The 57,671-nt window shown below is 55.5% G+C and carries 59 protein-coding genes (2 of these 59 cut by a window edge); all 59 read right to left on the bottom strand.

The window, feature by feature from the left end; genetic code table 11:
• Positions 1-787: the 5' portion of a hypothetical protein gene (locus tag CSA35_02865; protein PIE55046.1), read on the bottom strand. Its footprint begins 260 nt before the window's first position; only the first 787 of its 1,047 coding nucleotides appear in the window; its start codon is at positions 785-787; its stop codon lies off the left edge, out of view.
• Entirely contained in the window at positions 784-2,172 is a 1,389-nt protein-coding gene (locus CSA35_02870) for a mannose-1-phosphate guanylyltransferase/mannose-6-phosphate isomerase (protein PIE55047.1), read from the bottom strand. The genes CSA35_02865 and CSA35_02870 overlap by 4 nt, the downstream gene beginning before the upstream one ends.
• Entirely contained in the window at positions 2,169-3,353 is a 1,185-nt protein-coding gene (locus CSA35_02875; protein ID PIE55048.1) for a DegT/DnrJ/EryC1/StrS aminotransferase, read from the bottom strand. Before CSA35_02875 ends, CSA35_02870 begins: the two co-directional genes overlap by 4 nt.
• Positions 3,354-4,280, bottom strand: a complete 927-nt coding sequence (locus CSA35_02880; protein ID PIE55049.1) for a GDP-fucose synthetase — start codon at positions 4,278-4,280, stop codon at positions 3,354-3,356. It abuts the gene before it with no gap.
• 8 nt (positions 4,281-4,288) lie between these two features.
• Positions 4,289-4,795, bottom strand: a complete 507-nt coding sequence (locus CSA35_02885; protein PIE55050.1) for a hypothetical protein — start codon at positions 4,793-4,795, stop codon at positions 4,289-4,291.
• Positions 4,792-5,844: an ATP-binding protein gene (locus CSA35_02890; GenBank protein ID PIE55051.1), complete on the bottom strand. Its 1,053-nt coding sequence runs from the start codon at positions 5,842-5,844 to the stop codon at positions 4,792-4,794. Before CSA35_02890 ends, CSA35_02885 begins: the two co-directional genes overlap by 4 nt.
• Positions 5,845-5,868: 24 nt before the next feature.
• Positions 5,869-6,963, bottom strand: coding sequence for a GDP-mannose 4,6-dehydratase (gene gmd / locus CSA35_02895; protein ID PIE55052.1), 1,095 nt, complete (start codon positions 6,961-6,963; stop codon positions 5,869-5,871).
• Positions 6,960-8,090, bottom strand: coding sequence for a glycosyltransferase (locus tag CSA35_02900; GenBank protein PIE55053.1), 1,131 nt, complete (start codon positions 8,088-8,090; stop codon positions 6,960-6,962). Before CSA35_02900 ends, gmd begins: the two co-directional genes overlap by 4 nt.
• A complete protein-coding gene (locus tag CSA35_02905; protein ID PIE55054.1) occupies positions 7,997-9,163 on the bottom strand; it encodes a nucleoside-diphosphate sugar epimerase in 1,167 nt (388 codons plus the stop codon). Before CSA35_02905 ends, CSA35_02900 begins: the two co-directional genes overlap by 94 nt.
• Positions 9,150-10,349: a TIGR00299 family protein gene (locus CSA35_02910; protein ID PIE55055.1), complete on the bottom strand. Its 1,200-nt coding sequence runs from the start codon at positions 10,347-10,349 to the stop codon at positions 9,150-9,152. Before CSA35_02910 ends, CSA35_02905 begins: the two co-directional genes overlap by 14 nt.
• On the bottom strand, positions 10,346-11,074 hold the full coding sequence (kdsB, locus tag CSA35_02915) for a 3-deoxy-manno-octulosonate cytidylyltransferase (protein ID PIE55108.1): 729 nt from the start codon (positions 11,072-11,074) through the stop codon (positions 10,346-10,348). The genes CSA35_02910 and kdsB overlap by 4 nt, the downstream gene beginning before the upstream one ends.
• Positions 11,075-11,082: 8 nt before the next feature.
• A complete protein-coding gene (locus tag CSA35_02920; GenBank protein PIE55109.1) occupies positions 11,083-12,300 on the bottom strand; it encodes a hypothetical protein in 1,218 nt (405 codons plus the stop codon).
• 53 nt (positions 12,301-12,353) lie between these two features.
• Positions 12,354-13,673 carry a 3-deoxy-D-manno-octulosonic acid transferase gene (locus CSA35_02925; protein PIE55056.1) on the bottom strand — a complete coding sequence of 440 codons (1,320 nt, stop codon included), beginning with the start codon at positions 13,671-13,673 and terminating at the stop codon, positions 12,354-12,356.
• Positions 13,615-14,622, bottom strand: coding sequence for a KpsF/GutQ family sugar-phosphate isomerase (locus tag CSA35_02930; GenBank protein PIE55057.1), 1,008 nt, complete (start codon positions 14,620-14,622; stop codon positions 13,615-13,617). The genes CSA35_02925 and CSA35_02930 overlap by 59 nt, the downstream gene beginning before the upstream one ends.
• Positions 14,619-15,479, bottom strand: a complete 861-nt coding sequence (locus CSA35_02935; GenBank protein PIE55058.1) for a 3-deoxy-8-phosphooctulonate synthase — start codon at positions 15,477-15,479, stop codon at positions 14,619-14,621. Before CSA35_02935 ends, CSA35_02930 begins: the two co-directional genes overlap by 4 nt.
• Positions 15,476-17,728 carry a tetraacyldisaccharide 4'-kinase gene (gene lpxK, locus CSA35_02940; protein ID PIE55059.1) on the bottom strand — a complete coding sequence of 751 codons (2,253 nt, stop codon included), beginning with the start codon at positions 17,726-17,728 and terminating at the stop codon, positions 15,476-15,478. Before lpxK ends, CSA35_02935 begins: the two co-directional genes overlap by 4 nt.
• Positions 17,725-19,467 (bottom strand): ABC transporter permease, encoded by a 1,743-nt coding sequence (locus tag CSA35_02945; protein ID PIE55060.1) that lies wholly within the window; start codon positions 19,465-19,467, stop codon positions 17,725-17,727. Before CSA35_02945 ends, lpxK begins: the two co-directional genes overlap by 4 nt.
• Positions 19,464-20,594, bottom strand: coding sequence for a hypothetical protein (locus CSA35_02950; GenBank protein ID PIE55061.1), 1,131 nt, complete (start codon positions 20,592-20,594; stop codon positions 19,464-19,466). The genes CSA35_02945 and CSA35_02950 overlap by 4 nt, the downstream gene beginning before the upstream one ends.
• Positions 20,567-21,643: a lipid-A-disaccharide synthase gene (locus CSA35_02955; GenBank protein ID PIE55062.1), complete on the bottom strand. Its 1,077-nt coding sequence runs from the start codon at positions 21,641-21,643 to the stop codon at positions 20,567-20,569. The genes CSA35_02950 and CSA35_02955 overlap by 28 nt, the downstream gene beginning before the upstream one ends.
• Positions 21,628-22,443 (bottom strand): hypothetical protein, encoded by an 816-nt coding sequence (locus CSA35_02960; protein ID PIE55063.1) that lies wholly within the window; start codon positions 22,441-22,443, stop codon positions 21,628-21,630. The genes CSA35_02955 and CSA35_02960 overlap by 16 nt, the downstream gene beginning before the upstream one ends.
• Positions 22,444-22,448: 5 nt before the next feature.
• On the bottom strand, positions 22,449-23,546 hold the full coding sequence (gene lptG / locus CSA35_02965) for an LPS export ABC transporter permease LptG (GenBank protein ID PIE55064.1): 1,098 nt from the start codon (positions 23,544-23,546) through the stop codon (positions 22,449-22,451).
• Entirely contained in the window at positions 23,543-24,016 is a 474-nt protein-coding gene (locus CSA35_02970) for an HAD family hydrolase (GenBank protein PIE55110.1), read from the bottom strand. The genes lptG and CSA35_02970 overlap by 4 nt, the downstream gene beginning before the upstream one ends.
• Positions 24,013-24,795 carry an acyl-[acyl-carrier-protein]--UDP-N-acetylglucosamine O-acyltransferase gene (locus CSA35_02975; GenBank protein ID PIE55065.1) on the bottom strand — a complete coding sequence of 261 codons (783 nt, stop codon included), beginning with the start codon at positions 24,793-24,795 and terminating at the stop codon, positions 24,013-24,015. The genes CSA35_02970 and CSA35_02975 overlap by 4 nt, the downstream gene beginning before the upstream one ends.
• Before the next feature lie 4 nt (positions 24,796-24,799).
• A complete protein-coding gene (gene fabZ / locus CSA35_02980) occupies positions 24,800-25,231 on the bottom strand; it encodes a 3-hydroxyacyl-[acyl-carrier-protein] dehydratase FabZ (GenBank protein ID PIE55066.1) in 432 nt (143 codons plus the stop codon).
• Positions 25,232-25,236: 5 nt separating this feature from the next.
• The gene (gene lpxC, locus CSA35_02985) at positions 25,237-26,082 is read right to left on the bottom strand and encodes a UDP-3-O-[3-hydroxymyristoyl] N-acetylglucosamine deacetylase (GenBank protein ID PIE55067.1); all 846 of its coding nucleotides are present in this window, start codon (positions 26,080-26,082) and stop codon (positions 25,237-25,239) included.
• A complete protein-coding gene (gene lpxD / locus CSA35_02990; GenBank protein ID PIE55068.1) occupies positions 26,076-27,122 on the bottom strand; it encodes a UDP-3-O-(3-hydroxymyristoyl)glucosamine N-acyltransferase in 1,047 nt (348 codons plus the stop codon). The genes lpxC and lpxD overlap by 7 nt, the downstream gene beginning before the upstream one ends.
• A gap of 2 nt (positions 27,123-27,124) precedes the next feature.
• Positions 27,125-28,345: a hypothetical protein gene (locus CSA35_02995; GenBank protein ID PIE55069.1), complete on the bottom strand. Its 1,221-nt coding sequence runs from the start codon at positions 28,343-28,345 to the stop codon at positions 27,125-27,127.
• Between the two features lie 37 nt (positions 28,346-28,382).
• Positions 28,383-30,113 carry an outer membrane protein assembly factor gene (locus CSA35_03000; protein PIE55070.1) on the bottom strand — a complete coding sequence of 577 codons (1,731 nt, stop codon included), beginning with the start codon at positions 30,111-30,113 and terminating at the stop codon, positions 28,383-28,385.
• 21 nt (positions 30,114-30,134) lie between these two features.
• Positions 30,135-30,719 (bottom strand): hypothetical protein, encoded by a 585-nt coding sequence (locus CSA35_03005; protein ID PIE55071.1) that lies wholly within the window; start codon positions 30,717-30,719, stop codon positions 30,135-30,137.
• A gap of 57 nt (positions 30,720-30,776) precedes the next feature.
• The gene (locus tag CSA35_03010; protein ID PIE55072.1) at positions 30,777-31,346 is read right to left on the bottom strand and encodes a flagellar biosynthesis protein FliA; all 570 of its coding nucleotides are present in this window, start codon (positions 31,344-31,346) and stop codon (positions 30,777-30,779) included.
• A gap of 125 nt (positions 31,347-31,471) precedes the next feature.
• On the bottom strand, positions 31,472-32,434 hold the full coding sequence (gene ribF / locus CSA35_03015) for a riboflavin biosynthesis protein RibF (protein PIE55073.1): 963 nt from the start codon (positions 32,432-32,434) through the stop codon (positions 31,472-31,474).
• Complete coding sequence (gene truB, locus CSA35_03020; protein PIE55074.1) at positions 32,431-33,387, bottom strand: tRNA pseudouridine(55) synthase TruB; 957 nt, start codon at positions 33,385-33,387, stop codon at positions 32,431-32,433. The genes ribF and truB overlap by 4 nt, the downstream gene beginning before the upstream one ends.
• Positions 33,356-34,312 carry a phosphoesterase gene (locus CSA35_03025; GenBank protein PIE55075.1) on the bottom strand — a complete coding sequence of 319 codons (957 nt, stop codon included), beginning with the start codon at positions 34,310-34,312 and terminating at the stop codon, positions 33,356-33,358. The genes truB and CSA35_03025 overlap by 32 nt, the downstream gene beginning before the upstream one ends.
• On the bottom strand, positions 34,296-34,667 hold the full coding sequence (rbfA, locus tag CSA35_03030) for a ribosome-binding factor A (GenBank protein ID PIE55076.1): 372 nt from the start codon (positions 34,665-34,667) through the stop codon (positions 34,296-34,298). The genes CSA35_03025 and rbfA overlap by 17 nt, the downstream gene beginning before the upstream one ends.
• Before the next feature lie 87 nt (positions 34,668-34,754).
• The gene (locus CSA35_03035; GenBank protein PIE55077.1) at positions 34,755-36,707 is read right to left on the bottom strand and encodes a translation initiation factor IF-2; all 1,953 of its coding nucleotides are present in this window, start codon (positions 36,705-36,707) and stop codon (positions 34,755-34,757) included.
• Complete coding sequence (locus CSA35_03040) at positions 36,700-37,035, bottom strand: hypothetical protein (GenBank protein ID PIE55078.1); 336 nt, start codon at positions 37,033-37,035, stop codon at positions 36,700-36,702. Before CSA35_03040 ends, CSA35_03035 begins: the two co-directional genes overlap by 8 nt.
• Positions 37,025-37,279, bottom strand: coding sequence for a nucleic acid-binding protein (locus CSA35_03045; GenBank protein PIE55111.1), 255 nt, complete (start codon positions 37,277-37,279; stop codon positions 37,025-37,027). Before CSA35_03045 ends, CSA35_03040 begins: the two co-directional genes overlap by 11 nt.
• 53 nt (positions 37,280-37,332) lie before the next feature.
• Complete coding sequence (locus tag CSA35_03050; GenBank protein PIE55079.1) at positions 37,333-38,433, bottom strand: transcription termination/antitermination protein NusA; 1,101 nt, start codon at positions 38,431-38,433, stop codon at positions 37,333-37,335.
• Positions 38,433-38,969: a hypothetical protein gene (locus tag CSA35_03055; GenBank protein ID PIE55080.1), complete on the bottom strand. Its 537-nt coding sequence runs from the start codon at positions 38,967-38,969 to the stop codon at positions 38,433-38,435. Before CSA35_03055 ends, CSA35_03050 begins: the two co-directional genes overlap by 1 nt.
• Positions 38,970-39,105: 136 nt before the next feature.
• On the bottom strand, positions 39,106-39,300 hold the full coding sequence (locus CSA35_03060) for a hypothetical protein (protein ID PIE55081.1): 195 nt from the start codon (positions 39,298-39,300) through the stop codon (positions 39,106-39,108).
• A gap of 31 nt (positions 39,301-39,331) precedes the next feature.
• Entirely contained in the window at positions 39,332-40,807 is a 1,476-nt protein-coding gene (locus CSA35_03065) for an IMP dehydrogenase (GenBank protein ID PIE55082.1), read from the bottom strand.
• A 54-nt stretch (positions 40,808-40,861) separates the two neighbouring features.
• Positions 40,862-41,986: a 2-C-methyl-D-erythritol 2,4-cyclodiphosphate synthase gene (gene ispF, locus CSA35_03070; GenBank protein PIE55083.1), complete on the bottom strand. Its 1,125-nt coding sequence runs from the start codon at positions 41,984-41,986 to the stop codon at positions 40,862-40,864.
• A complete protein-coding gene (locus tag CSA35_03075; GenBank protein ID PIE55084.1) occupies positions 41,983-43,125 on the bottom strand; it encodes a twitching motility protein PilT in 1,143 nt (380 codons plus the stop codon). The genes ispF and CSA35_03075 overlap by 4 nt, the downstream gene beginning before the upstream one ends.
• Positions 43,126-43,164: 39 nt before the next feature.
• Entirely contained in the window at positions 43,165-43,779 is a 615-nt protein-coding gene (locus tag CSA35_03080) for a recombination protein RecR (protein PIE55085.1), read from the bottom strand.
• The gene (locus CSA35_03085) at positions 43,780-44,088 is read right to left on the bottom strand and encodes a YbaB/EbfC family nucleoid-associated protein (GenBank protein PIE55112.1); all 309 of its coding nucleotides are present in this window, start codon (positions 44,086-44,088) and stop codon (positions 43,780-43,782) included.
• A gap of 33 nt (positions 44,089-44,121) precedes the next feature.
• On the bottom strand, positions 44,122-44,586 hold the full coding sequence (locus CSA35_03090; GenBank protein ID PIE55086.1) for a hypothetical protein: 465 nt from the start codon (positions 44,584-44,586) through the stop codon (positions 44,122-44,124).
• Positions 44,583-45,206, bottom strand: coding sequence for an ATPase (locus tag CSA35_03095; GenBank protein PIE55087.1), 624 nt, complete (start codon positions 45,204-45,206; stop codon positions 44,583-44,585). The genes CSA35_03090 and CSA35_03095 overlap by 4 nt, the downstream gene beginning before the upstream one ends.
• The gene (locus CSA35_03100; protein ID PIE55088.1) at positions 45,203-46,576 is read right to left on the bottom strand and encodes a V-type ATP synthase subunit B; all 1,374 of its coding nucleotides are present in this window, start codon (positions 46,574-46,576) and stop codon (positions 45,203-45,205) included. Before CSA35_03100 ends, CSA35_03095 begins: the two co-directional genes overlap by 4 nt.
• Positions 46,563-48,329 (bottom strand): V-type ATP synthase subunit A, encoded by a 1,767-nt coding sequence (locus CSA35_03105; GenBank protein PIE55089.1) that lies wholly within the window; start codon positions 48,327-48,329, stop codon positions 46,563-46,565. The genes CSA35_03100 and CSA35_03105 overlap by 14 nt, the downstream gene beginning before the upstream one ends.
• Complete coding sequence (locus tag CSA35_03110; GenBank protein PIE55090.1) at positions 48,326-48,598, bottom strand: hypothetical protein; 273 nt, start codon at positions 48,596-48,598, stop codon at positions 48,326-48,328. The genes CSA35_03105 and CSA35_03110 overlap by 4 nt, the downstream gene beginning before the upstream one ends.
• A gap of 184 nt (positions 48,599-48,782) precedes the next feature.
• Entirely contained in the window at positions 48,783-49,958 is a 1,176-nt protein-coding gene (locus CSA35_03115; GenBank protein PIE55091.1) for a hypothetical protein, read from the bottom strand.
• A gap of 449 nt (positions 49,959-50,407) precedes the next feature.
• Positions 50,408-50,626: an ATPase gene (locus tag CSA35_03120; GenBank protein PIE55092.1), complete on the bottom strand. Its 219-nt coding sequence runs from the start codon at positions 50,624-50,626 to the stop codon at positions 50,408-50,410.
• Entirely contained in the window at positions 50,611-52,521 is a 1,911-nt protein-coding gene (locus CSA35_03125; GenBank protein PIE55093.1) for a hypothetical protein, read from the bottom strand. Before CSA35_03125 ends, CSA35_03120 begins: the two co-directional genes overlap by 16 nt.
• A complete protein-coding gene (locus CSA35_03130) occupies positions 52,518-52,865 on the bottom strand; it encodes a hypothetical protein (GenBank protein ID PIE55094.1) in 348 nt (115 codons plus the stop codon). The genes CSA35_03125 and CSA35_03130 overlap by 4 nt, the downstream gene beginning before the upstream one ends.
• Entirely contained in the window at positions 52,855-53,319 is a 465-nt protein-coding gene (locus CSA35_03135) for a CBS domain-containing protein (GenBank protein PIE55095.1), read from the bottom strand. The genes CSA35_03130 and CSA35_03135 overlap by 11 nt, the downstream gene beginning before the upstream one ends.
• Positions 53,303-55,024 carry a glycosyl transferase gene (locus CSA35_03140; protein ID PIE55113.1) on the bottom strand — a complete coding sequence of 574 codons (1,722 nt, stop codon included), beginning with the start codon at positions 55,022-55,024 and terminating at the stop codon, positions 53,303-53,305. Before CSA35_03140 ends, CSA35_03135 begins: the two co-directional genes overlap by 17 nt.
• 340 nt (positions 55,025-55,364) lie before the next feature.
• Positions 55,365-56,645, bottom strand: a complete 1,281-nt coding sequence (locus CSA35_03145; protein ID PIE55096.1) for a serine--tRNA ligase — start codon at positions 56,643-56,645, stop codon at positions 55,365-55,367.
• Between the two features lie 6 nt (positions 56,646-56,651).
• Positions 56,652-57,122 carry a 6,7-dimethyl-8-ribityllumazine synthase gene (ribH, locus tag CSA35_03150; protein ID PIE55097.1) on the bottom strand — a complete coding sequence of 157 codons (471 nt, stop codon included), beginning with the start codon at positions 57,120-57,122 and terminating at the stop codon, positions 56,652-56,654.
• A 99-nt stretch (positions 57,123-57,221) separates the two neighbouring features.
• Positions 57,222-57,671: the 3' end of an excinuclease ABC subunit C gene (locus CSA35_03155; GenBank protein ID PIE55098.1), read on the bottom strand. It continues 999 nt past the right edge of the window; the window shows 450 of its 1,449 coding nt (coding positions 1,000-1,449); its start codon lies beyond the right edge, outside the window; it ends in the stop codon at positions 57,222-57,224.

Consider the following 57,671-nt stretch of genomic DNA (forward strand, 5'->3'; position numbering starts at 1 on the left):
ATATTTTTTCAGTGATATAACCGGGGACATCCTTCATGTTTTCGTAGCAAAAATTGAATTTATACTCACAAAGAGCCTCCTCTTTGGAGGAGAGTAACCCTTTATAAATCGAATAGTCCTTGATTCTGACTGGATATTGATCCCTGATCCTCCTGATTCTATTTTTAAAGAGCTCTTTTACCTTCTTCCGTACACTCAAATTCCATCCAGTACCATAAAGGTCGAGATCGGCAGAACGGTTGGCCTCAAACCAATCCAAGACCCTCCTCCTCTCTGAGTAGAGCTCCTTCCTGGACTTATTTTTCTTATTCCCGGCAACCATAATACACATTTTCTTGTCTTGAAAAGAGAGTCCTGAAGGCCTCGGCAAAGTGAGTTTGTTCGGCCAATAGTATCGTACGAACCTGTCTCCCTTAAGCTCTGGGTTCCAGGTAAAAATTTTTTCAAAAAAGCTGTAGTTCGATTCTTTCCCATTATCAGGGACAATTTGAGGGCATTCTGTCAAAACCAGATATTTCTGATGGGGACCGTTCAGGATCTCCTTAAAGCAGGGCCTCTTTTTATCTGGCATGTCGAAGAAGAGTATCTTTTGAAAGCCCAACAGAGAATCCGTTTCAGGATCAGGAGCGGATAAAGACCATCCATGTCTTGCCATTCTCTCTTTAAGTTCACAAAAATAAAAACCCCAGCTATTGCCTAAAGGAAAGTTTTTCATCCAGTCATAGTCAAATATTTTTTCATTGCCATAATACACGTTTCCATATGCAAAAAGAGCAATCTTTTTCATTGTACGTTGTCCCCATGTACGTCTATACGCACAATATCGTCCTCCCCAAGGTATGCGCCGTTTTGGACCTCTATGACCTCCAGGGGGATCCGGCCAGGGTTGCTCAGTCTGTGGAGTTGTTTTTTTTCTATGAACGTGCTTTCCCCTTCGCGGAGATAGAGGGTTTCTTCCCCTCGCGTGACCTGGGCAATTCCCCGAACGACGACCCAATGCTCCGTCCTGTGATAGTGATACTGGAGACTCAGGGATTTTCCCGGAAAGACGGTCAACCTTTTGACCTTGACCCCATCTCCCTCGTGGAGTATGCGATATTCTCCCCACCTTCGAGCGGCTTCCGGGGTCTGCCACAGTTCCCGACGCTCATCCTTTTTCAGTCTAGCGACGATTTCCCGAACATCCTGAGATCGTCCTCTGGGCGATATGTACAGGGCATCGGCTGTGTCCACCACCGAGAGGTCGTGGGTCCCCACAAGGGTCACCAGTCTCCGATCACCACGTACAAGACATCCCGAGCTGTCCTGAAGGAGGACGTCTCCCATGACAGCGTTGCCCTCGGCGTCCTTGGGGCTCCGATCATACACGGCGTCCCAGCTCCCCAGATCCGACCATCCAGCGTCCAATGGCACCACGGCCACGTTAGTCGCTTTCTCCATGACGCCATAGTCCAGAGACAGAGAGGGAAAATCACGGAAGGCATCTGAAACGGCCTTGCTTCCTCCCTCCATAGCAGCGAAGATGGAGGGCAGAAATTCTCTGAAGGCCTCTATCATGTCACCCAAACGGAAGAGGAAGATCCCAGCGTTCCACAGATAGGTTCCCTGTCTCAGGTACACCTCTGCCGTCTTCCGGTCCGGCTTTTCGACAAACCGTCGTACATCTCGCCAACCGTCGTGCTCATCGCCGCTTTGGATATAGCCGTATCCGGTCTCGGGGCTATCGGGAACCACACCGAAGGTGACCAGTTTCCCTCGATGCAGAGCTTTAAGACCAATCTGAACGGCTCTGTAAAAAGCGGCCTCGTCATCCATGACGTGGTCGCTGGGGCAAAGCACTATCGGGGTGTGATCGTCAGCGCCCTTTTCAACCAGACGAGCCAGTCCAAGGGCAACGGCAGGAGCTGTATTTCGCCCCACCGGTTCGACAATCAGGATGTCTCCAATTAAACCGACTTCGCTGGCCTGGTAGTTAATCTGGCTATCCCACCGCTCTCCACTGACCACGATGATTTGGTCTCCGCAGAGGGGAAAAAGCCGCCTTACAGTAATCTGGAACAAGGTGAGTTCTCCAGTAAGCCGCAAAAACTGCTTCGGCACCTCATCCCGGGAGAGAGGCCAGAGCCGGGTTCCTCCTCCTCCGGCAAGAACGAGCCCCTGAAGTGACGTCACGCCTGGCCTCCCAGACAGCCTTCCAGAAAGGTCAGCTCTTCGTCGTCATAGTCTGGATGGTTGCCGCAGTAGAGGCCGCAATCGTGGATAAAGTCGGCCTCCGGGAGGTCCCGAAGGACCGAGGCATATCGACGATAGAAGGGCTGTCTTTGGATGTTCCCGGCAATAAGAGGACGAATTTCGACACCGGCGGCAGACAGCTTATCGGCGTAGGTCCGTCGAAGATCGGGAGTTCGACAGAGGATGGGGACAGCGAAATTGGAGATCCGGCTCAGATGATCTCGCCTCACCGTCAGGAGGTCGGAGTTTTGGGCCATGGCCTCCTCCATTCGAAGATACGCCCGTTCTCTCCGAACAATGGACAACGGCAGGTAGGAGAGTTGACGACGCCCTAAAAAACCTGTGATCTCCGTTGGACGAAGATTATACCCCAGGTCGTAGAAGGTGTATTTAGCGTCCAACTCGGAGTCGACGCCGTATTGCCCTCGGAGGGTTTGTTTTTCGTCGTCCGTGAGGTTCCGATCCCAGCCGTTGGCTCGGACGAGTTTGAGCATGGCAGCCAGGTCGGGATCGTCGGTGCAGACCATTCCCCCCTCCACCGTGGACATGTGATGGGAGACAAAGAAGGAAAAAGAGCTTCCCAGCCCGAAATTGCCCAGTTTGGTGCCTTTCAGCTCCGATCCCAGGGATTCACAGTTATCCTCGAGGAGGAGAAGCCTCCTGTCCTCGCAGATGTCCCGGATCCGATCCAGATCACCGGCAAAACCCAGAGCGTTAGTTATGAAGAGAGCCTTCAGATCCAGTTTGTCCATACATCTCTCAACATCCCGAGAGTCCACGTTCAGGGTATCCCTGGAGCAGTCAAGAGCCACAGGCACCATGCCAAGCTGAACGATGGGCATGATGTTGGTGGACCAGGTGACAGCCGAGAAGCCGATCCGATCCCCATTTTTCAGCTTCCTCTCGTTTTTCAGGGCCTGGAGAAGAGCCAGGTTGGCACTCCCACCACTGTTGAAGAGAACAGCGTGGCTCCGCCCCTGGTACCGGGCAAAATCGCTCTCGAAGGCTCGACATTGGGTTCCCATACTGAAGATGTCGGCCTGTTCCACAAAGCGGGCCAGAGCGTTTTTCGTCTCTTGTTCGTGCAAAAAGGTGTTTTTCACCAAGGGGATTCGATACACCTATTGTCTCTCCTCTCTCTGACAGTACAGGCTCACCATCTCGACAACACCCCGAGCCAGGTCATATTTGGGACTGAAGCCGAGTTTCCGCAAGATGGAGACGTCCAAACATTTTCTGGGCATGCCGTCGGGCATGGAGGAATCCCAGAGGATATCCCCATGATACCCTGCCGCCTTTCGGACGGTCTCCGCCAGCTGGGCAATGGTGACGTCCTCTCCACTGCCCACGTTCACGATACCCGGTCCCTCCCACCGGTCCATGAGAAGCATGACCGCCTCTGCCATGTCGTCCACATGGAGAAATTCCCGTCGAGCTTGTCCTGTTCCCCACAGGGTTACGGTCGGGGCGCCTTTTTTCTTTGCCTCGACGAAGCGTCTGACCAGGGCGGCGATGACGTGCGCGTTTTCCGGGTCAAAGCTATCCCCCGGACCATACAGATTACAGGGCATAACACATAGCCCACTGATTCCATACTGTTGTACAAGATATTGAACCAATCGGAGACCAGCGATCTTCGCCAGTGCGTAGCCTTCGTTGGTGGGCTCCAGAGATCCCGTAAGTAAAAAATCCTCTTTCATCGGCTGAGGGCATTCTCTGGGGTATATGCATGAACTCCCCAAGAAGACCAGTTTTTTCACGCCGTTTTTGGCCGCTCCGTTGATGACGTTGTTCTGGATTTGGAGGTTTTCATATAAAAACCCATACGGATCGGCAACGTTGGCCCCAATGCCTCCCACTCTGGCCGCTGCAAGGACAACCACCTCGGGCCGGTTTTCGATAAAAAAATTTTCCGTCGCTTTCTGATCCAGCAAATCCAGTTCACGACGGGTTCTCGTCAGTATATCCCTGATTCCCCGATCTTTCAGGGCACGAACGATGGCACTTCCTGCCATACCCCTGTGACCGGCTACGTAGATTTTTTTCATGAGTTGGATCACTTCCAAAATTTTGGTTCAGCATCGGGATCTTTATTGCTCTGTATTTTAGGATGAGGATCGATGGACCTCAGGCTTTTTTTAAGAACCTGATAAAAACGAGCTCCATCAATTACAGGAGGGAAAAGACGACTTGGATTTTGAGGTTGTTCCAGATGAAAAATAACCCGTATTTTTTTAGCGCCTAAACACTTCTTTGCCATCTTTTTTTCCTCGAAATTATTCGCATTCAAAGAGGCAGGAAGAAGGGCCGACAGGGTTCCCAGAACCTTATTTATGATGACATCCTGAATTGGCACATCGTCTTTCCTGCGATGAAATCGGTAGTCCTTGACCTCGATCAAATAGAGCGTTCTGCCCGGACTCAACGCGATCAGATCCAGAGCTTTGATACCATTCTTCATCTTTGAAAAATGTTTCCTGTAAAATTTCCAGTCGTCGAATTTTGAGACCTTCCAGTCATCAGGAAATTCAAAGCTCAGAGAGTCCACCTGATATCGTGTCATGACTCTTCCTGCCAATCCTCTGAAAGATAACGATTCGACTGGTCAACATTCTCATCAAGGGAGACCAGATGTTCTATATCGTCGATTGAATCTCCCTGTTCTACAACCACACCACTCTCTTCTCCGTGCAAGCCTATAAACCTGACAGGGAGTTTTTTATAAGCATTTTTTTGCAACGCCAATTCTCTGAGCAGAAAAAGGTCGTGAGTTGCCATGAAAACCTGCACACCATACTTACATAGATTCAGGGTTGTCTTAACGATCAACTTTACCAACCTGGGATTGAGGTTCGCTTCCGGCTCGTCCCAAAAAAGGCAGCTATTTTTCCTGAGGCCACCGGATGCCACCAGATGAGCGACCATTGCAAGTTTTCTGTGCCCTTCCGCAACAAGATGGATCTCCATCTTGCCGTCTTTTTTTTGAATGTAGAAGCGTCCGTCCGAAACGATGAGTTTTCCCGACATCCCTTTCTCCAGGGGATCCAGAATTCCCCGCATGAACGCATTCCTGGGACCCTTCATGAGAGGAGTACCCAACAACAGACACGTATCCCTCCAGGTCTCTTCAAATTCCAGGTAATGCCTTTCGTACGTTGACACGAAATTGGGGTACAGGGACATCAGTTCTCTTGTAGGGAAAAAGAGTGGCTCCGTATCGCTCCACGATAAAGGAGCCTTCTCGACCGAGACTTCTGTTTTACTGTTTGATGCAAAGCCACACGAGAGATCGCAAGAAGAATTCGTGAACCGAAGCGAGATATCGCATCTGGCTCTGCCCTGACGACGTCGGGTCAACCTTCCCAAATTTTCGGGTCGAAAAACACCCACCAATTTTTCAGCAATAGCCATCTGGAGGTATTTTTTAGACGGGGCTTCTCCCTTGAACTTACGTCTTCCCTCGGCCAGTACAGCCGAAAGGCTATAAGCGACCTTAAGAAGGTGGCTTTTACCAGTCCCGTTCATACCAACGACAACGTTCAATTTAGGGGAAAAATCAATCTGTGCTTCGGAGAAAACGGTGAGATTTTTTATGGTAAGTCCTTTAAGCACAACAACTCCCTCCTTCAGGCTACATCATGTGAGCTCTTCTATAGCAGGACAGATCGTATAGCCGGCATCTCGACAGAGTATGTCTTTCTGAAAGAGGTCCAGATCATGAGAGACCATTTCCGCCACGAGGTCCTCGAAGGAAACTTTTCTCTTCCAGCCCAATTTTTCTCTGGCTTTGCTTGGATCCCCCAGAAGGAGCTCGACCTCGGTAGGCCGAAAGTACCGGGGATCGACCTCGACCAAGGTCTCCCCTGTCTCGGAGTTCAGTCCTTTTTCGTCGACACCGGTACCACTCCAGGTCAGGTGTATTCCGGTCTTTTCGAAGGCAAGGTTCACAAATTCCCGAACTGAGTGAGTTTCCCCCGTGGCGATGACGAAGTCATCCGGTTCATCCTGTTGCAGCATAAACCACATAGCCTCGACGTAGTCTCGGGCATGTCCCCAGTCCCGCTTAGCATCCAGGTTACCCAGGTACAGTTTACTCTGAAGTCCAAGGGATATCCGGGCTGCCGCTCGAGTGATTTTTCTGGTGACGAAAGTCTCTCCCCGAAGGGGCGATTCATGGTTAAAGAGGATACCGTTGCAACCGTAGATACCGTAAGCCTCCCGATAGTTGACGGTGATCCAGTAGCCGTAGAGTTTGGCAGCTGCATAAGGACTTCTGGGGTAAAAGGGAGTTGACTCTCTTTGAGGAACCTCCTGGACTTTGCCATAGAGCTCACTCGTGGAGGCCTGATAGAAACGGGTGGAGTCCTCCAACCCGAGGATACGAATGCCTTCCAGGAGACGCAGGACACCCAAGCCGTCTCCGTTGGCCGTGTATTCCGGGGTCTCAAAGGAGACTTTCACGTGGCTCTGGGCCGCCAGGTTGTAGATTTCGTCAGGTTTGATCTCCTGAAGAAGCCGAACGATGTTGGACGAGTCGGTGAGATCACCGTAGTGAAGGACCAACCCTCGCCCCTCCTCGTGGGGATCTCGAAAAAGGTTGTCAATCCGTCCCGTGTTGAAGAGGGAGGAGCGTCTTTTCATCCCGTGAACTTCGTACCCCTTATCCAACAAGAATTTGGACAGGTACGCTCCGTCCTGACCGGTGATACCGGTAATGAGAGCTTTTTTCATCGTACAGAACCGCCTTTCCGTAGCGAGCAGACATTCTCGTAGAAATTCTGGACTCGATGGGCCATTTGAGAGATAGACGGGAGCACGTCACTTCGAGGTTCAAAAAAACACCCCGACGGTTTCTCCATATGGTCAAGAATAGCACGACGCCAAGCGCCTGCAGTCGGAGCGATCAACTCCTTGTCAGGATAAATCTCCCGAAAGGCCGGGATATCAGCGGCCAAAACAGGGGTTCCCACGGCCAGGGCAGTGAGGAGGACCAACCCTGCCCCCTCGCTCCTGGACGGCAGAAGACAGCAGTCGCATTGGGCCAGTTTTTCCGGCACGTCGTCGCAGTAGCCCGAGAAGGACACCCGTTTCTCCTGTCCTGAAGCAGTCACCAAAGACCGAAGTTCACCCTCCAAAGGCCCCTCTCCCACAATCTCCAAGGTCCACCGAGGATCCCTGGCCAAGTTTCGACAGAAGAGGGAGACCAAAAAATCCACTCCCTTGACCTTGGTCAGGCGACCAACGTACAGAAAACGAACCGGGCCATCTCCACTCCGAGGGGACCAGCGCACCCCAGGAATGGGGGTGCCATGGGGGATTACCTGAACCGTCGGAGGCAGCCAATCCGTGAGGTACTCCATCACAGTTCGAGAAACGCATACGGCCCCATGAGCCCGTTTGTAGGGGATGAGCCCTCGGTTGAGCGAGTACATGGCATGGGCCGTGACCACGAAAGGAACACCCGAAAGGGACGATGCCCACCAGGCCACCCATGCCGGCACCCTCGAGTGAGCATGGAGCACCTGCCATCCCTGAGAGCGAGCCTTCCATGCCAACCTTAAGGCGCAGATTCCACCGGTAAGGGGGTCTTTCCTGTGGACGGGAAGACAGACGTGCTCTACTCTGGAGGGGAGTTCGGAGACCATTCGGCCACCATGGGATATCACGGTGACGTCATGCCCTGCTCTGATCTGTTCCGAGGTCAGATCCACCACGTGACGTTCCACGCCCCCCACGTTCAACCCGGGAAGAAGATGAGCGATCCTCACCGCCAGTTCTCCAGGATCCACCGAGCTGCCCGACGGGCTTCGTTGAACTGAGGCGGCTCGGCGACAAAAGACTGAAGAAAAGAGCGCCAAGCTGCCACGTCAGAGGGCATCTCGGCGATAAGCCCCCTTTCGATAAACTGATCGATCATGCGGTCAAACCGAGGCGCCCCCCAAAGAGACCTCTCGGACAAAAGCCGCCACCCTACCAGGCGTTCCGTAAGCCCCTGGAGGATTCGCCGCCACCCTTTTTTTCGTCCCACTCGCAAAAGATACACATTGGTGCCGGCAGTGGCCGCCTCGGATATCATGGAGACCGAGTCCTCGGTACAAAAGATCTTCTGACAAGCTCCCAAGATACCAGGGACCGGGTTGTCGTCGCTCTGAGATGCTAAAAGAAGCATGGCCACCCGGTCGTTGCCCTGACAGAGAGCCTTCAGTCGGGCCTCGGTTGCGGGAGAGGTTCGGCGAGATGTCGTGATGTACAGAGAGACTTCCCGATCCTCGGCGATACGGAGCAACTCACCCACGATCCTATCGGTCCAGAGAGGGGACAGACGGTAGTTCTGGTCGTCTCCTCCCACGAGTACTCCCCACCGAACGTCATCTCCCGGGTAGTCGTTCAGCATTTCCTGAGCCTGATCGGCTAGGTTAGAACGGTTCACCGAGTTGGGAGCTCCCAGGGTCTCCAGGATTCTTCCGTTTTTGGTCCCATCGTGAGAGGGTACCACAGCATAATCGAAAGGAGAGGTCCCGAGTATGGACGGCGTCATAAGGGTACAACTCTTACCTCCCATGGCTCGAGCCAGGGCGAGGGTAAGAGGGGCGGCCGAGCTTCCGGCGGAGATGACCAAGCTCTCCTTACCGGAGACGCCTCGTTCGTCCAGAGCCATGCGATATCGACTCAAAAGCGTCTGAGCATCGCTCCCAGCAAAACGAAGCCACCGTCGCGCTTTAACGGAACCAGCTCTGAGCAGAGCTCTCCCCAGAACTTTAAGCACCCAAAACCGACGACAGCCCTTGTAGGACGGCACGTTCATCTCGACTGAGAACGCCCCACAGAGTTCCGCTAAGTGAGATGCGACCCCCCGGCTTTGAAAAAGGTGTCCCCGGATTCCATCGGAGAGGATGACAACAAGGGACGGACCTTTACTACCTGTCGTCATCGCTCCATCCTCCCAGTTCCGAGATCAGACGAGCTCGAAGGTTCATCAACGGCATGGCATGCCTTTCCGCGAGGAGTTTCAAGTCGTCGTACTCCAAGGTACGCTTGAGGAGCTGATCGCCCCAATATGATCGTTTCACCCGGACAGGACCCATAGAAGACTGAAAGACACCCTCATCCCGCCGAAGAATGTAGCGTTGTTCCCGTCGACATCGAAGACCGATAGACGTAGAGTAACGAAGGATGATCTCCGCCATGCCCTGTTCACCTTCGAGGGGGCCAATACAGGTAATTCGAACTCCGGGGCGTTGTTTTTTCATGATGACAGGGGTGAGAAAAACATCCCATGCCCCAGCCTCGAAAAGACGATCCATAAGTTCTGAGAAATCCTGAGGAAGCATGTCGTCCACGTTGGCCTCAAGAACAGACGCTTCGCCAGAGATCCAGGGACATGACTCCAGTCGCTCATCGTCCAGATCGACAACCGTGGCTCGAAGCACGTTAGGAAGGTCGGTCTCGGCGTCGCCCAGTCCGTAGCCGGTCGCGACGATCCGTCCCGATGGCATAGGCCCATACCGACAGTCCGTACTCCGCAGGATAACGGCACCTGTGGGAGTGGTCCGCTCCATGGGAGCCCCCAGGACCGTCACGGGAGCACCCTCCAACAGGCGGGTCGTTGCAGGCGAAGGGACGGGGAGGATCCCATGGGCACAGGAGACCGAGCCGGAACCAACGTTGACCGACGAGGCATATACCTGATCGACCCCCGCCAGATGAAGGGCCGAGAAGGCCCCCACGACATCCACGATGGAGTCCACCGCTCCGACCTCGTGAAAATGGATGGCCTCAACGTCCACCCCGTGAACCGAGGCCTCGGCCTCGGCCAAAAGGCAAAATGCCCGGATCGAGCCGTTTTGGACGTCCTCGGGAAGATCGGATTTATGCAAAATATCCAGAATGTCGGAAAGATGTCGGTGACCGTGATCCCCCTCGGCGCAGACCGTAACATCCGTACCTGCCAAAGCACCGCGTTGCCCCTTTTGAACGGACAGTTCATAGTCCGTTAGAGCCAAACCGGAGAGGAGTGAACGAAAGTCGTCGAGAGAGAAGACGTTCAGGTCCAGCATGGCCCCCAAAAACATGTCACCGGCGATACCGGCGAGGCAATCCAGGTACAGAGCTCTCATACTCGTTCCTCCCGAATCAGGGCCCGGGCCCGTTCCAGGTCGGCCGGGCTGTCGATGCCGAAGCCATGGTGCCCCTTGGCCAGAGGTACCAGGATGGTGTATCCCGACTCCAGAACCCGGAGCTGCTCCAGAGATTCGCTCTCCGACAGGGGAGTGGACTCCAGGCTGACATATCGACTCAAAAAATCCCGACGATAGCCGTAGATTCCGATGTGGCCGAACATGACGGCACTCTTCTGACGCCGATAAGGAATGGGTGACCGGCTAAAGTACAAGGCCCGGTCGTACCGATCCACCACGACTTTCACTCGATCCGGATTGGATTCGTCTTCGGAAGCGAGAGGATGTCGAAGTGAGATCATCGGGAACTCGGGCCGTTCCTTCAGACATCGGGCGACCTGGTCCACAAGAGCGGGATCCATGAAGGGCTCGTCTCCCTGCACGTTGACGACGCCATCACAGGGTATATCGCCCAGGGCCTCAAGAACTCGAGAGGTCCCGTTGGGATGATCCGGGGAGGTCATGACAACCTCCCCGCCAAACTCCGTCACGGCGCGAGCGATCCGCCGATCGTCGGTGGCGACCAACACCCGGTCCACTAAGGCAGCCTGCGAGGTCAGCCGGTGTACCCAACGGATCATGGGCTCCCCTCCAAGGTCACACAGAGGCTTGCCCGGCAGTCGAGATGATCCCCACCGGGCGGGGATGACAGCAACGACGGTCATGACGGCTATCATCCGTTCAGGAGACGATGTTCGGCCGCCCTGGCCCGCATTTTGGCGGGGTCGATGGGACGAATCTCCCGGACGATCCACTCCCTCATGGCCTTGCCTTCGTCGGTCTCCTGCTTGTAGCTCATGAAATCCAGTTCAATACCCAACGCGTCAGCAACTCTCAGAGCCATAACAGGCCAGACCTCGCCGATATCGCCGATGATAGGAATGCTCCCCTCGTGGCGAGCGAAGGCGGACATCTCCATGCGAAAGGGAATGCCGGATATTTTGGTCTTAGGCAATCCTTTACTGATAGCCTCCTGGATCTTGGCACTCTCTTTCTGCTGATCCTGAGCCTTCCGAAGGTTTTCGTCCAGGTCGATGCGGACCAGGGTCTTGTCCCTGAGATGATACGTGTGAATCCCCTTCCACCACGCCCAGATACCGTGTCCTGTATAGTTCTCGAATGGGCCGTCGTGAAGTTCCTGAGAAAGGGCGATGGCCGATTCGATGATGACGTCGGCATCCTCCAACATTCGGGCCAGCCTCATGCACCGATTGGCTATTGAGATACTGTCACCTATGGAGATGCCGATATTGCCGCCCCCTACCATCTGGGGAATGCTGACGATGACCGACAGGTTTTTTTCCGCTCCGATGCCGATCATGGTTCGACGGTCCGCGCCCCAGCCCGCCACGGTCTCGAAGGGTAAACCATATGTTCGCGATATCTCCAGGATCTCCGAGGCCAGTCTCTCGTTCCACAGCCCCATGGGGTAGGCCATGTTTCCCGCCGCCTTGATGACGTCGTGACCTTCGACAACGTCTTCCTTGGCCAGAAGGTCCTCGTCCAGGACCATCTCCCTGCGGAGCGCAGCACGCTCTTTCGGCGTCATCCTGGTGAACTCGAACACGTTGCCCCGGGGCATCCTCTCCTCGGGAAAACCCAGCTGGGCTGCGTCACACATCTTGACCCGATCGAGGGAACCTGCCATCTCATGTCCGATGACAGCCGAGCTGGTGGTGACACCGTCGATAATTCCCTTGTCCATCAGTTCAGCCACCAGGGTCGTGACCCCCTCGTGGATGTTGGGACCGCTCCCGGACGCAACGACGATTTTCCCGCCACGACGCTTGACCGTTATCATGGTCTCGATGGCCCTGTCCACCGCCTCTCGGGAACGATCGTCCAGGTTACGATAAAAGGTCTCTATAAGATCTCTGTGTACGATCATAATATATGGTTTCCTCCTCAAAACATATACATATCATATGTCCTTGCGATACGGGATCAGACGAGAAAAGACGAGATCGTCTCCCAGGATCGATCGGCTGCCGATGGAAGCCCCTCAAAATATGCCTTTGCAGCCCGAGCAACTCTGTCTCTCCGTCCTGCTTCCAGATCTCGAAGAAAGGCTCTGCCCATCGTATCTCCATCGACGATCACCGTGCCCACACCGGCTTGGTTCAGGGCTTGCGTGGCCTCTATAAAATCCTGATATTGCGGCCCCTGACAGAAAGGGACCCCAAAGAGCGCCGGCTCCATGATGTTCTGGCCTCCCCGGGGGACAAGACTTCCACCGATGAAGGCACAATCAGCCTGGGAGTAGAGTCCGAACAGGACTCCGATTCGATCCACCACCAGAACTCGCCATCCAGGTGAGGGACGGCTGTACAGGGCCACCGGTCCCAGAGAGGTGGCCAGAGCGGCGACCTCGTCAGCCCGTTCGGGGTGACGGGGAACCAGGATCAAACGAGCGCCGGGATAACGGGCAAGGACCATGCGAAAAGCGAGCAGTACGATCTCGTCCTCGCCTCGATGGGTGCTTCCCGCCAAGACGATAGGGCGTTCAGCACCCAAAAGTTCTTTCAAAGGAGCCTGATCCAGAAGATCTTTTCGTTCTCTCAGGGCATCGGCCTTGCAGTCTCCTGTAACGATCACCCTGTCCGAGGGGAGTCCCACACCGATAAGCTTCTCCCTGTCCGAGTCAGCCCTGACCATGAGAATGGTATACAGGGACAGGACATCCCTCCAGAACCAAGGGCACCGAGCCATGGCCGTGAATGATCGATCGGAGAATCGACCGTTGATCATGAAGGACGGCGTGCCTTGCCGCCTCATCTCCCACAGGATGCCCGGCCAGATCTCGGTTTCCACCGTGACGTAGGCCTTGGGGCGAATGGACGTCGAAGCCCGGTGTACGACGAGAGGGCTATCCCAGGGGGCCGAGAGAACCTGATCGACCACGCCGTCCAACAACTGCGAAGCCATTTCCTTTCCAGTGGCCGTCGTACACGAGAGGATCAGTGGTCTCTGGGTGCAGGCAGCCGCCCTGCGAAGAAAGGGCGACGCCGATTGGACCTCGCCGACGGAGACAGCGTGGACCCACAGGGGACGTCCCTTTCGACGCAGCATCTGGATCAGAGACGAGGCATATCGACCCCGCCGTTCCTCCAGACCATGACCGGCATATCGACGGCACAACCATGGAGAGGCGAAGGCAAAGGCAGCCATCGCCACACCTCTGTAAAGGGCTATGGGCAGGGACATATCAGTCGAGTCCGGCCTGAAGGAGCTCGTGAAGATGGACCATTCCCACAGGCCGCTCATCGTCGGAGACGACCAGAACCGAAATCTCCATGTCCTGCATGATCCGAACGGCTTCCACCGCTAAGGACTCGGAGCCGATGGTCTTAGGGCTGACTGTCATGACGTCCCGGATGGTCTCTGACAGGGCGGAGACTCCCTGACGCTCGATAAGACGCCTGAGATCGCCGTCGGTGAAGATGCCGACCAAGCAGCCATTCTCATCCACAACCGATGTCGCACCGTAGTTTTTGCTCGTAATCTCGAAAAGAGCCTCCTGGACGGAGACACCCTGGAACACCAACGGTAAGCGATCCCCCGTTCCCATGACCTCAGCAACCCGAAGCAACAGCCGCCGCCCCAGGCTCCCTGCCGGGTGGAACATGGCAAAATCCTCCCGTCTGAGGCACCGCATCTCGGTGACCATCCCGGCAAGGGCATCGCCCAGGGCCAACTGAACGGTAGTACTGCTGGTAGGAGCCAAATTCAGGGGGTCGGCCTCCCGCTCCACCGATGCGTCCAACACGATATCGGCTCCCTGAGCCAAGGGTGACTGAAGGTCGCCGGTGATGGCGAGGACCGGTGCTCCGAGACGGCGAAAAAAGGGGATAAGCCCCACCACCTCGGAGGTCCGACCGCTCTGACTGATCAGGAGAGCTACATCCTCCCGACGAACCATGCCGAGATCGCCATGAGCTGCCTCAACAGCGTGAAGGAAAAAGGACGGCGTCCCCAAGGACGCGAGAGTGGCAGCGATTTTCCGACCGATATGGCCCGATTTACCCAGGCCGGAGATCACCAAACGCCCACGACACCCCTGAACGATCCGAGCCGCCCGAGCCATCTCAGAACCGGCACGCTCCGCCGCTCTCCGAAGGGCCGTCGCCTCGTCTTCGATGACCTGACGGCCGATCTCCACCAAACGATCATCGTCCAAAACTGGACACTCTCGGTCAGCAGGGAGGCTCATCATAGCTCTTTATCCTCCCAGTCAAGTTCGAAAACCCCTAGATCCCCCTTGACCAAATCATCCAGAGCCTTGAGGGTTCTAAGGTGTTCCTCCAACCGGTGAAGAGGAATCATATTGGGACCATCGCTCAAAGCTGAATCAGGATCAGGATGAATTTCCATAAACAGGGCATCCACACCCAAGCCCACCGCCGCTCGGGCCAGGGCCGGCACGAAACGTCGGTCACCACCAGAGGTCTCCCCCCGGCCACCGGGCATCTGAACGCTGTGGGTAGCATCGAAGACAACGGGGCAGCCTGTAGAGCGCATGATAGCCAACGAGCGCATGTCCACCACCAACTGACCATACCCCATGGTGGTCCCCCGCTCGCAGAGGAGGATCCGATGGTTGCCCACCTCGTGGCACTTGGCTACGACTGCCTTCATGTCGTACGGCGACAGAAATTGCCCCTTCTTGACGTTGAGGGCCTTACCCGTCTCGGACGCCGCCACCAGAAGATCGGTCTGACGACAGAGAAACGCCGGTATCTGAAGCACATCAGCGACCTGAGCGACAAGCTCGGCCTGCCACGTCTCGTGGATATCGGTGAGGACAGGGACATTCAGAGCGGATTTGATCTCGGCAAGCCAGCTCAATCCCTTCTCCAATCCGGGGCCTCGATAGCTATGGATGGAGGTCCGATTTGCCTTGTCATACGAGGCTTTGAAGATATAGCCGATGTTCATATCACGACAGATACCCCTGATTCGGCGCCCTGTTTCCATCGCCAGTTCCAGACTCTCCAGAGAGCAGGGACCGGCTATAAGAGCCAGAGCCCCCTGACCGATTCGCACGGACCCAATCTCCACGACGGATGTCATATGTTTGTCTCCTCTCTCATTTCATCTTGCCGCATCCGAAGCCGCTTGTACACGGAGCAGCGGAGGGCCCAGCCCAGACGACGGGAACAGTAGCGTATTACGTCATCTAAAGCCCCTGAGCCTCCCAGGCGAAGCTTCCCCGCCTCTCCCATGGATTGAGCCAGAGATGAATCTCGAAGCACGGTCAACGCAGCATCCGCAAGCTGTCTGGGGTCGGAGGGGACAAGCCACTCGGCCTGCCCTAACAGTTTTTTCTGCACCAGTTTTCCCTTCTCCAGGATGGAGATCACGGGGACCCCCAGACCAGCACACACCTGATTGGCCGTGCCACCCAATCCAAGAAGAACCTGGGCTTCCCGAGCAACGTCAGCCACAGGGCCATCGTACAGATCAACTCGAACATCGTCTTTGACCAAAGAAGGGCCGTCCAAAAACCAGCCTGGACACCCTTGAACCAGGCGGTCAATGTCCAATGTCGGAGCCAGAACGGCCACGAAGGAACATCTCTCTCGTCGCGCCATAAGATCCACAGCTCTGAGGAGAAGCCTCATGTCACAGTAAGCTCGTTCCCGACTTCCGGGAAGGATCAGAACAAGCTGCTCCGCCACATCCCGACGAAAGGCACCCTTTGTAGTATCCCCAACCAGGTCCATAATTGGGTTCCCGCCATATCGAGCCCGCACACCGGATCGACAAAGATCCTGAGCTGTCTCCCTATCCCTGGTCCAAACGATTCTGCATCGACGGCGAAGGATAGCCTGTTCGGCCATAAAGTGCCCGTGAAGGTAGGCGGTTTTAGCCGTGGCAACCAGTACTGGAGAGAGACCCTGCCCCCAGAGGGTATGAAGCAAAAGGTAGACATCACCCACACATAGGGGAGTCCGTACGATTCCCCGAAGCCGCCGCCACGCCTTAATCTGTGCCTTAATATGCCCCAAGAGACCGGAGCGAATGTCTGAGACCAGATCGTCGAGATGATATTTAACCACGCCACCTGTGGGGGTAACCGAGGGAGCCGAAGCTACGGGAATGCCTCGCTGACCGTACAACTCACCTCGCCCCACCAGGGGAAACCCCACTACCTGCGCCTGAGGAAAACGACTGTGGAGTTTTTGCGCCAGCAAGGCTCCCATAGCGTCCTCACCGTACCCGTTTGAGGCGACCACTATCCGAGGCCGCATGAACTCGGTCAGCGTCTTCCAGAAGCGGGACTCGTCCTCCAACTCGCTCTCCAGTAAGGGGACCAAAAGAGGAAAGGCTGGTTCCCATCGAGACGGCAAATTGTACACATCCTTCTCGGTACAGACAACAGCCCAAGTAGCTGTCGTCCTATAGGATTGACCGATCTCTTCGAGATCCCTGAGGTCGTAGCGGTGGTGATCCTTGAAACGATATTCACGAGCAACGGAGACCCCCTGCTCCTGAAGGGAAACGAGAAAACTTCGGGGACTTCCTATGGCCGAGAAGGCCACCACGGCCCGATTATGAGGTGGAGGCGACGGACAAAGTTCCGTGCCATTCCAACGGCACCAACGGCTAATCCGAAGGGAGGATCGAAAGAGACGCTCTTCAGGCACGATGACCTTCAGTCGTCGTTCCAGAGAGCGAAGCTGTGACGGCTCGACCTGATCCACCTTGGTGATCACCACGATATGAGCCCGTCTCAGGCTGTCCAGAGGTTCCCGAAGGATTCCACCGGGAATGAGGCGACCGTTTCCGAAGGGACACGAGGCATCGATGAGAACCACATCCACATCTCGACCAAGCCGACGGTGCTGAAAGGCGTCGTCGGCCACCACAACCTGTACCCCACGGCGTCCCAGAGCTCGGATATCGCCCATGCGATCTCGAGAGACGGCCACGTCGACCTGAGGTAAGCGATGAGAGAGAAGAAGGGGCTCATCACCCACCTGATCCCGGTCGGCCCGACCTCCACGAAAGACCACGGGACGGGAGGTCTGGCCGCCGTACCCTCGGCTGACGATTCCCGGTTGGATTCCTCGGGCCAAGAGGCCTTTACTGAGAAGCTCGACAAACGGAGTCTTGTTGGTCCCCCCTAAGGTGACGTTCCCCACGCTGATCACCGGGAGAGGGGGCTCCTGGCTGCGTCGAACCCCCCGATCGAAGGCACCGTTTCTACACCGTGTCAGCAGAGAGACAAGCCATCCCAAGGGAGCCAGACAGAGCCAGGGAGAGAGAGGAGCCTCGCCCCTGGCGTGAGCCAGATAACTTCGAACAAAAGAGTTCACGAGAGTCCTCCCTGCTGGATGGCATGAAGACGGCTGTAGAGCCCTCCTGATCGGATAAGCTCTTCGTGTACCCCCTCCTCAGCTATGACGCCGTTATCCAGGTAAAGAATTCGGTCGGCACCCCGTATGGTCGACAGACGGTGAGCAATGACAAAGGCCGTCCGTCCCTCCATGGCACGGTCCATAGCTCTCTGGATAGCCTGCTCCACCTGGACGTCTAAAGAGGATGTCGCCTCGTCCATGATGAGAATTCGTGGATCACGGATAACCGCTCGGGCGATGGCCACTCGCTGCCTCTGACCACCGCTGAGGGTCACCCCCCGCTCGCCGATCTCAGACTCGTACCCTTGAGGAAGCCCCTCGATAAACCGTGCGATACCGGCTATCTCCGCAGCCTTCCGAACGTCGTAGTCGCTGGCACCGTCCATTCCGTAGGAAATATTGAACTTGAATGACCCTTTCATGAGAACAGGATCTTGAGGAACCACCCCGATCTGTCGCCGAAGAACACCCAAGTCGAGGCTTCTGACGTCATGATTGTCCACAGCGACCGTTCCCCTCTCGGGATCGTAAAACCTCTGGATCAGGTCGACCAGGGTAGATTTTCCCGAGCCAGTAGCGCCAACCAGGGCCACGGTCTCCCCAGGAGCCACCGAGAGGGAGATCCCCTGAAGCACCCAGGTATCGTCGTACCGAAACCATACGTTGCGAAAGTCCACTGAACCTCGAATAGATCGGAGGACCACGGGATTTTTCGGCGAGGTCACCCTGTCTCGGTTGTCGACAAGGTCGAAGATCCGTTCAGCAGCGGCAAGACCATGCTGGATCTGACTAACCACCCTTGAGAGAACCGTAACGGGATGGGCCATAAACCCGAGATATCCCAAAAAGGCGATCAGGTCCCCCGGGGTCATGACCCCGTCGACGACTGATCGACCACCTATCCAGAAGATAATCGCCAAAGCCACGATGAGCAGAAGTTCAACAGCCCCGGAGAGCACGGAGTTAACCTGAGTTCCCTTCATGAGCGCTTTAAAATGAGAGCGGCTCTGATCCTGAAAACGACGGAGCTCGGCAGCCTCCGTAGCAAAGGCCCGAACGATACGGATAGCCGAGAGAGCCTCCTCCGTCAGGGCCGACAGCCCCGCCAGGTTTTCCTGAACCTGGCGCCCCACGATCCGAAGTTTTTTGGAAGCCTTGTCGATCACCCACACGGTCAAGGGGAAAACCCCGAAAGTAACGACGGTCAATCGCCAGTTTATGTACAAAAGGAAGCCGAGCATTCCCACAGTGGTAATTCCCTGAACCACGAGATCCACCACGGCGTTGGTAACGGTCGTCTGAAGAACCGTGGCGTCGTTGGTTACCCGAGATATGAGTTCCCCCACCCGACGTCCGTTGATGTACTTCAGGGACATGGATTGGGCCGCAGCATAGGCCTGGACGCGAAGATCCAAGACGACCTTCTGCCCCACCCAGGTCATGAGATATTTCTGACCGTACGAGGCCACTCCCTTGATAAGATACACCGCCACCAGGGACACGGCTACAAGGTTAAGCATGACGATGTCCTTTCGAATAAGGACGTCATCCACGACGTTCTTCATCAGCCACGGAGGCACCACAGCGCAGCAGGAGACCAGAACCATGCAGCCCAGAGCAGCGACGATCCTTCGAGTATAGGGTTTTGTGTAGGAGAGGACCCGCTTGTAGATGTCCCACGACGACGATGACTTCATGTTCTGATACCGACCAACCTTTCCAGTTCATCGCAGAGACGGGACGACGGCGACGGAGCACTTGCATCGCTCATAGCCTGGAGTGTCCGCCTCTGCCAATTCAGCCACCTCTGGTCGTCCAGAAGGACATCAATCCGATGGGCTAAATCCACCGGGGAAACATCGCCAACGAGTTCGGGCATGATCTCCTGAGACGCCAACCGATTCGGCCAGGCCAAATACCCCCGTCGGCCAGCCGCACGGCGGAGGAGCGATTCCTTGAGAGCTACTCCACCAGGAAAAGAGAGAAGCCACCCCTTGAGGCCGCTCAGAGGGATCCGACGTAAAAATTCAAAGGGAACCACGACCAGAGAGGGGATCCCTGCGTGCATGAGCTCCAACGTGTTGGTGCCTGGCTGAGTCACAGCCAGATCGGCCCCAGCCAAAGCTGCCCGAGTTCCTCCTGAAAAAGGCCGAACTCCCGAGCGGAGCCAAAGCCGCTTTTCCTGATCATCAACGAAAGGCGGCAGAAGCGAGACGACCTGGAGGTCCCGTCTTGGTCGAAGGGCTCTGACAGTTCGTCCCACGTAGGCTCGAACGGCCTCCCGTATGGCCGGCCGACTGCCTGGAAGGATGAGCAGCCTACGGCCTCCAGGGAGCCAAGGTGTGGGGGCCTTTAAATCCAAAGTCAACCCGTCAGAGACCAGGTCGCCCAGGCTCAGAGTAGAGGGCGTCATGGTCGATGCCATGTTGGGAAAGGCCGTGGCCGACAGGTCACATCGATTCAAGCCCCTCTTGGGGCCATAAGCATAGCAAGCCAGAGGGGACCGGTTCAACGCCGAGGCGATCCTGCCAAAGAGGAGGTCGCCTCCAAGCTGGACAAACAGATCATAGCGACCATGCCCCAAAGCCACGATACTCTTTAATGGCTGACAGGGCCCAACCACAGCCCTTGTCCATGAGAAATGCCGAGCGGCCCGACGTTCCATACCTGAAGCAAAAGGACACGCTAACAGGTGGACATCCACAACCCACCTCCGGCGAGCCATTTCTGTTCCCAGAGGACGGGCCCAGCCCCAGAGCTCGCCAGGACCATTGACCAGGAAAGCGACCTTTTTTCTCACGGCGTCAGCACCAAGCTTGCCCAAAATTCCGAGGCCCCCGAACGGCCCATCTGCCTCCGACAGATGGACAGGCTCCGATGAACTGGCTCAGGACATCGTGTATATTCAGCCAAAGCTCGAAGAATAGCCGGAACGGTGCATCGATCCTGGAGAAGCTCAGGGTAAACCATTCTCCCGGCCATGACGTTGGGAATCGAGACGAAAGGAAGGTTCACAAAGGCTCGATACACAACCCATTCCAAAGGTGTACCTCGATAGAGCACCGTCATAAACCGATCGGCTATCATGGCCTCTACGGCCACGGTCCCACTGGCACCGACAGCCATGGACGTCTCGGCTAAAAGACGGGGGACATCGCCACACCGTACCGTCCACCCGGCAAGAGCCTCCAACACCTGTGCCCTGAAAACCCCCTGTACATTGTCGGCAAGGGAAAACACAGGGGACCAGCCCCCATCAGCCAGTCTCTCGGCCAGCGAACGAAGTACAGGAAGAAGCCTGGAGATCTCGGAGTGGCGGCTTCCGGGAAGCAGGGCTACACCATGGGGATCGGCGGCTCTTTTGGGAAGGGAGCGACCCACCATAGGATGTCCCACCCACGCTGTCGGCACCCCGTGGTCCTGAAGGAAGCGATGTTCAAAACCAAACAGGGGAAGACACATATCGAAGAGTTGTCGCAACGGGACGACCCTCCGACGGCGCCAAGCCCAGACAGTAGGCGGCGAGAGGAAAAAAACCTTTCCCGCATACCCTTTACGACGAAGTCGCCGAACCAGGGGGATGTGAAAATCTGGACTATCGGCCACGACGACAGCACGAGGGCGTCGACGAAGCACCTCCGAGACCATCTGGTCGGCCAGACACCAGAGCCGAGGAAGGGCCGCTGCCGCCTGGGAAATCCCCATGATCTGAAGTTCGGAGCTGGACCATCGAAGCCGGACACCGGCCGCTCGGGATCGCTCGCCAGCCATTCCCCACAAGATACCCGTATATCCCTGACGTCGAAGTCCCCGAGCGAGGTCAGCGATGAGAGTATCGCCCGAGGCCTCGCCACAGCTCAGGAAGATGGACACGGCTCCACCCCGATCACAGAGATCCCCAGCTCATTGGCCAGAGAGACAAAGTATTCCCTCTCAACGATAAGCCCATTGCCCGCTTCGATAGCCATGCAGGAGAGGCCAGCCTCCGCCATGACACGAAGGGTATCTCCTCCAACCACGGGGATGTCAAACCGACGATCCTGATCGGATCGCATGCCCTTAACCAGGACTCCAGACGGAACGATCCCCCCAGCGCGCCTGATCGTCCGGTCCGTCCCCTCCATGGCTTCCACGGCAACCACAGCACACTTGGAGACGACCAAGGACTGACCGAAAGACAGGGGAAGCAACCGCCCCAGGATCTTTCGACCATACTCAACGTCCTCCAGATCGGCGGATGACGGCTCGGGCCCTGCCACGGTTCCCAGAGGCACTATCATCTCGGGGACCACCGATTCGTAGCCTAAAACCAAGATGCCCAGCTTTTCAAGACGTTGGATGACAGCCCCCAAAAGGGCATGATCGTTGCGATCAGCCAAGCCGGAGACGAGGCTGTCTGCCTCTCTATCCAAAGAGGAGCCGTAGATCATCGTCTTGGGCACGTATCCAGCCAGAAGGACCCGTTTGACCCGACGCAGAGCGAAACTGGCAAAAATCTTAACAAGATTTACATCCTTAACAGGGAGGAGCGTCGCACCGGGAAGGTCAAGTTCGGAATAATCAGCCCGCAAGGCATAGACCAATGGGCGCTCTCCTCTGGCCAGCAGGTTCCGAAGGATAAATAGGGGCAGAGTACCTTCCCCGGCCACCAAAGCCAGTTTGCCAGATCCCATGCTCATCACCTGTTGGCCCGAACGGTTAACACACCGCCACAGACCAAAAAAACGATGTTCGGAAGCCACGCCGCAAGGAAGGGCGGCATGTGTCCGCTCTCTCCCAAAGCCCGCCCCATGGACATGACCACATAGTAGGCAAAAACGATGAGGACGCTCAGGCCAAACCCCATGCCCATGCCCCCCTTTCTCTGGGGTCGAACCCCCAGAGCCGCCCCGATCAGAGCGAGGACCAAGCTGGCCCACGGCACGGCCAGATGAAGATGATAGGATACCCACAAGGGAGCAAGGTTCGCTCCCTGAGCTTTCATGACCCTTATGTGACGGCGAAGCTCCTTAATGCTCATCTCGTCGGGTTTTTGGGAGGTTCGATCGACCTGGGATGGACTGAGGTTAAGAGAAAGCTTCTGAGACTTGAACCCAAAGAGAAAAGTCACCTGTCCCATATCGTCGACGGAAAAGACCTGTCCGTCGGACAGAGACCAGACACCACGAGCCCACCCCCCTTTTTCGGCAGTGGTGATCCGGTGAAGACGTCCTTCCTCGAACTCCTGAACGACCACATCGTTCATGGTCCCGCTCCTTGGCCGAAGTTGGCCGATGTAGATCACCCTGTTCAGCCGTCCTCCGTGCTCGTCCTTGAGAAAGACTCTTTCCTGAAGCAGTGCGGGCTTTTCATGGAGCACGTCAAAACGAAGCACGTTATCGGCAGCTCGATTGGCCAGAGGGACCAGAGTCTCGTTAAGCAACAGGGCTGAGAGAGCCACCAGGGCAGCCCCAAACAGGACAGGCACTGCAATCCGCTGAAAAGAGATTCCAGACGCCTTGAGGGCCACGACCTCGCTGTTCACCGACAGGCGACCAAAGGTAAGCAAGGTGGACAGAAGACAGGACATGGGGAGGGTGAGAACCACGACTGCCGGAAGCTTGTACAGGAAAAGCTTGGAGACTGTTAAGAGGGAGATTCCCCTCTCCACGACCATCTCGGCGACCTTGAAGAGCAGGTCGCCAGCCACCAGGATGACTGTGAAGGTCAAGACACCAAAGAGGAAAGCCCCTCCCAGTTCCCTGAGGATGAATCGGTCAAGGATCCGCCCCTTCACCGAAGCCCCTCCGCGATAAGGCGATCAACGACCTCCCGGAGAGCTCCTCTACCGCCGGGGCAACGGGTTACCCAGTCAGCAGCGGCCTTGGCCTCATCCACGCCATCGGCAACGACAACCCCCATCCCGGCCCACCTGAGGCACTCGATATCGTTGACGTCGTCTCCCACGTAGACCACCTGATCGGGGGAGAAGCCCAAGGATTGAGCCAGTGCCATGAGATCACCTAACTTATCCTTTGTACCGTTATAGAGGTGTTGGACCTCAAGCTCAGCAGCTCGAGCGACAGTGGACGCCGAGGTTCGGCCGCTGATAAAGGCGACCACACCGCCCCGTTTTCGGAAAGTAACCAACGCCGTGCCGTCCTTCACGTCGTACCGTTTCATCTCTCGACCATCACCCGACAGGTAGATGGCCCCATCGGTCAGGGTTCCATCCACATCGAGAGCCAGAAGCTCCACGGTCTTCATCGACACCACGAGGCCAGGCCCCGTCGACTGGATCCCAAGAAATCAAGTATCTCGGAAGCATAGGTGCTTTCTCCCATCTCCTGTTTAAGTATCTCTGCGGCTTCTTTCATGGGATGGCCGGAACGATACAGGAGACCATACACCTCTTTAATCTCTTTTCGCTGAGCGGCGGAAAAGCCAGCCCGACGGAGTCCCACGACGTTCAAGCCGTATATCCTGGCAGGATGCCCATCGGCGGTGACATAGGGGGGGATGTCCTTGACCACTTTGGTCGCCCCACCGATCATACAGTATCGCCCCACAGAGACAAACTGATGGAGCCCGGAGAGCCCACTCATGACCGCCCCGTCTCCCATAGACGAATACCCTGCAAAAGCCGACTTATTGGCCACGGTGACGTGAGAACCGATAACCACGTTATGTCCAACATGGACAGCCTCCATGAGCAGAGTACCGTCACCGACAACAGTCTCCTTGCCCACCCCAGAGGCCCGATGGACAGTGACGGCTTCTCGAAGGACAACGTCATCACCGACACGAACCCAGGATTCCTCTCCCTTGAAATCATGGTCCTGAGGCTCACCACCAAGGACGGTATGCTCGTAGATACGGCATCGGGCCCCAACGGACACATAGTCCATAATCCTGACAAAGGCTCCCAGAACGGTCCCGGGACCAATGGAGACAGCCCCGTCAATCACCGAGTACGGACCGACGATCACATCGTCAGCCAAAGACGCCTGGGCTGAGACCAATGCCGTAGGATGCACGAGAGACACCGCATTACTCCAGTCTATCGTCCACGACGAAACCCAGCTGGGCCTCGGCAACCACGTCACCGTCAACTGTCCCCACGGTCCTGACTTTACCGACCTTACCTCGAAGTTTAGTGAGGGTAGCCGTCGTGACAAGTTGATCTCCAGGACGAACGGGCCGACGAAACCGGGCCTTCTCTACCGAGGTCAGATAGATAACTTTCCCCTGGAATTTCGGCTGCGAGAGGAGCACGACCGCCCCCGTCTGTCCCATCGCCTCTACGATGAGGACTCCGGGCATCACGGGCTCCCCAGGGAAGTGCCCCATGAAAAAAGGCTCGTTAATGGAGACGTTTTTTATTCCCACAGCCGAATCGTCCTGAACCTCAACAATCCGATCCACCAGAAGGAAGGGGTATCGATGAGGCAGAAATTCCATGATTTTGTGGATATCGAACATAACCTTCAAACCTCCATCTCGTGTTGCACTTTAATTCGGCACACCAGCTTTTGATGGATTTGGTGACCGGCCTTCAAAGCTATGACATGACCGAGAACAGGGCGGCCAAGAAGGGCAAGATCCCCGATCAGGTCCAGAATTTTATGACGAACGAACTCGTCGGTAAAACGAAGACCACCATCGGCCAACACCCGATCCTGATCTACCACGACAGCGTTCTCCAAAGATCCTCCCAGGGACAGCCCCATCTCCCGCAGCCCCTGAACCTCATCCATAAGAGCGAACGTCCGACAGCACGCGATCTCTCTTTTAAAAGTATCCCCCGTCACGTCCACGGAGAGGGCCTGACACCCAATGGCCGTCCCAGGATAATCGATGACGTAGGTCACACGAAATCCATCGTGAGGCAGAAGAAGCACTGATCGTCCCCGAGCCAGGTCGTCCACGGCTAAGGGGCTCTCCACTGAGAGGGCGGAGATAACTCCGTCCCGACGAACACCTGCGTCTAAAAGCCCCCGAACGAAGGGTTCGGCACTGCCATCCATCGCGGGGATCTCTTCTCCCCTTACTTGAAGGGTTACCCCGTCAAGACCAAGTCCAGCGAGAGCCGCCAGGATGTGTTCCACCGTATGGACCTCCTGTCCATCAGGAAAGGAGAGGACCGTGCCCCGACCATCACCTCGAAATCGAGCTTGAGTCACGGGAAAAACCTGAGAGCCGAGACGGAAGGAAATCCCCGAAGAAGCTTGAGGGAGGAGATCCACCTCACAGGGACATCCAGAATGAAGGCCGATACCTCGAAAAAAACAGGGTTTCTCCAGTATAAAACGAGGGACCAAAGACCTCACGATCGTTCCTCGACGGGAAACCGGGCCTCAAGTTCCCTGACCCGAAGAAATAGCTCGTCCAAGCGACGAAGAAGAGCCCTTTGGCGGAGTTCCTGACGATGATCCCTGGCGGGGAAACCCGAGACGACCGCCCCAGAAGAGACGTCCTTAGTGACGCCCCCCAAAGCGGCCACGGTGGCCCCTTCGCCTACCGTGACATGATCCTGAACTCCACTTCGAGCTCCCATAATCACCCGATCCTCCAGGACAGCACTGCCAGAGACACCGGTCTGGGCCACCAACAGACAGTCATGACCGATAGAGACATTGTGACCAACCTGAACGTGATTGTCCAGTTTGGTCCCTGCCCGGATAACCGTATCGCCGATGGTTCCACGATCCACGGTGCTTCCCGAACCAATTTCCACGCCGTCGCCCAGGACCACGCCCCCGATCTGAGGAACTTTGATCACATTCGAGCCCTTAGAAGCCGGAATATGACCAAACCCGTCAGCGCCGATAACCACGTTGCCATGAAGCAGCACCCGACGCCCCAGGGTACAACCACTGTAGATCACTACCCCGGGCTCCAGAATCGACCCTTCCCCCACTGAGACTCCCTCACCTAAAAAGACACTGGCCCTCAGAACCACGGCAGATGCCACCACAGCGTCCTTGGAGACCACACAGAGAGGTCCGATGGAGGCGTCAGGAGCCACCTGAGCGGTCGGATGAACCACCGCCGAGGAGTGAATTCCCCGTTGTGTCTCGGGCAGACGCTGAAACAGCGAGAGAAGAGATGCCATCGCAACCCGAGGTTCGGGAACGATCACACCCGATCGCCCTGAATTAAAGCAATCCTCTCTCCCAACCACCGCCACGCTCGTTGGAAGGGCTTCAGCCCCGGACGCCCTCAGCAACACCACAATACCTTCAGGGTCGTGATTCGACGGCTCTGAGACCCGCCGTATCACCCGTCGTCCATCGCCGACAACACGCCCGGACAGTCGTTGAGCCAGTTCGTCTATAGTGTATTCCATCTTGAAGGACCTCTCTTCATTCATCGTTACAGATCACCGACGGCTCGCAGACTCCATCTGTCGTCGAAACGATCGTCGTACTGAAGCTCCAGAGACACGGTCTCGTTGATCCGGTACCCCAAAGAGCCCTGATTTTCCCGGTCCTGACTGTGACGCCACCAAAGATACGGTCCTTTTCGGTGACCGGTTAGCCATAAACGATACCACAGGGACGATCGATCACCCCAAGCGTACTCGGCACCGATCCATACAGGGGAACAGGGAGACCAGCGGAACCCCAGACGAGATTCTATGTCCCAGTCATCCAGCTCACAGATGAACTCACCGTAGAATTCGGGCTCTACTCCAGAAAAGATCTGGGCAAATCTCCCAAAGTGAAGTCCGAACTCGGGAACCCGATCCTGAGCCCCTGCCTGTACGGCAACCCAGGCCCGAAGAGAATATCTCCTGCTCTCTACCGAAGCGTCCACCTGAGCAATCTGATCAGGACGAAGCTCCACGTCCACCCGGGCATTCACCGCAGAAACAGTGCTTCGCTCCTGGGCCATACCTCTGGCCCAGCGATTCACCTGCTCCCGATGACGATCAATCCACGCGACGGGAAGCCCTACCAAGGGGGACAGATCTTTCAGAAAGGACTCTCGAAGCCGATCCCGAAGGACATTCGGAAGGGTAGAGGAAGTGATACGGGGATCGGTAGCCAGAACAAAAGGAGGGGACGGAAGCAGGGCAATATCCAAGATAACCTGACCTTCATCGATCCGAACCACGGACGTTCCACGCCACCCAGGAAGACAGTCCTCCATCAAGGTATGAAGTGACGATCTGAAAGCCTCATCTCCCCAACTTAACGCCCTGTAAGGAACTCCCTTGAGGAGGTGAGACAGTTTTTGAGCCAACATTTGCCCGTCCTCCTGAATCCAGCGCGTGAGAGGCGACTGAAGCTCAGGTGGCGTCACCGTAACCACCCAAGGTAAGGAAAGGGTGGGGTGAAAGCTCAACAGGGGACCCTTTTCTTCCAGAGAGATGGTCACATCGTACCCAGAGAAGAGCCGCTGCGCCACAACAGCCAGGGCGTCGAGCGCCGAAACAGGAGGCACGTTTCGCTGGGACAACTCAGTCCATACGGCCTGGGCAGCTCGTTGAGCTCTGGGAACCAACCACGGAGGAAGCCCCTCCACCGTCGAGACTGAAGCCCCCCAGGCACACAACGGACAAAGAAAGGCTGCGGCGGCTGCCACGGCCACCACAGCCCTCCCAAGATCCCGAAACAGCGTTATTCGACTAGAAGATTTCGCCAAACCCGAAGTGGAACTGGGAATCGTCATCACCCTCAGCGTAGTCAAGGCGGAGATTTCCGAGAGGAGTCCTTACCCGAACACCCAGACCATAGTCGTCTTTCATATCGGAGAAACTCAACTCGGTGTTCCCCACATCGTAGAACAGGACTAAAGAGAAAGCGTCCTCTACAGGGACGTGCAATTCGAAGTTCCCCAACAGAAGTTCATCACCCTTAAACTGCGCAGAGTCGTACCCCCGAAGAGTTCTGGCCCCTCCTAACATGTAGCGCTCCATCCACGGCACAGAACCACTGGACGAACCAACTTTGATCCTGGCAGCAAATAACATGGGGTTATCCTTCTCGATCCTGAGATCTATCAGATCCTCCAACCCCTTGATGGGCACAAAGACCTTCCCCTCAAACCAGTACTTTGTAAAACTCCAATCGCCGCCAAGAAACTCCATAGCCTGCTCCACCGCGACTGTCTCCAAGTCACCTTTTCGGTATTGCAGATAGGGATCCAGGTTATTCCTGGTAAGCTCCCCCATCACGGTAAAGGCACTTCCTCCTGTCCCACCATTACTTGTAACCAAGTCAAACATATCCCTTGACCCGCTTTTAAACTGGACATCGCTGTCATGCCAATCAAGGGTTATGAACCAGCTGAGCTTATCGTTACCCCGAAACTTCTTCCCAGCACCGATGTACACGCCCTTTCGATCTTCGTCATACTCAAAAAGTTGCCGGGGTCCCAAGTCCTTGTCCCAATACGTTCGATCCTCGTACTCCCGACTGTAGGCGCCTATTTTCCAGGCATAGGCCTTCTGGTCCATATACGAGTCGGAGACGCTGGCCCAATACCCCTCGTACTCACCTAAGTCAAACCCCACATCAAGATGAATACCCCGACCGGCCAGGTTAGAGTCCGAGTACGAAACACCGCCACCCCAACCGCTGCTGGAACCGTGGCTCACTGAGAACGAGACCTTGCCGGTCTTCTGTTCCTCAACGGTAAGGATAAGATCCACGGAGCCCGAACCATCCTCAGAGGGCTCAAACCCCACACTCACATCCTCGAAATACCCGAGGGCTCGTATTTTCCCCAGAGAGTGACGAAGAATCATGGAGTTGAAAAGGTCTCCCTCCTTGATACCAATGATACGCCGGACGACGTAGTCCTTGGTTTTCTTGTTACCCTGGATCACAATCTCACCGATACGAGGTTCTTCAATATAGACCTTCACCAGCCCGCCATTAACCTGAACGTCCTTGATTCTATTCATAACATATCCGTCTTCCTGAAATTTTTCTTTAATCCTTTGAAGGTCGTGACGGAAAAATACTCTGTTAAAAACGGACCCAGGAGTGGTGAATACCTGTTTTCGAAGGTCCTCATCGCTATAGACGGTATTACCGATAAACTGGACCTCGGTCACTACAGGATTTTCGGTAACAACGTACATCACTGAGACATCGTCCTGTCGGGGATCAAGACGAGCATCGACATAGGAGAAAAACCCAAGACCGTATATGGCCTCAATATCCTTTCGGATGGTCTCTTGGTCCAGAGGCTCACCGACCTTGGTCTCGACCACACCTAATATATGCTGGGAGACGACCTCCTCGTTCCCTTCAACAGAGACCTCGGCGACCACGGAAGCTGCTTCACCGGCAAACGCCATGGAAGAAACCAGCACGGCAGCCACCAACAACGATATGGATATCCTCCTCACAAGACCCTCTCCTTCCGGTCATTACAGTTCATTCGTATCTTCCAAAATCACGAGGCTGTCACCACCCCGAAGAGCCCGTTGTCCAATCTCAATGAGACTCATCATTTCATCCAAGGGAACTGTTCTTTGAGATGACGTACTCTTTGGCATAGAAGGGAGCTCCTCTGACCGAGAAACCCGATGCCTTTGACGCTGAAATTCCTTGGGGGGCTCAGAGACCGACGAGGGCACCTCAACGAGATTGGCCCCACTCAGGTTATTTCTGAGTGCTCTTAAAAGTTTTCGTTCATCCAAAGTGACCAGCTCCAACAAGGCTTTTTGGTCTTGCCAGAGCAACGCCTCCCCTCTCAGGTCGGACGTTGATAGAGGAAAGGCTGCCATGAGGACAAACACCGTTGCCGCAAGCACCGTGCCTACAGATCGAGTTCCCCTTCGTCTGGAGAATGTATGGGGCTGATCGACGACAGACCACAGGACACGACGGGCATTTTCAAGCTCAGCGGCAGCACACTCCATGTCAGACAGGGCATTTTCCCAAGACCGGGACCTACAGGCAAGAAGACATCGATCCAGCCATCTCTGTACGGTATGTATTCTCTTTTCCATAGGGAGCCTCCGAAGACTTCAATAGTATTTTTTGTTTTGTGTCTTCAGTATCCCCTGCTACCGCTGCGGAGTGGCATCCCGAACTACAAGCCAATTTTTTAGCCACGCCAAGGCTTTTCGGCGAAGGCGATAGACGTGGCTCACATCGAGATCCTCGTCCTTGGCCACATCCTTAGCTTTTCTTCCTTCCATAATCAGCTCGGAAAGAATCCGACACTCCCTGTCAGGCAAGGACTCCAAGGCGCTCCAAAGGTCCAGAGCCGCATCAATGCTCTCGGGAGAAACAGGGGCTCGAAGCTCTTCGTCTACATCCTCCATGGGCAAAGGGGCCTTAGCCTCCTTCCGTTGAAGAAAGTTGAGCATTTGCCCCTTAATTCTATAATAACCGTAGGTGGTAAAACGATAGCCTCTCTCTGGCTTGAAACGATCCACCCCGTTGATCAGAGCCATCATCCCTTCCTGCACTATGTCGGGGTACAGACCTGGAGCGACATGAAATTTCTTAGCGATCCAAAACACCAAGGGACGATACAAAAGGATCAACGCCTCTCGAGCTTCTTTATTCCCATTCTTATGTCGGATCCACAAAGCACGTTCTTCTTCCGGGGATATTCGGTTCTTCTGCACAGATCCACCCCCTCAATAAAATCCAACGCTTATTGTACCAGCAAGTCAGCAAAAAAGGGGTACAGTCACAAAAAACGCCCCAAGAGAGAGATAGGAGAGACCACTCTCTGGAATCAGAACACACGCTAACGGTGCCTTGTCGTAAGAAACAAGCCTCCGTTCTGAGGTAAAAATCTCCGACATAACCAGAAAACGGGCATCTCCTCGTCATTCTCACTTTGAAAAAGCCTTCTGGTTTGCTCTACGTCGAGCCTGATCTGTCTCGATAGACAGCCAGGATCGTCAAAACGCTGGCTCGCTCTAAGGCGATGATATAAAAAGACGGTGAGCCGCCTGTCGTAGAGGTCTCCATCAAAGTCGACCAAATGGACCTCGACCTGAGGAACGGTCACGTCACCAAAGGTGGGATTGATCCCCACGGAGATAGCCGCAGCGGATATCCTCTCATCAACGATGGCCTTTCCGGCATACACCCCCGAGGCGGGAAGCGCCTTCGATTCGGGAACCTTGAGGTTCGCAGTGGGGACAGCCATGAATCGTCCTCGGCCACGGCCCCTTATGACGGAACAAGTCATAAAGAACGGATATCCCAAGAAAGTCCGCACCCTGTACACATCTCCCCGAAGAAGCAGGTCTCTAATTCCCGTGCTACTTACCACCGTCCCCTCAAGCTTGAAGGGGGAAACGACCTCTAAAGGAATTCCTCGCATCCTGCAGAGTTTTTGCAAAACTTCTGGATTTCCCAAACGAGCTCTGCCGAAACGAAAATCATGACCCACGACAACCCCTGAGAGGCCGATATGACTGTCCAGATATTGGAAGAATTCCTCGGGAGCCATGGACGATAGATCAGGAGAAAAAAGCAAAGAATGAACCCGGGGGATTCCCAAGAAAGCCGCGATGCGCTCCTTTTCCTCATCGGTAAATAGCAGAGGCATCTGTCCCCCAGACAGGACCCATCGAGGATGAGGGGTAAAGGATACAACCGACCAGGGCACGCCCTCCCTTTCCGCCAAGGCCGACGCCCTGACCAGCAGCCTCTGATGCCCTCGATGATACCCGTCGAAAGCACCGAGAACGACGATCACAACGGCTCCCCTCCTGAAAAAACGTTGGTCTCAGGGACGAGCATTCCCCTTTGCTCCACGACCTCGAAACGACACATGGAAAGGACACCATCTCCCAATACCATGAGAGGACCGTCGGGAACTGTCGCTCTGGAGACAACCTGAGCTCGGTCCAGAGGCACGGGAAGACCGTTTCGTAACCGCTCAGCCAGATCGCTCGAAATCTGGTATGTCGCATACGCCCGAGAGATCGTCGTCAAAGGCAACAGAGCACCCAGCAAATCTGACCGATCCGGCGGGATCTCGGGATCGAACGGAATACCGTGATAAGCGAGATCGAAGGGGCCCGTAGCAGTTCGTTTAAGAGATCGGAGATGGCCACCACAGCCCAGAAAATCCCCGATATCCCGCGCCACACTCCTGATATAGGTCCCCTTGTGACAAATCACCTGAAGGCCAATCTCCGGCGGATCGCTGGTCACGCTGAGAACGCGGATCGACTTGATGTACACTGGCCGAGGAGAGAGAACGACATCCTGCCCCTGGCGAACTATGGTATGAGCCCTCTGTCCCTGTACTTTAAGCGCCGAGACAGCGGGGGGGCGCTGCATTCGTACTCCCAAAAATGAGGGCAGAATCTTCCGAACAAGATTCTCGGAGAGGTTTGGGACCTCTGATTCTGCCAGGATCTCTCCCGCCCCATCGTCGGTGGAGGTCGTTATTCCAAGACGGACGGTCCCCACGTACGTCTTGGGCAAGGCCATGACATACTGGCAGAATCTGGTAGCCTTTCCTACAAGGACGATAAGCTGCCCTTGGGCCGTAGAGTCCAGGGTCCCGGCGTGACCTACTTTGTTTTTTTTGCCTACAATCCGTCTCACAGCCGAGACACATTGGGTACTCCGGACACCAGAGGGTTTATGGAGGACGAGGAAGCCTCCATCACAATCGGTTTTGAATTTCACCGATGACATCGTCGATCACCTCGTTCATGGTACCGCTCAGTCGGCAACCCGATGCATTTGGATGCCCACCACCACCCCACAAGCTGGCAACCGATCTAACGGACAGATCGCCTACGGATCGAAGACTCACCTTAATGTCGTCACCAGCCTCGACGAACAGTACTCCCACCACGGTGTCGGAGATTCGCATGAGGGCGTTGATCAATGTCTCGGTATCATCGGGAACAGTGCCAGTCTCATCGAAATCCCTCATCCCCAGCCAGGAGTAACACACCCCATTACGCCAAACTATCCGTTGAAACGCCCTTCCCCACAGGTGCAATCTCGAGGGCGAATCATTATGATACAGAAGACGATTCATACCTTGAGGAGAGACCCCCTGATCCAGAAGTTCGGCCACAACCCGGAGAGTTTCCCCCGTGGTATTTGAAAAGGAAAGCCCTCCCGTGTCAGTGACGATAGCGACGTAGATGGCCTCCGCCATAGGAAGAGTCGGAATCACTCCCAGATCAGAGACCAAACCATGGATCATTTCCCCTACCGACGAGACCGACGCAATCCAGTTGACCGTTCCAAATCGGGGATTATCCCCGTGATGGTCGATTACCACCAGATTCGCAGCTTTCTCAATGCCAGGAAGCCCCCTGTCGGGGGTGCTAACATCCACGGTCACCACAAGCCTTTGAGCCAGGTCGTCACTCAAGGAGGGCATCACACGATAGAGATCCCCACAGGGGATGAAGTCGTACCGATGAGGAAGAGGGTCGGCGCCTCCCCAGAGCACGTTCTTTCCGAGGAACTGCCCGATCTGCAAAAGAGCACTGGCCGCCCCCAAAGTATCCCCATCGGGTTTGACGTGGCTGATCAGCAACCATTCAGGAGCTTCCTTCAAGGCAGCGACGACTCGACGCCGATCCTCAGAGGTCATCGTCATCTCCGCCTTTTGAAGGGAGCGATACGACCTGATCCAAAAGCCGGTCAATAGAGCGACCGTATTCCGCACTGCTATCGTAGACAAAACGAAGCTCAGGCACCGTACGCATCCTTAGGCTTTTGGCAAGAGAACTCCGGATAAAAGAACGAACCTTTTTCAACGCATCGGCCACAGCACGACGATCTTCGGGGAGCAATGTCGTGAAGTACACCTTGGCAAATTTAAGATCCTTGGCACAATCGACCCCGGTGATCACTGCCCCTCTGACCGCCTCATTCTTGACCGAGAACTCCAGGAGGCGGGAAATCTCCCTCTGCAATTCCTTGTTCACTCGGTCGATACGGAAAGCCGCCACGACGATCACCTCGTTTCATATAGTGAATTCACTAAAAAACTGTCGGAGGCCCCTACAGGAGACCTCCGACTCGGCGGTTTCTCTATACTACAGGGTTCTCTTTTCTTCAATCAACTCGTAGGCCTCGACCACGTCACCTTCCTTAATATCCTGGAACTTGGCAAAGCTCATACCACACTCGTATCCTGAGGAAACTTCCTGGACATCGTCCTTAAAGCGACGGAGAGCTGACAGCTCCCCTTCCCAGAAGACGACCCGATCCCGTACGAGCCGAACCTTGGATCCCCGTTTAATAGATCCTTCGGTGACCATGCACCCCGCAACCTTGCCCACCTTGGGGACCTTAAAGATCTCCCGAATCTCGGCCTGCCCGACAACGCTCTCTCGAATATGAGGTGCCAACATACCCTCCATGGCCGCTTTAATATCGTCGATAATGTCATAGATAACCCGGTAGAGACGGATCTGAACATGCTCTTTCTCCGCCATCTTCTTCGCGTTGGCGTCAGGACGAACGTTGAAACCGATAACGATAGCGTCTGACGCTGAAGCCAGCATAATATCGGACTCTGAAAGGCCTCCGACCCCGGTGTGAACGATGTTGATACCAACCTCGTCGGTAGCCAGCTTATCCAGCGAACCAATAAGGGCCTCCACGCTGCCTTGAACATCGCATTTGAGAAGCAAGTTCAGCAAGGGAGTCTCTCCATCCCGCATTTTTGTGTAGAGCTCCTCCAAAGTCATCCGAGGGGCGATCTTGTTGGCCTCCCGACGACGTTCCTGTTCTCTGGCCGAGATGCAATCCCTGGCTTCCTTTTCGTTTTCAGCGACTACAAAACGCTCACCTGGCTGAGGAACGTCATTCAGGCCCAGAATCTCCACGGCCGTGCTGGGCCCAGCGGTCTTCACCTGCTTGCCCGACGCATCAATCATGGCTCGAACCTTTCCCCAGGCCGAGTCCAGGAGGACGATATCCCCCCGGCGCAGAGTTCCCTGTTGGACCAGAACAGTTGCCACCGAGCCCTTGCCCTTGTCCAACTCAGCCTCAATGACCACGCCCTCGGGCGTCACGGTAGGATCGGCTTTCAATTCCTCCATCTCTGCCACCAGGAGGACCATCTCCAACAACTGGTCCAGGTTCTCGCCTGATTTGGCGGACACATGAACCATGATGGTGTCGCCTCCCCAGGCTTCTGGCACCAGACCGTGATCACTCAGCTGTTGTTGCACTCTATCGGGGTTGGCACCAGCTTTGTCAATTTTGTTGACCGCCACAATGATAGGGACACCCGCCGCCTTAGCATGATTAATCGCTTCCACTGTCTGGGGCATGACACCATCGTCAGCTGCGACAACGAGGATGGCAATGTCCGTACACTGGGCTCCTCTGGCTCTCATGGACGTAAAGGCCGCATGTCCCGGCGTATCTAAGAAGACGATGTCCTTATCACCATGACAAACCCTGGAGGCTCCAATATGCTGGGTAATACCACCAGCCTCCCTCGCAGTAATGTTGGTGTTCCTGATGGAATCCAGGAGGGTTGTCTTACCGTGATCTACGTGCCCCATAACAGTAACGATGGGAGCCCGAGGACAGAGGTTATCCCCTCGAAGAACCGGCTTTTTGGCAACAGTGAGAGGCTCCTCCTGAGGCTCTGGTGGAGCCCACTCCAGATCCACCGAATACGCCTCCGAGAGGATGGCTAAAATCGTGTCATCCACGGAAGCCGTGGCGGGAGCCATTATCCCCTCAGCGATAAGGGTCTTAACGACCTCGGCAGGAGAGACATCGATCATTTCAGCGACATCCTTGACCGTCGCCCCCTCGGGCACTGAGCAGGAACAGCGCTCAAGAATACCCTTTTCACCAGAGCCGGAATCTCCGTTTTTGATGTAGTCCTCCACACGCTGAGCCGTCTCCAGTTCCAGAGAGCTCATATGGCTTTTTGCCTCAATTTCAAGACCTCGCAGAACCTCCATAAGGTCTTTATTGCTCATATCCAGCATCTTTGCCAGTTCATATACCCGAATTTTACTCAACGGCCTCTCCCCCTTCGACAAGTTGATCAATGACGAGGCCCGTCAGCCCTTCTCCTTCGGGGAGAGCCACAACCTGACATCGAGACAGACCGATAATGGACCCCAGTTCCCTTCGATCAACTCGGCCAAGCCGCACAACCCGATGCTGACAGCCTTTTTGCACACCCAGTGATCGCCTGAGAGCATCCGAATGATCAGAGGACAAGACGATCACGTATCTTTTTTTCCCTTTTTTAGTCACAGAGAGGACTCGATCCTGACCGATAACCAAAAGCCCTGCTCTTCTGGCAAGTCCAATAGTTGCCCGCCATGAAGCTTTACCGCTCATGATGTGGGGCCCCCGAAGCTTGGGTCACCAATGACCGATACACGTCGTCGGGGACATGACACCGAAGTGCCCGATCCAAGCATCGTCTCCTTCTGGCGGTCTCAATACACAAGAGCTCAGGGCAAACGTAAGCCCCTCGACCATCTGTTTTGCCCGATTCATCCAGGATAACCGAACCATCGGGACGACGGACAACTCGAATGAACCACCTCGCGACATCTCGGCGTCGGCAACTCACGCACATTCTGGGATTTTTCGAGATAGCGTTTCTCCCCCCGGGCATGACCGTACGATCTCTCAGGGAATGTCCTCGAAGAGGTCCTGTAACGTGGGCATAGAATCCCTCTCCGGTGCAGCCATGGAGTTGATATCGACCTTCCATCCTGTCAAGCGAGCTACAAGACGAACGTTCTGCCCGGCCTTACCTATCGCGAGAGAGAGCTGATCAGGTCTGGCAAAAACCCGGACGGACTTCTCCTGCTCCAGCACCGGCTCCACCCGAAGAATCTTAGCGGGGGACAGAGCATTTCGGATATATTGTAACGGATCGTCACTCCAGATAACCACGTCAATTTTCTCACCGTCCAGCTCGTTGCTGATGGTCTTGATCCTGGCCCCTCCGTTGCCGACACAGGCCCCCACAGGATCGACATTGGGGTCTAGTGTGCTCACAGCGATCTTAGCCCGAGCCCCTGCTTCCCGAACGATACCGTGGATCTCAACCACGCCATTGGCTATCTCAGGAACCTCAAGCTCCAAGAGGCGACGCAGAAGGCCCGGATGGGTCCGAGAGACAACGATCCTTGGTCCCCTGGTCGTCTGACGTACATCCAGAAGATAGAACTTCATTCTCCCACCAAGCTCGTACGTTTCACCGGCCATGCGTTCCTCCCGAGGAAGCATGGCCTCGGTACGATCACTGATTCGAACCAGCACCTGATCGTTTTCAGCCTTGAAGATCACCCCGTTGACTAAATCACCGATCCGCTCGGAGAATTCGTTGAAGACGATCTCTCGCTCTGCGTCCTTAAGCCTCTGGATAATTACCTGACGAGCCGTCTGAGCGGCGATTCTGCCAAATGTCTCTGGAGCAATATCCACAGGCGTCCGAACCATGTCCCCTTCGACCAGACCGGGGTGCCCGAGAGCAGCGGCCTCCTCCGTAGAGACCTCTCCATCAGAGCTCCTTACATCGTTGACCACCCGACGAATCTCGACGATGGAGATCTCGCCGGTTTCACCGTCGATATGGACCTCCGGCTCAAGATTTTTTTCCTTAAACTTCCTGTAGGCCGAGGCTAAAGCAGCCTCAATACTTCCCAGGATGATCTCCTGAGAGAGTTTTCGTTCCTCGGTGAGCTGTCTCAGAGCTCGAATGAAGTCGCTCCCCAACTGCATTACCCTTCCTCCTCCTGCCCGTTCCGCTGTTTCTTTCTCTTTTTTCTTCTAGTCTTGGGTTTTTTCTGCACATCAAACACGTATTTAAGTCGAGCCGACGAGACGACGTCCCAGGGAATCTCCAGCTCTCCCTCGTCGTTTTCGATCCGAACCAAGCCTTCCTCAGCAGCCACAATCCGACCGGTTATGCGCCGGTGTCCTTGAAAGGATTCCCGAAATTTGACGACAGCTGTCCGGCCAAGGAAGCGAAAAAAATCCTCCCAAGAGCACAAAGGCCTCTCAAGACCGGGAGAACTGACCTCCATGTAGTATCGACCATCGAGAAGGTCTTCGCCCCGGGCATCCAGGGTTCGATTGATCTCTCGGGAAACGATCTCACAATCTCGTACCGAGACGCCCCCTAAAGTATCGATGTAAATCCTCACGAAAGAAGCTCCAGACTCCTTTTTCAACTCCACACCGACAAACTCGTACCCCAGATCCTCGACGATCCGTCTGAGATTCTCACGTGAAAAGGTCAATCCCTCTGTATGCACCCGTCTCGACTCCTTTGAGTGTACAGCTTAAAAAAAAGCGAAGAGTGGGAAGGCCCACTCTTCTCGCATCAGGACAAGTATCCCACGTCCCACCCAGAGTGTACCATGGGGGGGCAAAAACGACAAGAGCGACCGATTATTCCATAGCTTCATAGAGGAAATCACTCCACCAGAGATCGACTGTGGCAGAAAAATCCTCCTCAGGGAGAATATATAACTCACCGTCGCTGAGGACCTCTTCACTGAGACTGGACAGATCGTCCAGATTAGCCCAGTACGGGCTTGTCGCATCCTTAATGCGACTATACAGACGAGCCTCTTGAGCACTCACATCTCTTCTCCCCTCATCATGGAAGTTCGTCCTAGTCTACCCAATAGTTCGGTGCCTCCTTGGTAACAACCACGTCGTGAGGATGACTCTCCTTCACCGATGCAGACGATATCTTCACGAACCGGGCCAGATGGTGCAGGTCGTCGATATTCGCAGCGCCAGCATACCCCATGCCGGAGCGAATCCCACCGACAATCTGGAACAGAACGTCTCCCGCCGATCCCTTATAGGCTGCCAGTCCCTCGATGCCCTCGGGTACCAGTTTATTTTCCTTCGCGCCTTCCTGAAAGTATCGGTCGGTACTGCACCCGCTTCTCATGGCTCCCATGGACCCCATCCCCCGATAGTTTTTATAGGAACGCCCATGGTAGATGATGACCTCTCCGGGGCTCTCTTCAGTTCCTGCAAGGAGCGAACCAATCATGACAGAGTCAGCACCAGCGGCCAGAGCCTTAACAGCGTCCCCTGAGTACCGGATACCGCCATCGGCGATGACCTTAACTCCTTTGGGCACAGCCACCGAAGCTACGTTCATTATAGCAGCCAACTGAGGAACTCCGATACCAGCAATAATCCTGGTCGTACAGATAGACCCAGGCCCTACTCCAACCTTGACGGCGGAAACTCCCCGTTCGATCAGGGCCTCGGCCGCCTCGGCAGTCGCGATGTTCCCCCCCACCAAGGGAAGGTCAGGGTGACGTTTCCTGATGGCCGAGATGGTATCCAGGACCTTACGGGCATGGCCGTGTGCTGTATCCACCACCACAAGATCGACCCCTGCATTGACGAGTCCATCGACCCTGTCGAAAACATCCCGCCCCACTCCCACAGCAGCTCCAACCCGGAGGCGCCCCGATTCGTCCTTGGTCGCATTGGGAAAATCCTTCGCCTTCTGAAGATCCTTGATGGTGATGAGCCCCTTCAGAATGCCAGAATCGTCCACGATGGGGAGCTTCTCCACCTTGTGACGCATAAGTATATGCTGAGCATCATCCAGGGTGGTACCCTCGGGTGCGGTCACCAGTTTATCCTTCGTCATCACATTTTGAATAGGCTGATCAAAATCCCGAATGAACCGTAGATCCCGGTTGGTGATAATCCCCACAAGTCGCTTCCCCTGATCGACGATCGGGACCCCGGAGATATGGTAATACGACATGAGTTCCATTGCCTGGGACAGGAGGTCGTGAGGATGGAGATAGAAGGGATCGACAATAACCCCTGACTCGGATCGCTTGACCTTATCAACTTCAGCCACCTGACGTTCCGGCGTCGTGTTCCGATGAACGACACCCAGTCCACCTTCACGAGCCACAGCGATGGCCAAACGACCTTCGGTGACCGTATCCATAGCAGCACTACAGATGGGTATATTCAAGCCTATCTCTGGAGTCAACCATGTCTGGACCTGAACCTCCGAGGGAAGGATCTCGCTCTGCCGGGGCTCAATCAAGACGTCGTCAAAGGTAAGCCCCTCATAGGACACGAATTTCTCATTAAAATTCATAAAAACCTCCTTATAGATTCAGACCTCTCTCGCCACCATGCCCCACCCAATTCATCAGCAGGGCGTGACCGTGACCACCGCGTAACACGTCATGGCCTCACCCTGTCCCACCGGGCCAATCCCCTCTCCTGACTTGACCTTCAGGTTAATCCGTCGCCGCCCATCGTTCCACAGACATTCAAGTTTGTTCACGATATCCTCTACACCATCGCCGATTCTTGGAATCTGAGCATGGAGGACGATGTCGGCCCAGATAACTCCCCATCCGCAGTTTCGAAGACGGTTAATCACATCACGAAGCAACTCGTAACTGTCGGCTCCTCGGTAGGTTTCGTCAGACGCCGGGTATAAACGACCAATATCGGGTAAACCAGCAGCCCCTAAAGCGGCGTCGGAGAGAGCGTGACAGATGACGTCGGCATCCGAGTGACCATCAAGCCCCAGAGGCGATGGAATGGACACACCACCCAGGATCAGAGGACGATCGGGGACCAGAGGATGGACATCAAACCCCACCCCGGTTCGCACCGTCGCTCCAGTCGTTGCGAGTTTTTGAGCCATACTCCACTCTCCCTCAGTGGTGATCTTGAAGTTCTCCGTCTCTCCCAAAACCCAAGTAAGCTCCCGCCCAGAGGCTAGCCATGGCTCAGCTTCATCCCGAACCAACGGAGAGGAAGACTCCAGAACATCAAGGAGACTCTCCCGGTGGAAACCCTGAGGTGTCTGGGTCATCATCAGTCCATCTCGATCAACGGAGCTCATGACGGATTCCCCCTCACGAATGCGCTTGGCGGCATCGACCACGGGGAGCAGGGGAATGACTCCTCGACATTCGGTCACAGCGGACATGACGGAGCGACACAAATCCGGAGAGACGAATGGTCTGGCCGCATCATGTACGAGCACCCATGAAGCATCGGTTCCTCGAAGAGCGTTTCGAACCGACAGGGAACGAGTCTCTCCACCTCGAATAACCGTTACCCTGTCACTCGGGATATCCGGGGGCAATCTCTCAGGCGGGACAGTCAAAATCACGTCATCGATACCGGATGCACGAGCGGCCCCTGCGGCCCATTGCCAGACAGGACGTTTCCCCAGAAGACGAAATTGTTTTGGTTGGCCACCCAGTCGCTGTCCTGATCCGGCAGCCATGATCAGAAACGCCCACGAATTTTTCACGAAAAAACCTCTCGACGCACTCTGCCAAAGATCATTCGCCCGGCCGATGTCTGGAGCATGGACGTGACAACGACCTCCACTCGACGACCTATATACGCCTCACCGTCCTCGACGACAAGCATGGTCCCGCTGTCCAGATACCCTATCCCCTGCTGAGGCTCCTTACCCTCCCGAATGACATCCACGATCACGTTCTCCCCAGGAAGATAGGCAGGCTTCATGGAATTCGCCAGATCGTTGACGTTAAGCACGACGATCTCCTGGATTTCAGCGACCTTGTTCAGATTGTAGTCGGTGGTCAGGATTTTACCCCCAATCCGACGAGCCAGCGCGATCAGACCACTATCCACCAAGTCCACGTCCAACTCCTTCAATCCAACCTCGGTTATGACCAAATTCAAGGAAGGAGCCCCTTGAAGAGCTTTAACAACATCCAACCCCCGGCGGCCACGAGCTCTTCGCCCTGGGTCCTTGGAGTCGGCCACCGACTGAAGTTCGGAGAGAACAAATCGAGGGAGCACGACAACTCCCTCAAGAAAACCGGCGTGAACAACGTCCAGGATTCGTCCGTCGATGACGACGCTGGTGTCCAGGATCTTTGCAGGCACCGCAAGGGAAAAATCGTCCTTCCCGGACTCTCCACGGTTTTTTCGAAAAAGAAGCCGTTGCCGAAGCGTCATGAAGGACGCAAAAAAGCCCCTGATATCCTCCTGACGGTTAACGAAAAGCCGAGCCAGGACATACCCGATGACCAAGTTGAGAAAAAACGCTACGTAGGGGCCAAGCGGCAAGCCAGCAAAGGGCATAGCCATCAAATTCGCCAACAGAAGCCCCACAAAGAGGCCTGTTGTAGCTGCTGTAATGTCCTGCCATTTGGTGGTTTGAAGGTTTTTTTCGAATAAAGAGCTCATAAAGCCGAGAACCCGAAAGAAGAGCGGAGCAATCAAAAAGCCTATACCGCTGAATATGAGGACGCTCCCCCCGTTGAGGAACGCCTGTATCCAAAATCGGTCCACGTCAATCCGTTGAGATAAGAGGGATACCACCATGGCAGACAGCTGGTAGCCAGCGATACCACCCAAAATCGTCAGCAAAGCCCTGCAGATCCCCCCCATGATTTTAATGAGACCGTCGGTCATAGAGACACCCCTTTCTCGCCCGATGCGGATGAAATGCTATTATCGACCATCGTCCTGAACGACGATCCTGGTATCCATGGCAGCGTGCAAGGTTACCCGATCAGCAAATTCGATGCTGCCCCCAACAGGCAAACCATAGGCGAGTCGGGTTTTTTTCACCGTTTTTAAAGGCCGAAGGGCTGCCAAGACAGCGTGATAGGTCATATCCCCCTCGACTCTGGGATTGGTAGCGATGATGACCTCGGAAACAGATCGTTCGTTCACCAGGTCAAGAAGCCTTTCCAAGACCCCGCTGGGGATGTCCCGACCATCCAAAGGAGAGACATTCCCTCCCAAAACGTAATACAGGCCGTCGTAAACGCCGGCCTGCTCAATACTGAGAAGATCTTCAATACCCTCGACCACACAGAGAATCGAACGGTCCCTCAAAGGGTCAGAACATACGTGACAAGGCTGTCGGTCCGTGAGGTTACCGCAGATATGACAGACCGTCAGAGCGTCCTTCAGGGAAAAGAGCGCATCAGCCAATTCCCGAGCATACCCATCGGGAGCCTGAAAAACGAAGAACGCCATCCTTCGGGCGCTCTTCTCCCCAACCCCGGGAAGCCGCTTCAAGAGCCCAATGAGGCGCTCAAACGGAGAGGGAAGGGCCATTTAAAACCCCAATCCCAGAGCTCCACCCAGTCCGCCGGTAACCTGGCCCATCCTCTCCTGGGCTACCTCCTGCCCCTTTCGGACGGCATCGCTCACAGCCGCCAAGACCAGATCCTCCAACATCTCTACATCCTGGGGATCGACCACCTCCGGCGCAATACGCACCGACAGGATCTCGCCATGTCCGTTGGCCACGGCAGTCACCATACCACCTCCGGCGTTGCCCTCTACTCGCTCGTCCCCCAGAGACTCCTGAATACGCTGCACCTGGGCCTGCATTCTCTGAGCCTGTTTCATCAGATTGTTCATCTTCACCTGAATACGCCCTCCGTTTCCTGATGGTCACCCATGATGATACGACATCCCTTCCCGTATCGTCCATGCCCGATAGATCTGCTCCGAGAGGAGGAGAAGACACATCTCGTGGGTCATGGTCATTGGGGACAATGATAGCATCTCGTCGCTCCTTTGGCGAACCTCCCAAGAAACACCGAAGGGACCTCCCACGACAAAAACCAGGCGCCCGGAAACGCTCTCCAATGTGGAAAAAAGGTGGGACGAGAAGCGAACGCTTGGCATAGAATCCCCTGCTTCGTCCAGGAGAACTGCATGATCCCTGGGCGAGAGCTCTTTCAATATGGCCCGACCTGTTCTTTCCATCGCCGTCTCCGGCGCACCTCCTCGAACATCGGGCAGAGAGCGTATGTCGAGAGGAAAAGACGAGGGAAGTCGCCTAACGTATTCGGCAATACCCTCCCGAATAAATCGCTCTTTGGGTTTCCCAACGGTGATAATGCGAAGTTTCATGTCCGTCGCTTCTTTTTAGTCAGTTTTTTCACGGCATACCGCTCCTGTCGTTCTCTTTCCGACAAGGTCTCAGAGATCTTCTTACGCTCAGCCAACAGAGAGGGCAGTATATTGTGTTCCAAAGTATTAATCTTCAAGTTCGTCTTCTTCAGTTCCCGTTCGAAGGATTGAATCTTGCTCCTAAGGGTTACGAACTCCCACAGGAGAGACTCGGATTGAGCGATAAGCTCCAGAAAATCGTCGACGTACAGACAGGAAAGAGCAGGATCCATGGCTAAGGGGAATCGACGAGTTATTGACGATGCCTCGGGCTCGAAGACACTGTACCGACATCCCATGACAGATTCTCTGGTACAGCGAAGGGTCACGAGGGGGCGCTGGAGCCTCAAGAGCTGGATCGTAGAGACTCCATCGTGAATCCTGATCATGCCGTATAGGATACCCAGCCGACGGGAGAGGTCCCTGAACGTCTCCTGAACCTTAATGTAGCGACGACGCTCCTCCTCAAGAACCCGAAGAACAGCGTCTCGTTTTTTCTCTAAAAGCCCCTTTCCCAGCTGGACATCCCGAATTCTTGCGGAGACCTCAAGGAGCCGATCCCGAGTGATGGCGGTGGTCACGACCGCCTCCCTCTTTGGAGAACCAGTTCACTCGGCAGCTTGTACAGCTCCTGATCGGGAAGTTCTCTCAGGGCCATCCAGGCTCTCTCGAAGGACTCGCTTATGGTTCGTCCCCCATCGTCCTGCTGGACGAAAGTTTTCTCGAACATTTCCCCGAATCGAATATATCGATGTTCCGTATCCGTAAGTCCATCGTCGCCCACGATGAGCCGGAGCTTGACCAGTTCCCGAGCTTTAGCGTATGACGAATATAACTGATCGGCCATAGCACGATGATAGTCAACGGTCTGCGCCTTGCCAATCCCCTTGTTCATCAAGCGGCTGAGGCTAGGCAGGACGTCAACCGGCGGAAATATCCCCCGATCATGAAGCTCTCGCCCCAAAACAATTTGCCCCTCGGTGATGTACCCTGACAGGTCGGGCACGGGATGAGTCATGTCATCGTCAGGTATCGTGATGATGGGAATCTGGGTGAGACTCCCGGGCGAGCCATCGATACACCCAGCCCGTTCGTACAGCTCAGCCAGATCCGAGTACATATATCCTGGGTACCCCCGACGTCCTGGAACCTCCTCCCGGGCCGCACTGATTTCCCGAAGGGCGTTGCAGTAGTGAAGCATATCCGTCATAACCACCAAAACATCGTAACCTTTTTGAAACGCAAAGTACTCGGCCACTGTGAGGGCCATCCTCGGGGTTAAGAGACGTTCTGCTGCTGAGTCCCCCGCCAGGTTGATGAAAAAGACGCCTTTTTCTATAGCTCCCGTATCCCGAAAGGAATCGAGAAAATACTGAGCTTCACGCTTGGTGATTCCCATTGCGGCAAAAACGACGAGAAACTGTCGATGCCCGCCAGGCTTGGAATGCCTCACGATAGAGGTAGCTACCTGGTTAGCGGGGAGCCCTGGCCCGGCAAAAACAGGGAGTTTCTGCCCCTTAACCAAGGTATTCATGAGATCCACCGAAGAAAGCCCCGTCTGGATAAACGACCGGGGGCTCCTCCGACGAGCCGGATTGATGGGAAGCCCTGATACAGGCAGCCGGTCCTCACAGAAGAGAATTTCCTGACCGTTCTCGTCCTGCCCCCGTCCGTTGAGGACCTTACCAATCAGGCTGGTCCCCACCGGCACGGTCACCACGTCCCTATCAAGCCAGACGGTGGTCTCGCCGGTAGGGAGCCCCATGGCCCCGTCGAAGAGTTGGACCACACACAGATCCCCTTCAATCTGAAGGATCTGCCCACGACGGGTCTCCGTCGGATCGACCACGGTTACCAACTGACCGTATCCGGCGTTTCGGACCCCTTTAACGAAAAGCAAAGGACCGGCGACAGTTGAGACGGATCTGTATCCTTCTCTATAAAGAGCCATTGGGATGCACCGCCGCGTTTTTGAGAGTTTCGTCCAATTCTTCAAGCCAGTGAGAGAAGGCCGCCTCCAGCTGATTTTCGTCCCGCAAACGCAAGGAGAGGAGATCCTGAAGCAGGGTCAGACCTGAGAGATCCTCGAATCGCAAACCGTCCTCCATGGCCCGGAGGATACGGGCATCCAGATCCCGAAGTCCCTGAAGGAGCATCGCCTGTTTTCTGGGGTAGGTGCAGGCGTCCGCTGGATCAAAGGCATTTTGCTGAAGGTAGACCGTCTTTAAGAGATCGACAAACGTAAGAGTCCATTTGTCTAATTCCGACAGACCATCCCTCCCCACCAGCTGCACCAGGGATCGAAGCTCCTTCTCAGAGGCAAGCTTATCCCGAAGAAACCCCCTGAGGTCGATCCATTCCGAGGAAAGCTCCTTCTCGTAAAAACCCTGGAGTTCCTGATCATACAGGCTGTAGCTCTGATTCCAATGGATAGAGGGGAAATGACGTTGCTGAGCTAATCCCTTGTCCAGCGCCCAGAATACCCCTGAGAGACGCAGGCTCGTCTGGGTGACGGGTTCAGAGAAATCCCCACCTGCCGGAGAAACAGCGTTAATCACGGTCACGGAACCTTCCCTGTCAGGCTTTCCCAGAGGACGGCATCGTCCAGCCCTCTCGTAGTACTCGGCCAGGCGACTGCCCAGATAAGCCGGGTACCCCTCCTCCCCTGGCATCTCCTCAAGGCGACCACCAATCTCCCGCAATGCCTCGGCCCAACGAGATGTGGAGTCCGCCATGAGAGCGACGTTCAACCCCATGTCCCGATAGTACTCCGCCACGGTGATGCCCAGATATACGCTCGCCTCTCTGGCAGCGACAGGCATGTTCGAGGTATTCGCTATCAGGACCATTCGATCCATCAGGGGAGCCTCTCTGTACGGATCCTTAAGCTGGGGAAATTCCTCTAAAACCTCGGTCATCTCGTTACCTCTCTCACCACAGCCAATATAGACGATGACGTCGGCATCGCACCATTTGGCAACAGCTTGCTGGGTCACGGTCTTGCCCGTTCCAAAACCACCAGGAAGAACGGCAGCCCCACCCATAGCGAGGGGAAATAGGGTATCGAGAACCCTTTGACCGGTGATCAGGGGACGTTCGAGAGGGAGACGTCGACTCACAGGCCGAGGACGACGGACATCCCAGCTCTGGACCATGGACAAACTCCACCCATCCGTCGTGACAACCTGGGCATCGACGGGATACTCTCCCTCTGGGAGAACAGAGCGAACAACAGATCCAGAGAAGCCTGGGGGGACCATGATGGAATGCATCACGGCATCGCATTCCTGAACAGTACCCACCACGTCACCGGAGGCGATCTCGTCACCCACGCTGCTCCGAGGAACAAATCGCCACGTCCGCTGACGATGTATCGGCGACAGGTATGCCCCTCGTTTCAAGAAGACTCCGTCCTCTCCGAGCACTTTCAGGGGACGACCGATGCCGTCCAGCACCGACCCCAGAAGCCCAGGAGCGAGCTCCACCGACAGGAGACGACCGGTAAAGGAAAGAGGGTCACCAACCTGAAGGCCATCGGCGTTCTCATAGACCTGGATATCCACCTCACCGGCTCGAACGCGGACCACCTCGCCCAAAAGCCGCTGAACCCCCACATGGACAACCTCATACATGATGACAGAAAAGGACACCCGAGACCGTATCACCGGCCCGGCAATGCCCCAGACGAACGATTCACGCTTCATCCCGCCACCTCCTGCATGTCCAACTCCGGCAAAGGAAGCCAGAGGGGGAGTTCCATGGTCTCAAGGCGGGATCTGAGCTCGGGTGCTAGACGGGCAAACCAGCCCTCGTCGACGACGACACAGATCAAATCTCGACGCTCTAAGAGCGCTGGAAGAAGCGACAAGAGGTCGTCGGGGTCCTGACAAAGCACCGGTTCAAGCCCTACAAGACTCCAAAGATCGATAAACAAGGGTTCTCCCAAAACAACCGCTTCCCCCTGACTCAGCACGCACGACGCCTCCCCTTGATTTTTTTCTCAACCATCCATAGGGCACCTCTAAAAACCTCCATCCGAGTCTCCCAGCCTCAGGTCGTTCCGACGGAGCCCCGACCATGCCCAAGAATCCATACAGCCTCAATAGCGGCATTCAATGCGGGGATATTCGCCTGATCGGCGATGGAGGGTACGATGGCTACATCTTCCCCCCCCTGAAAAAAAGTGAACGAATTTTATCGGCCTCTAAGCCAGAGGCCAAACCTACCGCCAGAATATTCAGATTACGCCACTCAACCATTTGACGGGCCATATATGCGATGGCCATGCCTATACTCAGGGGATCGTACGTGCGCTGCTCCAACTGCCATCGAACAAACTTTTCCTGAAGCAAACGTCCAAGTTCAGGGGGGAGTGAGCCCTCTACGAGCTGCAGGTCACCCCAAGGTGTTCCCCGAAGGAGCTTCTCGATCGACGACTCCTCCATCAGGCTCTTCGTCGAGAGCCACGCTCCACCGTCGAGGTAAGCCACCGGACAATCTGAGGTGTCAATATCCCGTCGAAACCAGATATGCAGATTCCAGAGATCGACCATCCTGCCAAGAAACTCGGAGACCATCCGAGCCCCCTGTCCCGAGCGGTCCAGGACCTCTCGACACCTGTCCAAAAGCCCCGAAAGATACGCCCGTTCAGCCCTGGGGACAGAGCCGTTTTGCCGAAGGATCAAAAAGGCTTCAAACAGGGCCTGGACCACGGGGTTCTCCACGTTATAGCAACGTTCCAAGACATCTACAATCCGATCACAGTCAACCCAGAGATCGTGAAAAAAGGAGCTACTCAACATTCCATAGTCATGCCACCGTGGGGGCATATTGGAGAAATTGTTCCCATCGTACTTTCGAAGCAGCGCCCTGCCGTTAAACACATCGGAGCGAACGCACAAGGGCCACATGAGATCAAACGGCTCGCCATCGGCCAAGGACACGACCCATCGAAACCGCTCAGAGGACCCGGAAATCAGAGCCACCTCAATTCGATCAAGGGTCGATGCGTCAGAGGTGGCAAGCTCTCTGCGATAGTGGAGAGAATAGAAACTTGAGAGTAAAGCCTGCTCCACGTCATCCAGAGAGGCCTCAGCCATGCGGTCGAAAAACTCCTCCTCGTAAAATTGTTCCCATCGCCCTCTTAGACGAGCATTAAGATATCCGTAATTTTCCCAGGAGAGACCTATCCTCGTCAAGAAGCCCTTCGAAGAGGACCGCCAGCTCTCGGACAACCTCCGGGAAAATCTTTTCAAGGCGAACCCTGAGGGTGTTCTCAAGGACAATCCCTCCTTCGTCAACGGTCGCCACACAGCCACCCCATGGATCCTCAGATACTGGGGTTACCTTGTAGCCCTCTTGCGCCATGACCTCCGCCAGATCCTCCGGCACAGCCAGGATGGCATCAGGACCGAGCACCGACAAAGCCTCGTCCGCCAGAATACGAAGCCCTCGAAGACGGGCCTCTCGGGAGGAAAGACGCTCCATAATGGCCTGCTCCAAAGCCAGCCGAACTTTCGAAAGAAAGTCTGATCGAAGCCGGTCGAGATCCTTTTGGATCGCTCCCCGGAGGCGAAGATCCACCATACACCGAAGGTCAGCGACCTCCCGTGCGTGTTTTTCCCGAAGACGACCGATCTGAACCTCCACCGCCCGACGACGATCAGCGATCATATCGGCGATCTCCTCCTCAAGTTGGGCTCTGGCTCTCGCCAGCTCTTCCTCCCCCTCAGCACGAAGTGCTTTGAGGAAGCCCTCCAGATCAGAGTCCTTCGCCATAGGCTCACGCAAATTGAAGTATCAACATAATGGCCACCACAAACCCCAGGATCACCATGGTCTCTGGAATGGCCTCCAGGATAATCATGGAACCAGCAGCCTCAGGCTTCTCTGCAAGGGCCCCCACCGCAACACTCCCGATCTTTGCCTGAGCAAAGGCCGTAGCGATCGCAGGAATCCCGACGGCTAAAGCCGCAGCAAAAGCGATCAACGCTTTTTCCACTTGGTCGTCCTCCCTTTCCTTGAAAATGGCCTATATTGGTTCCCCCCACCGCTGTGAAACGTTCCCATAAACTCGACATAATGCAGACGAGCAGAATGAAGCCCAGACTCAGCGATGGCCAAGACAAAATTAAGAAGGTGAATGGACAAAGCGATGAAGACACCCAGAAAGGAGACCCCCAACACGTCCACAAAGCGAGACGCCACCATTGCCAGGATTGCCGATGACAGACCGATGGCACCTATTCGGACATAACTCAAGATACTCCCGAAAGAGCTCATGGACTCCACCAGACCTCCGACACCACCGCCCGCGACCAAAAAGACCAACCCCAGAATCAGCGCCGCTACGGCGACGGTGAAAAAGCCCTGAGGGATCAGCCCCTTGGCAGCACACAGAGCGCCAACCATGGCAAGAACTATGATCATGTTTCCACCCCGCTCCATCCACATATGACGAGATCGGTTTCGGATTCCTTCCCAGACACCGAGAGCGAGCCCCATCAGGATATGGGCCAAACCCAGGGCTATGGTGAACCCCAGCACCGGGATAACGGCATGGGATCGCTCAACCCAGAGAGGTTCGAACCCCAAAAGGCGATGAGCGGTGTCCCCAAAACACTCGCCATAGGCGACACCCCAGGCGACACCCCAAAAAGCCACGATCAGGAGCACGAAAGCTCCGTCGGCTATCAGAGGCTTCTTCGTTTTTTTTCGAATCGTCCAGGCCAGAATCGCCAGGATCGAACCGTACCCCACATCTCCGATGATACAACCGGCAAAGAACGGGAAGAAAATTCCGATCATCACCGTAGGATCCGTCCCATGATATCGAGGCAGGGGAACCAACCGAAGAAAAATCTCAAATGGGCGAAAAATATCTCGATTAGACAGGGCAGTGGGGACAGCGTGCCACTCGTCGGAGACTGGATATCGCCAACGGACAAAAACCTGCTCGCCAAACGCCTCGGACAGGGCCGTCAGAAGTGGATCAAGCTCGTCCTCAGGGAGCCACCCCTCCAAGAGGAAGGTCTTCCCCATTGAGGTACCCTGTTGTTCCACCACCAGCTGCTCAAGCCGTTCGTCCATAAACATGAACAAAGCTCCAAGCTTGGGACCCCATTCCTCTCTGACCCGGTCCAACGTGGCATTGATTTCAGCCACTTGTTGAGGATGTTTTGTCAGCTCCCTCTCGATCTCGTCGATACACCACAGGAGACCATGCTCCTCGGAGGAGAGCGGCGCAGTCCATGCGATGAGGCCAGAAGCTTCAAGTTCCTGTCGTATCAGGGCTCGATACTCGACGGGCACACCTATTGCGATTAAAGCCTCCTGATCGCCAAGAAAAAACGAATGATGATGGAGCTCCAGTGTCGGCCCCTGAGCGCTTTGGGACGTCAGAAGCTCCTGGAGTTTTGAGAGAAGGGATGGTATCTGGTCGTGGCGAACCCACCACAGGGAGGAGTCCCTATTGGCCTCAGTCTCAGCGGCCATGAAGGAACGAAAATGGACGGTCACATCGTGAGCAGCATGTAGTCGATCCCCATCCCGCCCCAGATCGGCCCTCCGTTGAAGGAGAGTGGAAAGCTGCTCCTTAAAATGATCCAGGCTCCTGTCGATCTCTACGATCATCTGATGAAGAGAGATGTCCGTAGCCGGCTCGACGTCAAAGAGGGAACGATCATCCAGAAGATCCCACCGATCCCACTTCAGACTTTCGATCATTCCCAGGAGTTTGCTCCTGAGAAGCCGAAGGGCATCTGCGTCCTCATCGGATATTCTGACGGCCTCTCCGTGCTCCACATGGAGCACTCCCTGGCCTTGAAGAAAGGCCACCAGATCCCTTTGCCGGGAGGCCAAGCCCCAAATCGCAAGCCGAACCATCGTTCGAATCACGGGACCACCCCCCTCGAAAATCCGGTGACTCGGTCGACAGCCCTCTCGATCAAGGAATTGAGCGAGAGAGACTCTAAACGCTTCTCAAAGGCCTGGAGTTCAATCCGATCCTCTTCTCTCCTACGGACCTCCTCGTCGAGAAGCTCCGACTCAAGAGCGCTCTTCTCCGACGCAACAGCGTCCCATGTCCGTTGAACCATCTCGTCAAGGTTGCGTATCGCCTCGGCTCTCTCGTCCTCAAGGGCCCGTCGTTTCCGCTCAAACTCGTTCTCGATCTCCAAACGACGACGCTCAAGCTCGGGGCTCTCACTCCACCCTAAACCAGTCAGCCGGTCAGACTCCATGTGCGGATCCGCCTTCCATAAGGAACTCACAAAACGCCCCTCGATCGATGACCCCAACCAACTTACCTCCGTCCACAACGGGAAGACGCTTTATCTTTTTCCGGAGCATGAGGTCAGCAACCGTCATGATGCTGCTCTCTGGAAAGACCGAGACGGGATCCTTCTGCATCACCGTCTCCACAGGGTCGTCCTTCATGGCACCAAAGCGCTGAAACAACAGATTTCCATCGTTGCCCAAAAAGGTGCTCTGAGCCAGGACCTCCAGATACGTGGGGATCGTGGGCTTGAGAATATCCGATTCAGAAAGATACCCAACCAGCGCCCACGAATCATCGATAACAGGCACACCTGCCAGACCATGCGAGTAGAGGATGTGCAGGGCGTTCAAAAGCCGATCCTCTGGACTGACCGCAGTCAGATCCCGGCTCATTATCTCCCTAGCTATGACGGACATCGTCCAATTTCCTCCGACGGCCAAGACCAACTTTTTCCAAAAGGACAGCCACAATAAACCACACGAGAGCCCCGTCCTGTTTAAGGCGCCACGGCTCCTGAATAAGACGGTACAGCCACTCCATTCCGACTTTTTGCCACAACTGGGGAGCTCTCTTGAGACGACCGGAAATAACGTCAAAACTGCCACCGACACCGACAGCCACGACATCGGGAAGGTCGTCGAGGTGGCTATCCAGCCAAAGTTCCTGTTTAGGCACCCCCAGGGCAGCAAACACAAGTCTGGCACCAGAACGACGGATATCTTCGACAACCTCCGTGTCGTCGTCGAAGTAGCCATCCCTGTATCCAGCCACAATCAAACCAGGATAGCGATCCTGAAGGACCGAGGCTGTCTGCATCACAACGTGGGCACGACTCCCCAAGAGGTAGATCGGCCATCCCTCCGACGCAGCCAGCCGGCAGAGCCTCTGCATGAAGTCGATCCCGGCAACTCGCTCGTTAACCTTCATTCCCAGAAAACGAAGCCCCCAGACCAACCCAACACCGTCCGGCAAGGTGAGCCACGCTCCATCGGCCACGGAACGATACTTTTCATCGTGCCGCGCTCGGATCAGAGACAGAGCGTTAACGGTCACCACCAACGCAGAGGCCCCCCGTGCCAGAAGCTGAGCCCGAACTTTAGAGAGAGCATAGTTCATGGAAATACCGTCAACCGACACCCCCCACAGGCTGGAGCTCTCTCGAAAATGCGATCTCCGAAGGCAGGAGACCTTAACCGAAATGGAAACGACCAGAACAGCCAAGAGGGCCGGTCGAGTCGTCTCGTCGATACCGATCTGGAGGAAGGAGATCAAGGCTCCGATGGAAAGGCACAAAAACGTGACAAACTTCACCGCCTCCGGGTGGTCAGCTCCTCGATCCATCATTCTATGATAGATGGACAGCTGGCCCCAGCGTCCCAAGGGCACTGCGTGAGCGATGAGATTCAAAGACACCTCAACCAGGGGAAGAGCGTAGAGCCCCAGAGGGATCACCATCAACGTCGTGATGGTCACCCCTTTTGAGACTCCCACCAGGGACGTCCCTGCCACCAGAACCCCCCAAAAAGCCGAAAGGGACGTACCAAGCCGTCGGTAATTATGCCCCAGACGACTCCAGAACACGGCGGTAAAAGCCAAGCCCGCCAACGACATGACAAAAGCACCCCCCAGGGATTGGCCGGATACGGACGAGATCAGAAGGATTAGGGAGAAACTTACGCCCAGCAAATGCCCCGCAAGACCAGGCACCTCGTCAAGGCGATGAAAAAGCAGGGGAAAGACGGTGACCCACAGGGCAGTAGCCCCAATGGAGCCAGCCCTGGAGAGGTAGAGATACTCACCACCGGGAAGGCCAATGAAGCTGATCCGGGGCCCCACGAAAGCGAACAGGATACCGAGAAGACCGTATAACCACAGAGAATCCCTTTGCGGCAACAGCATATGCTGAAAGAGACCGACGACAGCCCCTAAAAGAGCCATGGCAGCAACGACACGAATATCCCCCCTGCCGGTCCAGAGGGAAAAAACCATCCAGGCTCCGACGAGAGTCAAATCTCGCATATAGTGGTATCTTTCCTTAGTCAGGGTCCTTCGATAAATACGCTGGAGCACAAAGGAGACGAGAACCAGAAGGGACAGGACCAGGAAAAGCATTGACGGCATGGAGTGGATCACAGTGCAGAACGACCCCCTTCAAGTAATTCTGAACAAAACATACCCCAAAATACAGGGCTATCGCATAAATTCCACAAATAAATATTCTCGAAAGACAAAAAACCGCAGCAGGAGCAAAACCATGGGCAGCTCGACACTCGATAAAAGTCTATCGACAGCACAATGATGTACATTATTGTACCAGTGAGCACAGGCTTTTTCCATGCCATACGGCGATTTCCGTGGAAATAAACGGGCATTTTTCCGACAAATCAACGACAGAGGAAACGTATAGAGCCGAGTTTCCAGGTCAGACGTCGGCTGAAAGCCGACGTCTGACCTGGAAAAATCACGAGATCGGCGAAATCTCGGTCACCCCGCCCATATAGGGACGAAGAACCTCTGGGACGTCGATACCACCGTCGGGACGCTGGTAATTCTCCATGACGGCGATCAGCGCCCGGCCAACGGCTATACCCGATCCGTTTAAAGTATGGACGAATCGAGGCTTTCCACCGTCGGCCGGTCGATACCGGGTATTCATACGTCTCGCCTGAAAATCCTCACAGTTGCTGCACGAACTGATCTCCCGATACCGCTCCTGGGAAGGCAACCACACCTCGACATCGTAGGTCTTGGAGGCGCCGAACCCCATGTCCCCCGTACACAGCACGATGACCCGATAGGGCAGTTTCAAAAGCTGAAGGACCTCCTCGGCGTTGGCGGTCAGGGACTCAAGCTCGTCGTAGCTGCTTTCAGGCGTGGCAAGCTTCACCATCTCCACCTTTTCAAACTGGTGCTGTCGCATGATGCCCCGGACGTCCTTGCCATGACTGCCGGCTTCCTTTCTGAAACAGGGGGTATAGGCCGTGTAGTACAGAGGCAGATCGGCTTCCTCCAATATCTCGTCTCTGTGAAGATTCGTCAGAGGGACCTCGGCCGTGGGAACGAGCCATAAATCCTCATCTGCGATCCGATACAGGTCGTCGGCGAACTTGGGGAGCTGACCGGTCCCGGTCATCGTGGCCGAGCTCACCATAAAGGGAGGGTTGATCTCCTTATAGCCGTGGCGATCCACGTGGAGGTCCAGCATAAAGTTCATCAGGGCCCGTTCCAGCCTGGCACCAGCACCAGCCATGACGGTAAACCGACTCTGAGCCAGGTTAACACCCCGTTTGAAATCCAGGATCCTCAGGTTCTCACCCAGATCCCAGTGAGCCAGAGGCTCGACATCGAACGTCTTGGGCGTCCCCCAACGACGAACCTCCTGATTCGCCTCCTCGTCGGTCCCGAGGGGCACCGAGTCGTGGGGCTTGTTGGGAATCTGGAGCATGAGGTCGGCCAGATCCTGGTCCACCTGACTCACCTGACGATCCAGCTCCTTGACCTCTTCTCCGATAGCCTTCATACGCTCCATGACAGCCGTCGGACTCTCGCCCCTGGCTTTGGCGGCACCGACCTCTTTGGAACCGGCGTTCCTCTCCGCCTTGAGATCCTCAACTTGAGCGATCAATTCCCGACGTCGAGCATCCAGGGAGATCACCGACTCCAGGTCAAAACCGTGCCCCCGAGCATCCAAAAATCCTCGGACCTCGCCGAGATTTTCCCTAACGTATCTGATATCCAGCATGCCTATCTACTCCTCCCCAACGATTCGGATCTCCCGCAGGAGATTGACCATCTCCAACGCCGAGACAGCCGCCTCAGCCCCTCTGTTACCGCCCCTCCATACGCCTGAGCCGTCACCGGAAGAGCCCGATAACGACACCTCCCATATGACGGGCACCCGCTGTTCCAGACCAACCCGCAGGGCACCGGCCGCGGTCTCCGGGAGCCCCTGAGCGTCGGTCCACTTCTCTGAGGGGACGACACCTAAAGCTATGACAGCATCGTATTTTCCCGTCAATGCCAGCTCCTTGGCGATCAACGGGATCTCCCGAACTCCGGGAACCCAGACTACGTCCCAGTCGTTCCCTTTGACTCCATGTCTGGAGAGGGCATCCTTAGCCCCCTCCAGCAACCTGGACGAGACAAAATCATCGGACCGGGCCACCACGATCCCGAAGTGCCCCCCCTGAAAGGTCAATTTTCCCTGATAGACTTTCACGATAGCTGCCTCCCTCTATTGTATGTAAAAGATTCAGCGCACAAGGATATGCCCTCGAACCCAGTGCGTCGTTTACCCCATAGCCGACAACCTCATACCTCAGCTCCCCCCGAGATAATTCAGGATATTCTCGGCGTGCTTGTCACCGATACCCGGAACGACCATGAGCTCCTCCGGGGAAAGACGGGATATCTGATGGACGCTGCCGAACCGGGCTAGAAGAGCTGCGGCCCGCCTCTTGCCGATGCCGGGAATATCCTCCAGAGCCGATCTCCTGAGACGTTCCTGGCGCTTGCCCCGATGGGTCGTGATGGCGTATCGGTGAGACTCATCCCGAACGCGTTGAAGCAGCCGAAGAGCCGGGTCATTTCTCTCCAGAACAAGCGGTTGGTCGGAACCGAGGGTGAAGATCAGCTCCTCACGCTTGGCCAGGGATATGATCGGGACGGCCAGGCCCAGATCGGTCAGAGCGTCGGCGGCAAAGCGAAGCTGCTCCGGGCCTCCATCGATGAGGATGAGCTGAGGCAGGGGAGCCTCGCCGTCCAGACA

The sequence above is a fragment of the Dethiosulfovibrio peptidovorans genome, assembly GCA_002748665.1.
GTDB classification, from domain to species: Bacteria; Synergistota; Synergistia; order Synergistales; family Dethiosulfovibrionaceae; genus Dethiosulfovibrio; species Dethiosulfovibrio peptidovorans_A.

Excerpts from the sequence above, each read along its gene's own strand:
- fabZ (PIE55066.1), bottom strand. The coding sequence starts at position 25,231 with ATGTTCGATATCCACAAAATCATGGAATTTCTGCCTCATCGATACCCC.
- CSA35_02905 (PIE55054.1), bottom strand. The coding sequence starts at position 9,163 with ATGACGACAGGTAGTAAAGGTCCGTCCCTTGTTGTCATCCTCTCCGAT.
- CSA35_03140 (PIE55113.1), bottom strand. The coding sequence starts at position 55,024 with ATGCCGTCAATGCTTTTCCTGGTCCTGTCCCTTCTGGTTCTCGTCTCC.
- CSA35_03130 (PIE55094.1), bottom strand. The coding sequence starts at position 52,865 with ATGGAGTCTGACCGGCTGACTGGTTTAGGGTGGAGTGAGAGCCCCGAG.
- CSA35_02945 (PIE55060.1), bottom strand. The coding sequence starts at position 19,467 with ATGAAGTCATCGTCGTCGTGGGACATCTACAAGCGGGTCCTCTCCTAC.
- CSA35_03100 (PIE55088.1), bottom strand. The coding sequence starts at position 46,576 with ATGGCTCTTTATAGAGAAGGATACAGATCCGTCTCAACTGTCGCCGGT.
- gmd (PIE55052.1), bottom strand. The coding sequence starts at position 6,963 with ATGAAAAAAGCTCTCATTACCGGTATCACCGGTCAGGACGGAGCGTAC.
- CSA35_02885 (PIE55050.1), bottom strand. The coding sequence starts at position 4,795 with ATGACACGATATCAGGTGGACTCTCTGAGCTTTGAATTTCCTGATGAC.
- CSA35_02910 (PIE55055.1), bottom strand. The coding sequence starts at position 10,349 with ATGAGAGCTCTGTACCTGGATTGCCTCGCCGGTATCGCCGGTGACATG.
- CSA35_02970 (PIE55110.1), bottom strand. The coding sequence starts at position 24,016 with ATGAAGACCGTGGAGCTTCTGGCTCTCGATGTGGATGGAACCCTGACC.
- CSA35_03045 (PIE55111.1), bottom strand. The coding sequence starts at position 37,279 with ATGTGCGTGAGTTGCCGACGCCGAGATGTCGCGAGGTGGTTCATTCGA.
- CSA35_03135 (PIE55095.1), bottom strand. The coding sequence starts at position 53,319 with ATGTCCGTCATAGCTAGGGAGATAATGAGCCGGGATCTGACTGCGGTC.
- kdsB (PIE55108.1), bottom strand. The coding sequence starts at position 11,074 with ATGACCGTCGTTGCTGTCATCCCCGCCCGGTGGGGATCATCTCGACTG.
- truB (PIE55074.1), bottom strand. The coding sequence starts at position 33,387 with ATGTCATCGGTGAAATTCAAAACCGATTGTGATGGAGGCTTCCTCGTC.
- CSA35_02880 (PIE55049.1), bottom strand. The coding sequence starts at position 4,280 with ATGAAAAAAATCTACGTAGCCGGTCACAGGGGTATGGCAGGAAGTGCC.
- CSA35_03005 (PIE55071.1), bottom strand. The coding sequence starts at position 30,719 with ATGGAAAAGAGAATACATACCGTACAGAGATGGCTGGATCGATGTCTT.
- CSA35_03050 (PIE55079.1), bottom strand. The coding sequence starts at position 38,433 with ATGCAGTTGGGGAGCGACTTCATTCGAGCTCTGAGACAGCTCACCGAG.
- CSA35_03040 (PIE55078.1), bottom strand. The coding sequence starts at position 37,035 with ATGAGCGGTAAAGCTTCATGGCGGGCAACTATTGGACTTGCCAGAAGA.
- CSA35_03105 (PIE55089.1), bottom strand. The coding sequence starts at position 48,329 with ATGAAGCGTGAATCGTTCGTCTGGGGCATTGCCGGGCCGGTGATACGG.
- CSA35_02935 (PIE55058.1), bottom strand. The coding sequence starts at position 15,479 with ATGACATCCGTCGTGGAGATTGGGTCCGTGCGAATCGGTCAGGGGGCT.
- CSA35_03090 (PIE55086.1), bottom strand. The coding sequence starts at position 44,586 with ATGAAACTTCGCATTATCACCGTTGGGAAACCCAAAGAGCGATTTATT.
- lpxD (PIE55068.1), bottom strand. The coding sequence starts at position 27,122 with ATGAATGAAGAGAGGTCCTTCAAGATGGAATACACTATAGACGAACTG.
- CSA35_02960 (PIE55063.1), bottom strand. The coding sequence starts at position 22,443 with ATGGGATCTGGCAAACTGGCTTTGGTGGCCGGGGAAGGTACTCTGCCC.
- CSA35_03075 (PIE55084.1), bottom strand. The coding sequence starts at position 43,125 with ATGACCGACGGTCTCATTAAAATCATGGGGGGGATCTGCAGGGCTTTG.
- CSA35_03085 (PIE55112.1), bottom strand. The coding sequence starts at position 44,088 with ATGAACAATCTGATGAAACAGGCTCAGAGAATGCAGGCCCAGGTGCAG.
- CSA35_03080 (PIE55085.1), bottom strand. The coding sequence starts at position 43,779 with ATGGCCCTTCCCTCTCCGTTTGAGCGCCTCATTGGGCTCTTGAAGCGG.
- CSA35_03145 (PIE55096.1), bottom strand. The coding sequence starts at position 56,645 with ATGCTGGATATCAGATACGTTAGGGAAAATCTCGGCGAGGTCCGAGGA.
- CSA35_03065 (PIE55082.1), bottom strand. The coding sequence starts at position 40,807 with ATGAATTTTAATGAGAAATTCGTGTCCTATGAGGGGCTTACCTTTGAC.
- CSA35_02925 (PIE55056.1), bottom strand. The coding sequence starts at position 13,673 with ATGAGCGGCCTGTGGGAATGGTCCATCTTCACGAGCTCCTTCAGGCCG.
- CSA35_03025 (PIE55075.1), bottom strand. The coding sequence starts at position 34,312 with ATGACGATGACCTCTGAGGATCGGCGTCGAGTCGTCGCTGCCTTGAAG.
- CSA35_02930 (PIE55057.1), bottom strand. The coding sequence starts at position 14,622 with ATGATGAGCCTCCCTGCTGACCGAGAGTGTCCAGTTTTGGACGATGAT.